The sequence below is a fragment of the Colwellia sp. TT2012 genome (genome assembly GCF_001440345.1).
GTDB lineage: Bacteria > Pseudomonadota > Gammaproteobacteria > Enterobacterales > Alteromonadaceae > Colwellia.
This window is the reverse complement of record NZ_LJYX01000017.1, coordinates 461370-519040: the sequence shown is the minus strand read 5'-3', so window position 1 is coordinate 519040 and position 57671 is coordinate 461370. Positions and strand designations below refer to the sequence as shown.

The following is a 57671-nucleotide window of genomic DNA, read 5'->3' as shown; positions in this document are numbered from 1 at the left end:
GATTGATCAAGTCTCTTTCTTGCGCATTATCTAATGCATCAACCAATTGATCTTTGTGCTTCGGCTCAGGTGTTAGTATTTGCATAACTTTATGAAAAAAGGACTTATTGGCTGAACCGTTACTAGAGTGGGGGGTGTCATCGCTCATAGAGCTATTATTCTTCCTTTATTATATTATTGAAAATGTTATTAAACAGGTATTTGTTAAGTGATGTTAACAGCCAATGAAATCCTGTACTTTACCGGGTTACGGCTAATAAGGGTTACTAATGCCTAACTTTGCTAGAATGGTAATCTCGATAGTTTCCATTTCAACAGCATCACTGTCACTTATATGATCAAAGCCAACTAAATGCAAGCAACCATGAATAACAAGATGTGCCCAATGATCAAAGAGGGCTTTGTTTTGTGCTTGTGCTTCTAGCTTCATGACTTCTATGCAAATAATCAAGTCGCCTAATAAGTTAAGCTCTATGCCGTCAGGTACCTCAAAAGGAAAAGATAACACATTTGTTGCTTTATCTTGGCCTCTATATTGACTATTTAGTTGCTGGCTTTCGTCACTATTAACTAAGCGAATGGTGAGTTCAAATTCCTGCTCTGGCTTACTAGCCACTTCGGCTAAAGCCGTATCAACCCATAGTTGAAATTGTGTTTTAGTCGGTAATTCGGTTGCTTTACAAGCAATTTGTAGGTCGATGACATGAGCCATTAGTTTATCTTGCTTTTATCATTACTTGCTTGTTGTACCTGTTTTTTTTCTTGTTTTTGTCGGTTGGTTTTTTGTTCATGATTATCATAAGCGTCAATAATTTTGGCAACAACGGGGTGGCGAACAACATCCTTAGACTGAAAGAAATTGAAACTAATGCCCGGGATATCTTGCAGCACTTCAATACCATGGCGTAGCCCGGACATTTGATGACGAGGTAAGTCAACTTGAGTGATATCACCGGTGATCACAGCACGAGAATTAAAGCCAATACGGGTTAAAAACATCTTCATTTGTTCAACCGTAGTATTTTGACTTTCATCTAATATGATGAAGGCATCATTCAAGGTTCTGCCACGCATATAAGCAAGTGGCGCAATTTCAATGACTTTGCGTTCGATAAGTTTCTCGACCCTTTCAAAGCCAAGCATTTCAAAAAGCGCGTCATAAAGCGGCCTTAAATAAGGGTCTATTTTTTGTGATAAATCGCCGGGTAAAAAACCGAGTTTCTCCCCCGCTTCTACTGCGGGTCTGGTCAGTAAAATACGACGTACTTCTTGGCGCTCTAATGCCTCTATTGCACAGGCGACAGCTAAATAGGTTTTACCTGTACCGGCAACACCGACACCAAAACTGATATCGTTCGTCCTTATATTTTGTACATAGGATTGTTGGTTACCATTACGCGGTTTAACGACACCACGTTTAGTTTTAATGGTTACCATCTCATCGTATTTGTTATCTAATTGATTACCTAACTCAGCGGCTATTTGACTGCTTTTTTGTGGGTGTTCTTGCTCGAGACAGCCAGACTCTAAAATAGCTAAATGCACCATTTCAGGGGAGATTATCTTACTTTTGCCCTTAACTTCTTGGCTTTCAAGATATAGCTCTGTTAAAACTTTAACCACTGCTTGGCAATTTGACGGCTTACCCATGATAGTAAACTCTTGGCCACGGTAACTTATTTCTACCCCTAGACGGCGTTCGATAGTCTTTAAGTTATCGTCCATAGGGCCACATAAGTTTGCCTGCCTATGGTTGTCTACAGGCGTTAAACTGAAAACTTCTCGGGTTAACTTAAGTGACTTAGTCGTTGATGTGGTCAAATTCATTTCCGCTTTGTTAAATTAAAGGGCTTAATACTGCCCAAAGGCATGCTATGGGGTAAAACTACCTACACCTAAATCGTCAAGGTTACTTGGCGTGGCCGTGTGGTGATTATTTGCTAAAATATCTGCTGGAGAATGGGCAATGCGCATACCCATGTCTTTTTCTTCTCTTACTAATTCACCGCGTAAAGAGTTGGCAACTACATCAGTAATTTTGATATCGACAAATTGGCCGATAACGGTATGTGGGGCAACAAAGTTAACCGTACGGTTATTTTCTGTTTTACCCCGTAATTCCATTGGATTTTTCCTTGAAGGGCCTTCAACGAGAACGCGCTGCTCGGTATTTAACATTTGTCTGGCGATACGTAGCGCTTGTTGGGTAATACGGTCTTGTAACAGTTTTAAGCGTTTTTTCTTGGTTGCATCGCTAATATCATCGGGTAAATCGGCTGCCGGTGTACCCGGGCGAGCACTGTAGATAAAGCTGAAGCTTAAATCAAAATCAATGGCCTTAATTAAGTCCATGGTTGCCATAAAGTCTTCATCACTTTCACCGGGAAAGCCGATAATAAAGTCAGAAGACATGCTCAAGTCAGGGCGAACCTTCTTCAAACGGCGAATTTTAGACTTATATTCAAGCACAGTATGACCACGTTTCATTTGCGTTAGAATGCGGTCGGAGCCACTTTGTACCGGCAGATGCAGGTGGTTTACTAGTTCAGGTACATCAGCATAAACGTCTATAAGATCATCAGTAAATTCAACTGGATGTGAGGTGGTATAACGAATACGGTCGATACCATCTATGGTAGCGACCAAACGTAGCAGATCAGCAAAGCGACAAATGCTGCCATCATGGGTTGGACCACGATAAGCATTAACATTTTGACCCAGTAGGTTTACTTCACGTACACCTTGCGCGGCAAGTTGCGCTATTTCATAGAGTACATCATCAAGTGGGCGACTAACTTCTTCACCGCGGGTGTAAGGCACTACGCAGAAAGTACAATATTTACTACAACCTTCCATAATCGAAACAAAAGCAGTGGCACCACTCGCTTTAGGCTCAGGTAGACGGTCAAACTTTTCAATCTCTGGAAAGCTAACATCAACAACGGGACTCTTGGTCTGCTGTACTTGATTAATCATTTCAGGTAAACGATGTAGGGTTTGCGGACCAAAAATCATATCAACAAAAGGTGCGCGTTTACGTATAGCATCACCTTCTTGTGAGGCAACACAGCCACCAACACCTATAAGTAAGTCAGGCTTAGTCTCTTTTAAGCGTTTCCAACGACCTAATTGATGAAAGACTTTCTCTTGTGCTTTTTCACGAATGGAACAAGTATTAAGCAAAATAACATCAGCCTGTTCTGCTTCATCAACCAAGGTATAACCATGGGTTGAATCCAACAATTCTGCCATCTTTTGCGAGTCATACTCGTTCATTTGACAGCCCCAAGTTTTGATATATAGCTTCTTACTCATTACTTCACTCTTCACACACAAATTTTACTGGATTTAGCCTAAGCAAACCCAGTAAAGATAAAAGGAGACGTATTTTATACCAATTGCGCGCTAATTTCGAATGAATAAGACAACTAGTTGTAAATGTCTTTATTATTTTTGCTAAGTGGGTAAATTATAAACTAATTTAAGGTCATTAATGGCACGCTAATCACCAACTGACTACTGCCGTCATCATTAGCGAAAATATTAAGTGACGCGTGATGTTTAGTGGTTATCTGACGAATAGTATAGCTAGCGAGGTCAAAGTTAATTTTACTATTAAGTTGGCTAAAAGAGTTTTTATCGCTATTAATGGTAAGCCATAGTTTTTGTTTAACCTCTTTTAAGCTTAGACTGAAATTTTCTGCTTCACTCTTGAATATAGCTGACAAAATTGCTTCAAATATCACTTTGTAGATATCGGCCCTTAGTTCATATTTAAGGTGATCTAGCTTATCATCCAAGGTAAAGTGCAATTTAACTTCGTACTTGCTCTGGACATAGTCCGCTAAAAAGGGAATAGCAATGGCTAAGGTTTTTCCGGCAAGATTGTCAGGCTCTTGGCTATTAATGTTCTCTTTAAGTACTAATATACTCTTCTCAATGAGTTGCTTACTTTGCTCTAAATCATTATTTGCTAATGATGTAGCGGTCAGTTGTAAATTACGTTGTAGAGTATTCATCAGCCTACCGTAATTTCGCATATTATCTTTGAGCAAAGTGTGAATATGTTTAATTGACTTTGTCCGCAAAAAAAGTAGCCAAGAGGTCAACAATACGATAAATAAAACCAATACTGCATAGAGAATTCTCAGCTCCATTGTCCAGTACCACGGATAGGCAACATCAATCTCGGTATATGCTTTTATATCACTCCATTGCCCTAAACTATTGGTGGCCATAATTTCAATATTGTAACGGCCAGAGGCTAGTCCGGTTAGCGTTAGTTGGTTATTATTTATTTGCTGCCATTGGCTATTATTAATACGATATTGATAGTTTTTTTCTAGGCCAGGGCGATAGTCTAAACTGGCTAAATCAAGGGTGATAACATCGTTACCACTTGCTATTTTGATGGTTTGATTAAGTAAATATGCTTTACCTGAGATGGTGGTTTTACTAATGATAACATTTGGATTGAATTTTTTTTGTTCAGATAAATTGAGTGCCAGTACGCCACTGTAATGGATGGCATATAGCGTATCTTCTTTGACTAACATACTGCTGACAAAAGAATACTGCTGGCTATTCTCTATCATGGTTACTTGATAGTTTTTTGGTGATATACGATATAATCCAGGTTTACCTGAGGCCCATATGGTGTCATTAATCAATAACATTTCGGTGAAACTATGACCTTTAGAAAGTTGGGCTAATAAGCCACCTTGTTGATTGAAAACCAAAATCCCATCACTTAAGGTCGAAGCAAAAATTTTGTTATCGGCATAGACAAAAGAGATCACTTTACTCTTATTTGGCGTGGTTAAGGTGATGAGTTTATTAAGGGTTGGCTGATAAATGCTAATGTTATTATTCGATGCTATCCATATTTTTCCTGAGTCTAAAGGCAGTACATCAATAATTTCCGTGCTGGGTAAACCATCAATAATATCAAGATGTTTAATTATTTTCTCAGCACTTAAATCATAGATATAGAGACCGTGATAGTTAGTGGCGATATAGAGTAAGTTGTTTTTATGTTCGAGCTTTAAAATCAGTTTATCAGCAACAATATCAAGTTTTTTCACTTGTTTTGTGCTGTTATCATAGCGCCATAAACCATCATAACTGGCGATATATAGGTTTTGATTTATCTCTAGCAGGTCAAATATCTTCAAGCCATTTTTAGTGAAAGCGCTATTAACCTCTGGCTTAAATACCGGCTTGAAGAAGTTTTGCAAACCAGCCCCGTAGCTGCCAATAATAATTTCATTATCAAATAATGTTATTTCATTGGCATTGATTGGAATATCAAAAATAACTTTATGATTGGTAATATAAGTCTCATTAAGCTGTTCAACCTTATGACTGCTAGCTAACCATAAAACGCCAGAAGCATCCTGAAATGCAGTACTAAGTTGCACCGGTTCACTATCACCATAAAGGTGCGGCAGTTTGGTTAATCTTGAGCCACTGTATTTACTGACCTTACCTTTATTACTAATAGTAAAAAAGTCATTACTAGCAAAGGCTTTTGTTAAGCCATAAAGCTTTTCATTATGTTTGATACTTGATATATCACCATCATTACTTAAACGGTATATATTATTGGCCGTAATGGCTATTACCGCATCTGACAGGGCGGTTAAGGCAGTGATAGGCTCACTAAGGACCTGTTGAAGTTGTTCATCTTGCAATTGATATAAGCCGTCACTATTTGCGACATAAAGCTGCTCTTTATTATGAACAAGTTGCTTGATAGCGATATTGTCATCAAGCAACTGGGTTGTTTTTGTGCTTGGATTGAAACGATAAAGTTTATTGGGTGCGTTGATATAATACTGGTCTTTAAAGCGCACTGAGTGATAGTGGCTTTGCCTTGGAATAGCAACGGCTATTTTTTCAGCGATACCGTTATTGGTATCAAAGAGCCATAAACCATCTGTTTCTGAGGCGATTAACAACTTATCATCAATGAGACTTATATCATTGATCCAAGAGTAGGGCAGCGGCCACTCTTGGTTATTTAGCGAAAAAGTGATGCTGTTTTTGCCATCAAGCCGAGTTAGCCCTTGTTGACTCGATAACCAGATAAAACCATGTTTATCTTGCAGAATTTTTGTGACATTACTGAGGGTATTTATCGAGGCGATATTATCTGCGTGGCTGGCAAAACTGAAAATCAACAGGCTAAGCGCTATTAGTAAATAGCACTTAGCCTGAAATACTTTAGCAGAGAAAATACTAAACGATACTTTGTGGTGTTTTGTTGTCATTGTCATGTATTTTATCGCCACAGGCGACAAAAATCTTTGGCACATCGCCATCTCTAATGGGCTTTTGTACCAACAAGTAAGTGGGCTTTCTAGGATCATCTTGATGTTTTTTTTCTGCCCAAGCTTTAGTTATTTTATCAGCAAATGACTGGCCGTATTTTACTGCAAAAGCAGTGACTAACATTTCAACACCAAAGTCATCCATAATCAACATAGTGTTGTTATGGTATCCGCTTGTACTATCAAAATCTATATCAACGGTTAATATTTTATTGTTCGGTAAAACTAAATCTGCTCTTAGTTTGGCAACAACGGCGCGATCGCTCTTTGCTTTCAACTGAGTGCGGTTAGGCTTTTCAGTAAAATCATAAATTAAATTGATATCTTTGGCTAGTCGTATTTCTTCAGTATTTTGTCCTGAGGTTTTTATTTTTGCTAATGCTGACATAGTACTTCCTTATCATTCAGTTATTTAGTTTTTATTATTAGCCATAATCTACCTATAACGGCAACAACTTAATTTTTATGTGATTTCTGGCGAATTTGACGGCACACATTCCCCATCAACCGCAAAAATCGACAATTCACTATAACTGAATTTTACCGACAAACAAGCTTTGTCTAACTACCATGAGATCAAAAGTATTGCATTTTCAGCTTATTATTAGCACTCATCGCCTACACCCCGCTGTTTCCTTTAGCCTAAGTTCAGGAGTTGCATGGTTATGTTCGACAAATTTACTGGTGAATGCAGTATTCGTGCACTATTCGGCCTTTATTTACCGCATTTGTTGAATGTTTTATGCCAGCAACTCGCTACTTCGCCTAAGTGATGTGGGTTAAAGTGATGACCATGGGTGATTAATGTAATAAAGCAGTCGAAAATAGCGCTAGGCTTGGGTAAAATAAAGGCATATTACAATATTGTTGTGAATTTTTAAGCATGGAACATTTTGATTGTGTAGTTATTGGTGGTGGTATGGTTGGTGCAGCAAGTGCACTGTCCTTAGCCCAACTTGGTTTACAAGTCGCTTTGGTTGAACAGAATCAGCCCAAGAATTATGCTGTTGAGCAAGCGCTTGATTTACGTGTATCGGCTATATCGCTGGCCTCTGAAAATTTACTTAATCAGCTGGGAGCATGGCAACAAATTAAGCAATGGCGTGCCTGTCCCTATAAACGACTCGGTGTTTGGGAGCATGAAAGTGCTTATACTGAGTTTAATGCCCAAGACATTAAACAAACACATCTAGGTCATATCGTTGAAAATCGATTAATTCAACTGGCGATATGGCAGGAAATTAGTGCGATGAGTAATATCCGTACTTTTTGTCCTGATAGTTTAGTCTCTTTAACCCAAGAGCACGACAAAGCAAGCTTAACACTCACCAATTGTTCATTAACGGCAACACTCGTCATTGGCGCTGATGGCGCACAATCAAAAGTTAGGCAAATGTCAGCCATTGGTGTGACTGGCTGGGATTATCAACAGTCTGCCATGTTGATTAATATTGAAACTTCACAGAGCCAGCAAGATATTACTTGGCAACAATTTTTTCCCACGGGTCCTGTTGCTTTATTACCTTTAGCCGGAGAAAGTTCGTTAGGTGGTTATGCGGCATTAGTTTGGTATCACCAACGTGATGAGATCACTCGCTTAGCATCATTATCCAATAAGCAACTTCAACAAGAAGTGGTTAAGTATTTCCCCAAACGCTTAGGTGAAATCAAAGTACTTGCTAAAGGTGCTTTTCCGCTAACACGTAGACATGCTAATACTTATCAACATAAGCGGGTGCTGTTATTAGGGGATGCTGCCCATACGATTAACCCCATGGCAGGGCAGGGAGTTAATTTAGGTTTTAAAGACGTTATCGCTTTACAACATGTTATTGCCGAAGCTATTGGTAATGGTGAAGTTTGGCATGATGTGGCAGTGCTAGCTCGATATGAGCAGAAACGGCGCAAAGAGAACTTACTTATGATGACAACCATGGATGCCTTATATGCAGGCTTTAGTCACCCTTCGCCAGTGATTAAGGCGGCACGTAATTTAGCACTACTCGCCGTTAATAAAGTGCCATTTCTCAACAGCACGATAAAAAATAAAGCCTTGGCTTATGCTTGTGGTTTATAGCTGAGGTAACTGCTAGTTAAAGGTTTAACTTTTCCTCTATTCCTTTCGAAAGGGGGAGTTGAACCCTCACATTAATGAGTTCGAAAATAACACACGGGTAAACGCTGATAGAGACTCAAAAGAGTACGGTAGTAGACGGCAGAAATTAGGCTACAACATGATGAGATTTTCATTTTAAAGTTAGAGGTTATTTGTCAAAGGGTAGTGCAGTAGGAATTTAAATATAGAGCATATTTCTAAAGGGTAGGATATTTAGCATTAGAAACAAATTAACAAAAAGTGGCAGAACAAAATAACAGACACCCACTTAAAATAATCAACATTTTTATCCTCATTCTGCATTAAACTATTACGGCTAGCGTTTTTAGGCCCTTATTGTATCTGACTTGATGTATATGCTCTTAAAATGCGACTGCATTCTTAATTTCTTTCGCGTCGCGGTGGCGACTACACCCAGAAAAGAAAGAGAACTATCGCGTTACGCCTAAGTTAGGCTCTCTGGACTCTCCCGGCGCTGCGAATAAAACCTAATCATTCATTCAATCAAGTGTTTCGAGGAGCCGCGTTAATGAACATCCCTGTACAACGCCGCTTTTTCATCATCCTTGATGAAAACACCCGCACACTTTCAATCATTTCAGGGTTTTACCACGCAGATTTGGCGCTCTTGGCTAGTTTTATAGCTCAAGTAGTGTGTTCTTCTGTGAATGGCTGTCACGAAAATAATTAGCACCGTGATGCATTGCTGAGGTGATAAATATGGATATACCTTATAGACAGTGCAGACAGTGCAGACGGTACAGGAAGTACCTTATGTGGATAATGCAGGAGCAATTATCCTGAGCATACTGTCATGATGCTTGTGTTAAGCCCCAAGGATGGGATTATGTTCAGGACGCACGGTATCTCGCGGTGACCGACGTTACAAGGATGTAACTTATTAGAGAATGCAGGATGCACATTCTCCTGATGTCAAAGAGCGTGTATGCGTCTCGCTTGTTTACTCACCTACACTAAACGACAACAGAGCCTGCTTTGTATTTTGAAAATAATATTTTGTTGAACTTGAGATGTTTTTTAAGTATTAACTAGGATTTTTCGGAGATATATTGAAGAGATAATATTTAGGGGTTTTTAATTGATTTTTACAGAAGTAAAATGGTGGCTACACCGGGATTTGAACCTGGGACCCCATCATTATGAGTGATGTGCTCTAACCAACTGAGCTATGTAGCCTTTGAAACACAAATAATTATCTAATATAAGCAGTGCTTAAAATTTAGATAATGAAGGGAGTGTTTTGTTTTCTGGATATTTGAAATGGTACGGGTCAAGAGACTTGAACTCTCACATCTTGCGATACTGGAACCTAAATCCAGCGCGTCTACCAATTCCGCCAAACCCGCATTACATCCAAGTGTTAAAGAGACTTGAACTCTCACATCTTGTAATACTGGAACCTACTCTCTATAAAAAAAGTAGCGCGTCATTGTTTATTAATTCCGCAAAACCCGCATTACATCCAAGTGTTAAAGAGACTTGAACTCTGTAACCACTTCTTTAAAAGAAATGGCAGGGATAAGAGGATTTGAACCTCTGAATGACGGGATCAAAACCCGCTGCCTTACCGCTTGGCTATATCCCTACTGGGAGGTAATTACATTGCAGTTTTTTATAACGAGAAAAATCATAAAAAATGGCAGGGATAAGAGGATTTGAACCTCTGAATGACGGGATCAAAACCCGCTGCCTTACCGCTTGGCTATATCCCTGCAATGTATTTACTTTTTACTTGTGCAACTAATGTTGCTTTGAAATGGTACGGGTCAAGAGACTTGAACTCTCACATCTTGCGATACTGGAACCTAAATCCAGCGCGTCTACCAATTCCGCCAAACCCGCATTACATTCAAGTGTTAAAGAGACTTGAACTCTTTTTACTTAAGTAAAAAATACCGAAGTAAAATGGTGGCTACACCGGGATTTGAACCTGGGACCCCATCATTATGAGTGATGTGCTCTAACCAACTGAGCTATGTAGCCTTTACCAACCTGCTCGGTAGCAAGTGCGGCGTATTATGCTAATCTACCTGCCTTTCGTCAACCGTTTTTTTTAAAAAAGGTGTACTTTCTATTTGTTTGGCGATTGATTGTGCATTTTGGTGGATAACTATGCAAATAAAAGGTGAGAAACGCATTACTTATTGGGAAATGATAATGCGTTTGTATTTATCATCAAGGTAAGTCTTATCTATCTCTTGCTTCTTCAGCTAAATGTGCAGAATATTTTGCTAAGTTATCTATCTCAGCTTTTACCTTTTTCGAAGGTAACTTACCAATAATGTATTCGCCAACTTCTAAAGCATTAGATTTAGCGGCAAAAATTAATAAACTATTGCCGTTGCATTCTAAAGCATCATAAATTTTACGAACCTTTAATCTTTTTTGCTTTAAGAATGACCTCAAGCGACTTTTATCATTTGCTTGCACATATTCACAAATACGCAAGGATAGCTCATCTGCTTGAGCCGATGGAGCTGTAATAACACTTGTTGCTAATAGCATGGGTAATAAAATAAATTTTTTCATTGTGACGCCTTATTATTTTTTGATTTATCAATTTCTTTAAACAACAAAAGTGTAGACCATTAGCTTAGTTATTGTACCCGCTCGGAGAATAACTAAGCTAACTTGAATAGCTGTATATCTTTCGTTTTTTATATTACAGCCGCTATTTAAGTTGTATATACAATTAAAACAAGTCTTTATTATAATATTATGGTCAAGTTGCCTCAAGTTTACAGCCAGGATGTTGACTCGTCAGCTCCTTACCGGCATAAAAAAACGCACCACTAAGGATGCGTTTTTTGATTAGGTAAAATTGACTCTACCTATAGGGAACTTTTATACATTAAAGCGGAAGTGTATTACGTCACCATCTTTAACCAGGTACTCTTTACCCTCTAAACGCCACTTACCGGCTTCTTTAGCACCCGACTCACCATTAAATTCAATAAAGTCGTTATAACTGATGACTTCAGCGCGAATAAAGCCTTTTTCAAAGTCGGTATGAATAACACCGGCCGCTTGAGGCGCAGTAGCATTTTGTTTAACTGTCCAAGCACGTACTTCTTTAACACCAGCAGTGAAATAAGTTTGTAAGTGCAGTAATGAATAACCGGCATTTATAACACGATTAAGACCAGGCTCTTCTAAGCCCATCTCAGCCATAAATTCAGCTCTATCGTCTTCATCCATTTCAGACAGTTCGCTTTCAACTTCTGCACAAACAGCAACAACTACGCTACCTTCTGCATCCGCTATCTTTTGTACTACGTCAAGGTAAGGATTGTTTTCAAAACCATCATCATTGACATTAGCAATATACATGGTTGGTTTTAGTGTTAAGAAGTTTAAATAGTCAATAGCGGCTTTTTCTTCTTTAGATAATTCTAAAGAACGTACCATGTGGCCTTCTTCAACATGCTTTAATATTTTCTCTAAAACAGGCATTTCAAATTTAGCGTCTTTATCGCCGCCTTTAGCCTTTTTAGCTAAACGAAAAATTGCCCGTTCTGCTGTGTCCATATCCGATAATGCTAATTCAGTATTGATCACCTCGATATCATCAGCGGGGTCAATCTTATTAGCAACATGAATAATATTGTCATTGTCAAAGCAGCGAACTACGTGACCAATAGCATCTGTTTCACGAATATTTGCTAAAAACTTGTTACCTAAGCCTTCACCTTTCGATGCACCAGCCACAAGACCAGCAATATCGACAAATTCCATAGTGGTGGCTAAGACACGCTCAGGTTTTACTATTGCAGTTAATTTATCTAAGCGAGGGTCGGGTACCGGTACTACACCAGTATTTGGCTCAATAGTACAAAACGGGAAATTTGCCGCTTCAATACCTGCTTTGGTAAGTGCATTGAATAGTGTTGATTTACCGACGTTAGGCAAGCCAACGATACCACATTTAAAACCCATAATTTTTACCTACTGATTAGTTGCTAACACAGAGTTACTAGCGTGTATTTACTTGTGTATATTTACTCGGCTTTAAACGAGTGTAAGCGATTTTGCGCTTTCTTTAAGTCGTCTGTTAGCCAAATATCAAGACATCGACTGGCTTCGTCGATTGCTTGTTCTATTTTTGCTTGTTCTGCACTAGGCGCTTTACCTAATACGTGACCCGTTACTTTATCGCGATGACCCGGATGATCAATGCCAATACGTAACCGGTAAAATTCTTTATTATTAGCCATAGCAGCGATAATATCGCGTAAGCCATTATGTCCGCCGTGACCACCACCCTTTTTTATTTTACAAACACCGGGCTGTATATCTAATTCATCATGAGCAATCAAGATTTCATCTATCGACATTTTATAAAAATTAGCAAGGGGAGCAACTGCTTGACCGCTACGATTCATAAAGGTAGTTGGAATTAATAAATGGATAAGATTACCCGCAATTAACCCTTTACCATAAAGGCCGGAGTATTTTTTTTCGGGACGGAGGGAAATGTTGTGACAACGTGCCAGTTCTTCGACGAACCAAACACCTGCATTGTGGCGTGTTTTACTATATTCGGGGCCAGGATTACCCAGCCCCGCAATTAATTTAATAGTCATTATCTATAATATTATAAATGAATATGGCTATTATTCAGCAGCTGGAGCTTCTTCTGCTGCAGCTTCGTCTTCATCGATTACTTTAGCCGATTTAGGTGCTTTAGCAGAAACAACCGCTAGATCGTGTTCTTCACCTTTCGCTAATTCATCAGAAGTAACGCCTGCTGGCAACGTAAGGTCTGATAAATGGAAAGTTTGACCAGGTGCTAAGTTAGCTAAGTCAACTTCGATGAACTCAGGTAAATCTTTTGGTAAACAAGAGATGGCAATTTTAGTCACGTGATGAGCAATGTTAGCGCCAGTTTTTGCCGCTTCGTCTTCATTGATGAAGTGAAGAGTAGTGTTTGCATGAACTACATGGTTTTGATCAATGCGGATGAAATCTAAGTGCATTACCAATTGCTTGAACGGGTGACGTTGCATGTCTTTAATTAAACACTCAACTGGCTTACCAGCAATATTTAATGTTAATACTTGCGTATAGAATTTTTCTTCTTGTTGAGCGCGGAATACATCTTTGTGCGCTAACGTTAAAGATACTGGTTCTTGGTTTTCACCGTAAAGGATAGCAGGAACTTTTTCCGCGTGACGTAGGCGGCGGCTCGCACCTTTCCCTAAATCAGTACGTACTTCAGCTTCTAATGTTAAAAAATCAGTCATTTTAATACTCTTCTGTTATATAAGTTATAAAACTTAAAAATTAAGTCTTGTTTTTTGCGACCAAAAACAAGGAGATACCATTTTAACATCCATAGGTCAGTTAACAACTAACTAGGCCATTAGATAAAAAAGGCGCCGCATAATAACATTTAGCCCTAGGTAAAGCTATAAAATTAAGCGGTTAATTACTGATGGTTTATAGGGGGAGGGGAAATAAATAAGGGTTAAGGCGCAATAAAAAAGCAGCCGTGGCAGCGGCTGCTTTTTTGCAATAGTAGTAATTATTCGCTAGAAATTAATCAAACATTGCCGATATAGATTCTTCATTACTTATACGACGAATAGCTTCACTAAGCATGCCGCTTAAGGTTAATTGACGAACCATTTTCAGCGCTTTAATTTCATCAGAAAGAGGAATTGAATCAGTCACTACAACTTCATCAAGCACTGAATCTCTAAGGTTTTGTGCGGCATTACCCGACAATACTGGGTGAGTGGCATAAGCGACAACACGTTTTGCGCCATGCTCTTTTAATGCTTCTGCCGCTTTGACTAACGTGCCGCCAGTATCAATCATGTCATCGACAATAATACAGTCGCGACCTTCTACATCACCAATAATGTGCATAACTTGGGCAACGTTTGCTTTCGGGCGACGTTTATCAATAATGACTAAGTCAGCGTCATCTAATAATTTAGCAACAGCACGAGCACGAACCACGCCACCAATATCAGGAGAAACAACCACCGGGTTGTCAAAACCACGACTTTTCATGTCCTCTAATAAAATTGGCGTACCAAAAGCATTATCAACCGGCACATCAAAGAAACCTTGTATTTGCTCGGCATGTAAATCAACCGTTAATACACGGTCAACACCAACACTTGATAAGAAGTCAGCAACTACTTTTGCCGTAATGGGTACACGAGCACTACGTACACGTCTGTCTTGGCGAGCATAACCAAAATAAGGGATTACAGCAGTGATACGGCCAGCGGAGGCACGACGCAATGCGTCTATCATTACAATTAATTCCATTAAGTTATTATTGGTTGGAGCACAGGTTGATTGAATAATAAAAACATCAGCACCACGGACGTTTTCATTTATTTCAACACAAATTTCACCATCACTAAAACTACCGACTGTCGCATCGCCGAGAGGCATATATAGGCGATCACAAATTTTCTTGGCCAGTTCAGGGGTGGCATTACCCGCAAAAATCTTCATGTCAGGCACTGTAGATTCCTCAGAAACATTTGACATTAATAATAGGCTTTTTGATATAAGATATAATCATTAAGCAGTATAACGCTTACTAAACTGTAGCAGTTATTTTCCGCACCATAGCACGTTTTAAATAGCCACTTTAGTTAAGTTCGCAAATATTTTTAATTGTTTACTTGTTCAGTGACAACCTTGTCATCACAGAACATAAGGGCGACTTGTTAAGTCCCCGCGCGACAAATGAACTCACTCCTTTTGGGAGTTTCGCTTGCAATGAACACGCCTCTTTTTGACTAGAAAACCGCGTAAAAACACACGCACCTGTTCCTGTCATTCTTGAGGGGGCGTATTCTACCAACCAAGCAAGTAACTTGGCAACCTCAGGATAATGTTTTATTACTAATGATTGGCAGTCATTATGGAAGTTATCATTGAGAAAGTCAGTGGTATCAAGGGCTGAAGGGGATAGTTTCTTGGTATTTCGAGGCAGGTCTACTGCAGTAAAAACTTGTTGAGTGGAAATGCTACATTCAGGTTTAGTAATTAAATACCAAGGTTCTTCGGGATCCATGGCGGTAAGTCTTTCACCAACACCTTGGGCAAAGGCGGCAAAACCATAAATAAAGATAGGTACATCCGCACCAAGGCTCAGGCCTAATATTGCCAAATCACTGGTTGATAATCGACACTGCCATAAGGTATTAAGCGCAACTAAAATCGTAGCTGCATTGGATGAACCACCGCCCAAGCCGCCACCCATTGGCAGTATTTTGTTAATACTTATTTTAACGCCAAAAGGTGTCTTGGTTTTTCTTTTCAATAACTGGGCCGCTTTTACAATTAAGTTATCGTCATTATTAACCCCCTCAAGAGGGGTTAATAAATCTATGCTGGCTTTCTCAGTGACTGTTAAGGTTAATATGTCACTATGATCAATAAATTGAAAGAGTGTTTCTAAATTGTGGTAACCATCATCACGCTGTCCAACAATATGTAAAAATAAATTAATTTTTGCCGGAGAAGGGAATTCAATGGCTTTATTTAGAAATGAATTAGGTTGAGAAGAGCACGTCATGTAGAAATTCTGCTTATAATAAGTGAGTGACAAAGCGTGGTTGCTGATCGGCTATTGACCAGTCACTGACCAATGATTGACCGAAATTTTAATTAACAAATTCTCTTTTTTAATTGAAAATTTAGTGGCTAAATTATAGCCGTTAATATACTGGTAGTTACTATAACTAACTAGCCATAGCTCATTATTATAATGGCTTGATAAGGTTTGTGGTAGCTGTGTTATTTTATGGTAACTAATACTATCATTTTCTTGATAGGGGATACCTTTAAGCCAGTAGCTTAACGCTTTTGTTGGTAATGATAAGCCGGTAATGTTGAGAATAAGCGCTGCTAAATTATTACCATGATAGGTTTTTCCATCCACGCGAATCTTATGTTGATTATTATAAGATTCGAGTTGTAAGACATTAATGCCAAAATAGCTGGTTAAATTTAGCTGTTGAGTGCCTTTCTTTTCGTCAACTTGCCAAGATAATGTCGCGCTCTTACGTGAACTCTGCGCCAAAAATGCTATTTTACCTGTTATCTGCCATTGTTGTAATTGCGCTAGCTTAGTAATTCTTTGTTGAGGTGTTTGTTTAATTAGCCATTGCGTTTCTTCGCTGGGTAAAGTGCTACAGCCTGAAAATACCAGGGTAAATAAGGCAAGGGGAAATAAGTAACGTGGATAAAGGGCAGTATTAAAAAATTTAATCATGGATGGTAATTCTTTCAAGCGATGATAATTGTTATTTGAACATAGCTTTTTAGTCTTTGTAAATAGCAGTATTATTTTTAGGGTCTTTTATCACAGATCATATTTTATATGCAGATCTTGAGTTATACTTGCGGCACGAGTTAAAACAAGTTGACTAAAACTTGTCAGAAATGTTTACACAATAGGTTTATTACTTTGTCGATAGTTGCTGTTGGAATTAATCATAAAACTGCGCCAGTAGCGGTAAGAGAAAAAATATCTTTTAATCCAGATAAGCTTTCCATCGCCCTAAAAGAAATGCTTGAAGCAGTACAGTGCCGTGAAGTTGCCATACTTTCTACCTGTAATAGAACAGAGCTATACCTAGTACAAGATGGCGACTTTGAAGTTACCCAACAACGTATAATTAAATGGTTAGAAAATTATCATAACGTACCCGCCTCAATAATTTTACCTAGCCTATATTGGTACAAAGATAAGCAAGCCGTTAATCATATGATGCGTGTTGCTTGTGGTTTAGATTCGCTTGTTTTAGGTGAACCACAAATCCTTGGACAAATGAAACAAGCTTACAGCCAAGCTAAAGCTGCCGGCTCAATGTCCTTGGTTATGGACCGATTATTTCAACGTACCTTTGGCGTGGCCAAGCAAGTTCGAACAGAGACTGATATTGGCGCTAGTGCGGTATCTGTTGCCTTTGCTTCAGTAAACTTAGCCAAACATATTTTTGGCAGTCTTGAAAAAACTAAAGTCCTGCTAGTGGGGGCCGGTGAAACGATAGAATTAGTTGCTAAACATCTCTATGAAAATAATGTCGGAAAAATCACCGTGGCCAACCGAACATTGGCACGTGCTGAGAATATGGCTAAAAAAATTGGCGCTGATGTCATCACCTTAGCGCAAATACCTGATCATATGTGTCATGCTGATATTGTTATCAGCTCTACTGGTTCCACTTTACCCATTATTGGTAAAGGTATGGTTGAACAAGCTTTAGCATCGCGTAAACATCAACCTATTTTTATGGTTGATCTCGCCGTACCTCGTGATATAGAAGAGCAAGTGTCAGAACTTGAAGATGTTTTTCTATATACCGTAGATGACCTAGAAGGCATTATCTCGAAGAACATTGAAAATCGACGTAAAGCGGCAGTAGAAGCCGAAAGTATTGTTAATAGCCAGTCAGATAATTTTATGGCTTGGTTACGAGGTTTAAACACCCAAGATACGGTTATTAGTTATCGTAAACAATGTATAGACAACCGTGATGTTTTACTCGAAAAAGCCCTTAGCCAATTAAGAAATGGTAAAAATTCTGAGGCTGTTCTAGGGGAACTCGCCACTAAGCTCACCAACAAATTCATGCACGCACCAACCAGTGCGCTCCAGTCCGCCGCTCAAGGTGGCGAACTTGATAAACTACTTTATTTACGTGATATCTTTAATATTGATCCCCAAGACTAGTACTCTAGTCATTATCTTAGCTGTATAGCCAAGCTATCTTGTTAACCTAAGTATTGTTTACTCAGTCCGTTAGCCGCAAGTGACATTTTTTATCGAGCATGGTGGATTGCGTTATTACTGTGATAGAATAGCAATAATTTAGTTTTCCTTATTTGAAATATAAGTACATTTTAATGAAATCATCAGTTTATCAAAAACTTGAAGTGCTAGTTGAGCGTTTCGAAGAAGTGCAAGCTTTATTATCCGATCCTGAAACCATTGCTAATCAAGACAAATTCCGTGAATTATCTAAAGAGTTTAAGCAGCTCGACGCGGTGACTTCAGTTTTTAATAATTATAAAATAGCGGAAGATGACTTTTCCGCTGCGGAGATGATGCTTAAAGACGAAGACCCTGAGATGCGAGAAATGGCGCAGGAAGAATACAAAATAACTAAAAAAATGATTGCTAATATTGCCGATGAATTACAAGTTTTATTACTCCCACGCGACCCTAATGACGATAACAACTGTTTTGTTGAAATTCGTGCTGGCGCCGGTGGTGATGAAGCGGCTATTTTTGTTGGTGATTTATTTAGAATGTACAGCCGTTATGCAGAAAAGAAAGGCTGGAAAATTGAAGTAATGAACAGCAGTGAAAGTGAGCAGGGCGGTTATAAAGAACTGATCATGAAAGTTAATGGTGAAGGCGTTTACGGCCATCTGAAATTTGAATCTGGCGGCCATCGTGTGCAACGTGTACCAGAAACTGAGTCTCAAGGTCGAGTACATACCTCAGCTTGTACTGTGGTGGTTATGCCTGAAGTTCCTGAAGTAGATGCCATTGAAATTAATAAAGCCGATTTGAAAATTGATACCTTCCGTGCCTCAGGCGCGGGTGGTCAGCATGTAAACAAAACAGATTCAGCTATTCGTATTACCCATATTCCATCCGGTGTTGTGGTTGAGTGTCAAGAACAGCGCTCACAACATAAAAACCGGGCTCAAGCAATGTCAGTGCTGCAAGCGCGTCTGCAACAGGCTGCTGATGAAGAACGCCGTAGTGAGGAAGAGTCATCACGTCGTAATTTAGTGGCCAGTGGTGACCGTTCTGAGCGTATTCGTACCTACAACTTTCCGCAAGGTCGCATGAGTGATCACCGTATTAACCTAACTTTATATCGCCTAGGCGAAATTATGGAAGGTAATTTAGACTTGATTATGGAGCCGATAATGCAGGAGAATCAAGCCGATTTGTTAGCTGAATTAGCCGGGAAACATTAACTCTATTTTGTTAGCGCCAGTGAATAATAGTACTATAGCCGATTGGATAGCATATGGTCGTGAGCAATTAGTTTGCTACTCCGACAGTGCTAAACTTGATACACAAATCCTCTTGGCTTTTGTGTTGCATAAAGAGCGAACCTACTTGCTTACCTGGCCTGAAAGAGAGCTTGTTAAACAAGATGAACAACATTATCTAGCCTTATTAAAAAGAAGAATGTCTGGTGAGCCTATTGCCTATATTATTGGCGTAAAGGAATTCTGGTCACTCGTTTTTCGAGTTTCACCCGCAACACTTATTCCACGTCCAGACACCGAAATTTTGGTTGAATTAGTACTTGAGAATTTTGGCGAAGTAAAGTCATTGCATTGTTTAGATCTCGGTACGGGAACAGGTGCAATCGCCCTGGCGTTAGCATCTGAGCAACCAAACTGGCAAATTGATGCTATTGATTTTAATATTGAGGCGGTGAAACTAGCCAAGCAAAATGCTGAAGATTTACAATTAACGCAAGTCAATATCTTTCAAAGTAACTGGTTTAGTGCGGTTAATGAGCGCAAGTTTGATGTCATAGTCTCTAACCCTCCTTATATCGATGCCTTGGACGAAAACCTAAGTCAAGGTGATGTGCGTTTTGAACCTAAATCAGCTTTGGTGGCTAATGAGCAAGGTCTCGGCGATATTAAACATATAGCAAAACAAGCACTAAACTTTCTTAAACCTCAAGGTGCGCTTTTTTTTGAACATGGTTACCAACAGGCTGAAGCGGTGCGAGATATTTTAACCACCTTAGGTTATGATAATGCACAAACAGTCAGAGACTTTAATGGTCATGAACGTATTACTTGGGCTCGTTTGCCGAGGCATTAACTTAGATAATTAGTATAAATAGCAGATTTACAGTTCAGGGTTACACTTTAAAACGATTTGTTAACCTAAAATCGCTACACTATGCGCAAAATAGTTTAATAAAAGGAATAACTTTGAAACATTTACATATAGCCCTTGCGGTACTTAGCGTTAGTTTATTTACCTATCGTTTTATTTTGACTTTAATGGCCTCAAAAAAGCTTGATAGCAAGTGGTTGAAAATCAGCCCTCATGTTATTGATACTTTTTTACTGATTGCCGGTATTACCCTCGCAGTAAAACTACATTTCAACCCCATGGAACAATTATGGTTAGCTGAAAAGATTTTAGCGTTATTTGCTTATATCTTTACCGGATATTATACCTTGAAAATAGCGCGTAATAAGCCGATGCAAATTTTAGGCTATTTAGGTGCTATAGGTTGGGTAATGTTGATAGTACGTTTAGCCATGACACGAGAAGCCTTCTTTTTTAGCTAAGTGTTAGTGTACATACAGGTCTACCAGATAACTATAATATGGAGTCGGATAAATAAGCTGTTATGAATGAATTGTTTTTATCAGAGTTACAATCTGAAGATAAAGATTTGCTGCAAAAACTTGTTTTACTTGAAGAACATATTTTTGCCGATAGCGACCAAGAAATTGTCAAAATGTATACATCACTAGATAGTTTAGAGACAATTATCAGTCAATGTATTGCTGTTGTTAGTGAAATTGAATCACCTATAGAGAAAGCTGAAGCTTTACTTAATGAGTTGTACTATCAACATTTATTTATTGACAGCTATCAGACTCGTTGGCCTATTTCTGCTTATCGGGTAGCAACATCGTTAAATCAACGTGCTATGTCGCCCATTGTTAAGGCGGTTGTGGTCAAAGAAATAATTAGTGCTTGTGGCTTTGAAACCGATTTGGTATTTATTCCAAATAAAATTATGGTCCGCCTGTGCTGTGATGAGCAATATGCTATTATTTTTGATGCAGTAACAGGCCAGTCACTCGATTGGGCTGAACTTGATTTACGTTTAGATGATCTCGAAGGCGACCCTGCAGAGCAAGACCTAGCCGCCATTGATGATAATGTCGCCTTAGTTGAGCATCTTTCGGCACTGAAAAACGCTCTGATCCGAGAGCAGGCTTTTGATAAGGCTTTAACTTGTGTTGATGTTATCTTATCATTAAACCCAGACGATCCACTGCAACGAAGAGACCGCGGTTTTTTGCTCCACCAGCTTGATTGCTTTAAAGTGGCTGTGGATGATTATCGCTACTTCGTTGAGCAATGTCCTAAAGATCCCGCCGCCAAAATATTAAAAATTCAACTTGAAAATATTGATGTCGGTAATAACGTCCTTCATTAATTTTTTTTACTTCATCAAATAATAAAAATAAAAGGCAATATGATGCAAGACAATATTGTGGCGAATGCGCCACTTATTACCAATGACGCGGTAGTACTGGGGATTTTGACACTTATTCTAGGCTTTGTGTTTTATACTTCTAATAGTAAAAATACGTTTTGCCAAAAATTTTATAAATATGTACCGGCATTATTAATGTGCTATTTATTGCCTTCTCTATTAAATACCTTTGGTATCGTTAGCGCCGAAGTTAGCAAAGTTGATGACGTTGCCAAATACTTTCTGCTACCCGCATGTTTAGTACTGTTAACCTTAAGTATCGATATTAGAGCTATTGCTGGTCTTGGCAGTAAAGCGCTAATTATGTTTATAACCGGTACGGTTGGTGTGGTTATTGGTGGCCCTATTTCTTTATTAATCGTTTCTGCTATTTGGCCTGAGTTAATTAGTGTTACTGGTCCTGAAGCTGTTTGGCGTGGTATGGCTGCCCTTGCCGGAAGCTGGATTGGTGGTGGCGCAAACATGTTGGCGATGAAAGAAATTTTTGAAGCTGACGGTAAAATATTTACCATCATGGTCACGGTAGATATTGTCGTGGCAAATCTCTGGATGGCTTGTTTGCTGTACATTGCGGCTAACCATAAGGCTATTGATGCCAAAAGTGGCGCTGATACCTCAGGTATTGACAAACTTATTGCCAGAGTGGAAGCCAATGAACGAGAGCATAAAAGAACGCCTGAGCTAAAAGATTTAATGCTTATTATTGCCGTCGCTTTTGGTGCAGCAGGTTTTGCGCATTTTGTCGCTGACTTATTGGTACCATTTTTCCAACTGAACTACCCAGAGTTGAAAAAATTCAGCTTACATAGCAAATTGTTCTGGATTATTCTCGTAGTAACGACGATCGGCTTATGCTTGTCATTTACTAAAGTAAGAGAGCTTGAACATGTCGGTGCTTCAAAAGTGGGTAGCTGCTTCTTATATATTTTAGTTGCCACCATCGGCTTACATATGGATATCACGCAAATTGCCGAAGCACCTAAATATGTAGTTATTGGTCTTATTTGGATGGCGATTCACATTATTTTATTATTTGTCGTCGGTAGAATTATCAAAGCGCCAATCTTTTACTTAGCGGTCGGCAGTAAAGCGAATATCGGTGGTGCAGCATCAGCACCAGTAATTGCTTCGGCATTCCATCCGTCATTAGCACCTGTAGGAGTGCTACTTGCTGTCCTAGGTTATGCTTTAGGCACCTATATGGCGTGGATATGTGGACAATTATTAAGAATAGTTGCTAGTAGTTAATGTTTAACTAATGAAGATGTTACAGTAAGCTAACTGCTACTTAATACCCAAGCCACCTCAAAATGCAGGATTCAGCTGGAATTAGAAATGTCTTTAGGCAAGGCATTGATTGAAGAGAATAGTTATACTATTGTCGAAATCAATAACGATGGATAAAGCGTTTCTAAACCAGCCCTACGGGGACATCTGAGAAAATCATGTTCATCGTTGCGTATGTAATTAAGGACGCTGCATGGATGCAGCTTAATAGAGAATGCAGGAGCATATTCTCCTGAATAACCATTAATAAAATACGCGCCTTGATCATGAATCGCTCAGATGTCCTGAAACGAGCATATTGAAGTCGCTTGGGTATAGTACTTTTACTAGAAGCGTAAAATACAGTGGTATTTTACGCTTTTTTATATTTAGGAATAATTTATGACAATAACATCAGTTTCGGTTCAGGGGATCGAGGTTGCTAATGAGCGACCCTTCGTATTATTCGGCGGTATGAATGTGCTTGAGTCACGAGACCTTGCCATGAGAATTGCTGAAAAATATGTTGAAGTTACGCAGAAACTAGGCATCCCTTATGTATTTAAAGCCTCATTTGATAAAGCAAATCGCTCTTCGGTCAACTCCTACCGAGGCCCTGGCTTAGACGAAGGCCTGAAAATATTTGAAGAAATCAAGTCTACCTTTAATATACCTATTATCACTGATGTACACGAGCCGTACCAAGCATTACCTGTGAGTGAAGTTGTTGATGTAATTCAATTACCGGCATTCCTCGCCAGACAAACCGACCTTGTGGTCGCCATGGCGAAAACCGGCGCTGTCATTAATGTCAAAAAACCGCAGTTTCTTGCTGCCCATGAAATGAAGCATATTATTGCTAAGTTTGCTGAAGCTGGCAATGACAACATTATCTTGTGTGAGCGAGGCAGTTGTTATGGTTATAACAATCTTGTCGTTGATATGTTAGCAATGGACGAGATGAAAAATTACGCACCGGTTATATTTGATGCCACACACGCACTACAAAAACCGGGTGGACGCAGTGATAGTGCTGATGGTCGTCGTGCTCAAGCCGTACAGTTAGCTCGTAGTGGCATGGCAATAGGTATTGCTGGCTTGTTCATTGAGGCACATCCTGATCCTAGTGCCGCTAAATGTGATGGCCCTTGTGCATTACCACTTGATAAATTAGAGCCTTATCTAGTTCAAATGAAAGCGATAGATGACTTAGTGAAGGGTTTTACCCCACTAAGTACTGATTAGTATTTTAGCCGATTAAAGTGTTAGCTGATTTCTAGCTTAGTTAACTAGGGCTGAAGGTAAAAACAAGTAAAATGAATAAATTTTAAGCAATTTAAAAGGTGTCCTAGGACACCTTTTTTTATTTTCGATCTTGATAACTAAGATCCTACTTTACTCAATGTGCGAGAATTTTTAACTATGTTAAGATGCAGGCTAAATTTAATTTGTTATTGAACCTCGGTAATAGCTCTAAGGTAATCATAAATTTAATTTCACTGCAATTAATCTACTTAATCAGCAATTAAGCTTGTTTTAGTTAAAGTAACTGACTTATTTTGATTAGCTATGTGCTTTTGTTTGGCAAAGCCTGACTCTGTTGACTGTAGAGTATAGCTGATTTCAACGGGTGTTAACAAAAACTTTAGGCTGTTATGTGCAGCACTAGTCAGTTGAGTTTGATTCACTGGCTCAGCTTTAATTAGCACCGTTTTGGGTAAGGCAGCAGTGGCTGCAGTACTCAATAAAGTGGTGGCGAATAATACGGCAAGTAAGTTAGTTTTTTTAATGCTTAGTTTCATGTTGTTTGTCCTGTATATAACCTAATAATAAATTTTTATTTCCTATAGATATATTAGGACCTTTTCTCGCGCTGGTTTTACTCTTCAAAATAAAGCGTGTGGGTTGGGATCACACGCTATACCTGAGTTTTATAAAACGTTGAGATGATGTCCTTCATCTACGGTGTGAATAATACACAAGTTTTTAAAGGAAATAAAACGACTTAAATTAATGTTATTCATTAGAAAAACTAATGAATAATTGTTATGCTTGATTGGTAGATTTTTATGCAGTGTTATAGTGCATATATAATAAATAATATTTAAAATTTGTAGGTGACTTTTGGCTAATATACTCCCCCCATTAAAAGCTTTGCGAGCATTTGAAGCATCGGCAAGGCAGCTCAGTTTTACGCGAGCAGCAGAAGAGCTTTTTGTCACGCAAGCGGCAATAAGCCATCAAATTAAATCATTAGAAGAGTACTTAGGTATTAAATTGTTTATGCGAAAAAACCGTGCTTTATTACTATCGGAGGAAGGTCAGTCGTATTATTTAGATATAAAAGATATTTTTACCTCACTACATGAAGCGACCGAACGTTTGTTAGCTCGTGGAGCGAAAGGGTCGATAACAGTCAGTTCACAGGCGAGCTTTGCCATCCAATGGTTAGTTCCTCGGTTAACTACTTTTAATGCCTTACATGAAGATATTGATGTTAGGATTAAAGCCGTAGATCAAGCAGAGAATTCACTGACAGAAGATGTCGATGTTGCTATATATTATGGACGTGGACGTTGGCCCAATATCCATGCTGATAAATTGCATACCGAATACCTTATCCCCGTTTGCTCTCCCTTATTAATGCAAGAGCATGCTGCCAATGGTAAACCGGCTCTTTTATCATTAGACGACTTATCAAAGCATAATTTACTCCATGATACCTCTCGCCGGGACTGGAAACGCTGGTTTAAACAAGTTGGTGTTAAAGGGGCTAATCTCAATCATGGACCTATTTTTAGTCATTCTGCTATGGTTTTACAAGCCGCTTTACACGGTCAAGGGGTTGCTTTGGCTTACAGTGTTTTAGCTAAGCCGGATATTGATTCGGGACGTTTAGTCTGTCCCTTTAACGATGTATTAGTGAGTAAAAACGCCTATTTCATCGTATGTCGTGAAAATCAGCAAGACATTGGTAAAATCGCGGCCTTTAGAAAGTGGATGTTAGATATGGTCGAAGCAGAGCAAGAGCTAATCACCGATGGACAAATAAATTAATGGCCGAGATACAGGTAAAGCAACAAGTAATCACCAGCGCCGATGGCAATGATATTAATATGATTTTTGACACGGTCGAATGTGCTAGGGCGCAAGTTATATTTGCTCATGGCGCGGGTGCAGATATGTCTCATGAGTTTATGGCTGAAATAGTACGGTTACTTAATAACGCGGCTATTAATGTTGTACGTTTTAATTTCCCCTTTATGGATAAAAGGGCACTAACAGGGATAAAGTACCCCCCAGATAGAATGCCCAAGCTGTTGGTTTGCTATCAAGCCGTTATTGAGCATGTGCTTGCACAGCAAAAAAGTAAGGCGCTGCCCTTATTTATTGGCGGAAAATCTATGGGGTCACGCGTTGCGGCGAGCTTAGTAGCTGAACCTGAGGTATTAAATGCTAATTTACTCAGTGAAATATCTGCTGTCTTTTGTTTAGGCTACCCGTTTCATCCAGCTAAAAAACCAGAAAAACTGCGCCTTGAACCTTTATTTACTGCCAGTAAAACAATTTTAATCGTACAAGGTGAGCGTGATGCTTTAGGCACGAAAGAAGAAATTATCAGCTACCAGCTGCCTGAGCACTGTACCTGTGTGTTTTTACCTGATGGCGATCACAGTTTAAAGCCAAGAGTTAAGTCAGGTTTTACTTATCAAGGACATATGCAGCGCGCTGTTAAGGAAATTGTCGACTTTATTGACCAGTTAATAGTCGCTAACAAAGTTGAGCATAAGGCAAGATTATGAACAGTACTAATATGAACAAGCAGCAAGTTAAATCTAAGAGCACCACGGTTTTACTGAAAACTATGATGATTTTTGTTGGTATCAGTGGCTGTTTTTCTGTACTATTCGGCGCTTGGCTGGCTCATGGCGGTCAAGCATTACCAGTAAAGGTTCAATCTAGCTTAGCAACAGCATTACAATATCAATTTTTTCATACACTTGCGTTATTTTCGACCTTGGTTTGGTTGAAAACAGCTAAATCATCTAAAGTGCTTCTTAGTGCTTGTATTGCGTTTGTCATAGGGATTTTGTGCTTTTGTGGCGTAATCTATATTAAATCATTTTTTGAACTTGCTGTTATCGGTAAGTTAACCCCTTTTGGTGGTATTGCCTTTGCGCTAGCTTGGTTATTATTAGCATTTGAAGGTAAAAATAATTTTTAACTACAGTATTTGTACTGTTAATACTCTGACGAATATAGCGTTTTAAAAGGTCGTTAGATATACAAGGTAAAAACAACATATGACTTCCATCGTATTATTTTGTCGTCCAGGCTTTGAAAAAGAGTGTGGTGCAGAAATCCAAGAAAAAGCTGCTTGGAATGAAATGTATGGCTATTTAGAGCTAAAGAAAAATAAAGGCATTGTTTTTTTTCACCTACAAGAAAGTAAACATGGCGAAGAATTAATGAATAAGCTGCCGCTTAAGCGACTTATTTTTGCCCGTCAATGGTTTGTCACAGTCACTGATACACTCGCCTTGCCTGATTATAATCGTGTTGAAGCAATCATTGAGGCCTTGGGCACTGAATGGCAATATAGCGATTTACGTATGGAAATGGCGGATGATAATGATGGCAAGGAGTTAAGTAAATTTTGTCGCAAGCTGTCCGTGCCTTTGCGCCAAGCTTTACGTAAAAAGAAAATACTTACTCAGAAAAGTAATAATTCAGCCGATGATCCCGATGGTGCTATTTTACATGCGCTATTTCTTACTGGGCAGGAAGTCATTTTAGGTTTTTCATTAGCCCGTAATAGCTCACCACATGTGATGGGCATTCCTAGATTAAAGTTTCCTAGTGCATCACCAAGTCGTTCTACCTTGAAACTTGATGAAGCCTTTTTATACTTTATTCCTCGTGATGAGTGGGATGTACGGTTAACTTCAGGTATGCATGCTGTCGATTTAGGCTCAGCCCCAGGTGGGTGGACTTATCAATTAGTGCGCCGTGGTATGATGGTTACTGCCATCGACAATGGTGCCATGGCAGAGTCTTTAATGGCGACAGGACAAGTCAAACATAAGATGATGGATGGCTTTAAATACATACCAATGAAGCACAATGTCCATTGGATGGTGTGTGACATGATAGAGAAGCCGCAACGAGTAGCTAAACTAATGAGTGAATGGTTACTTAAGGGGTATTGCAAAGAGGCGATGTTTAACTTGAAATTGCCAATGAAGGGCCGTTATCAACAAGTTACTAATGATTTACAAGCAATTAAAGATGCCTTTGACGAACATAATGTCAAATATGAACTTTATGCCAAGCACCTGTATTATGATCGTGAAGAAATCACTGTCCATGCACGTTTACTTTCTCCAGCGCCGCTTAAAGAAAAAGAGTAATCGCTAGCGTTGTTTTTTAACAAGCTAGCAAATAAAAAAGCTATCCAGTTTATTCATTAACTTGATAGCTTTTTGTCTAGACAGTTACGCTTAAGACGCTAAGCGTTATAGCCTCTCAAGTACCGCTTGGGTAAAGTCGGTAGTGCCATGACTTCCGCCTAAATCGCCGGTTGTTCTATCAGCCGAGGCAATCACATCGGTAATGGCCGCTCTGATTTTTTCTGCTTCGTCACTCATCTCTAAATACTCTAGCATTTGAATAGCCGCTAACATCATCGACGTTGGGTTCGCTAAGTTTTTGCCCGCAATATCTGGAGCACTACCATGCACTGCTTCAAAAATGGCACAATCTTCACCAATATTAGCACCTGGCGCCATACCAAGACCGCCAACTAAACCCGCACATAAATCAGATATAATATCACCAAAGAGGTTCGTTGTGACTATGACATCAAACTGCTCAGGGTTCATCACTAATTGCATACAACAGTTATCAACAATCATCTCAGTTGACTCGATTTCTGGGTAACGCAGAGCAACTTCTCGGGCAACTTTTAGAAATAAGCCTGAGGTTGACTTTAAAATATTGGCTTTATGAACAACAGTTACCTTTTTACGACCTTCTTTACGTGCGGTTTCATAAGCAAAGGTTACTATTTTTTCAGAACCATCACGAGTAACTATACTCATTGCTTGGGCTTTAGTACCGTCATCTGAGATGACTTGGCCGACACCTGAATACATGCCTTCGGTATTTTCACGCACGGTTATAATATCAATGTTTTCATAACGTGCCTTCGTGCCCTTAAATGATAATACTGGACGTAGGTTTGCGTATAATTTAAATTGTTTACGCAAGGTGACATTGATTGAGGTAAAACCTTCACCAACTGGGGTAGTCAATGGCCCTTTTAAGGTAATTTTATTTTTTTCAATCAGCGCAATTGTTTCTTCTGGTATTAACTCACCATGTTTCTCTAAGGCGGTTAAACCAGCATCTGCGAATTCATATTCAAAATCACAGCCTGCTTTATCTAATACTTTAATCGTGGCATCGATAATGCTTGGACCGATACCGTCGCCAGGAATTACCGTGATGGTTTTTTTAGTCATTTAGTTCACCTTGTCATCCTATTTTGAATGAATACTGTAGAGTAATGCGTCATATACTTTAATTAACAACGACATACATTAAATTAATTGTGTAACGCTAGCGGAGGAATACTTACTCATGTAAAGCTGAGTGACTAATGTGGTCAGCTCAGCGCTTTATTGGCTATTTTATATCATGGTAATGCTATGTATGCGAGCTTGAAAGTTTTCATTATTACCTACAAAAAGCCAGTTTTTTTTGGAAACTAGCAAGGTAACAAGGAATAGTAGAGGTTTACTAAGTCAGGTTCAATCTGACTTTAGTCTATAGTGGCTAGATTTTTTCTTATGTTAAGGTGGTTTTTAATAATGCCCCATTGCTCAGGGTAATTATTACCTAAACCAATTTCTTTGAGTGTGCCGTTGACAAAAAGCAAGAAGGAGCATTCATCTTGTGTGGTTATGCCATCAGATTTTACATGCTGAGTACGGTAAAACATAACTTGATAGTTTACCTCATCAACCGTTCTGGCTTCAGTAATGTCTGGGCTACCTAACTGACTTAATGCTTGCTCAAAAGTAAATTGTTCTAATTTTATCTTAGCAATAAATTGGCGATTATAGGCTTCTCTGTCTTTCCATTTCATTTGATCTGGGCTGTCATCATAAAAGGTGACAACTAGGGCGACAAAGATGCCATAAACGGTTAGTGCAAGTAATATCCTACCAATTATTTTTTTATTCATAGTTATTTATCTTGTTATAATGAGTTGCTATCACTATTAATGGCTATTATATCATCATTAATTTTGGGAGATGATGAAGGTGTTGTTAGGCGGATGTCTTTTAAATTAAAGCCAAGAGGGATATCTTTTTTTAACGTTAACAGTTTTCTAGCTAAAGCCATTTGCTCATCGCTTTGTAGTAATTTTTCTTTTAGCGACGCCTTTAGGTCTGTGGCGTTAACTATGGCCTTTAAGGTACCATATTGATTCAGTATTTTCGCCGCATTAACTTGACCAATGCCACTTACCCCCGCAATTTTATTGGTATTGTCGCCTGTTAACGTCCAAAAATCTATCAGTTGCGAAGACTTAATATTAAACTTGTTTTGGACATATTCTTCATCCAAATAACGGCGATTAAAGTAATCATAAAGATGAATGTTAGGACTAAGTAGAGGCAGAAAACCTTTATCTGTTGAAATGATAGTAACCTTTTGCCCGTGCAAAGCCATTTTTACCGCTAAAGTAGCAATAAGATCATCTGCTTCATCTTCTACAGAGGCGAGTGAATCAACTCCTTGCTCCATAAATGCATCTTGTATCGCTGTTAGTTTTTGCGCGAGGTGTTCAGGCATTTTTTTACGGCCTTTTTTATAACCTTCAAAAATCTGGTAGCGCCAACCGGGTTGTTGACTATCAAAAACGGCTAGTGCGTGTGTTGGGTCAAGCTGCTTGATGATTTTTATCACCGCATTTACACAGTTTTTTTGAGTGTTAAATAAGACTTGTTCTTGTGTGCTAGCCGATAACTTATCGCCGTGCTGCTGTTTTTTTTGCATAAAGGGGCGCTCTTGTACAGCGTACACACGGCGAATTAAATTTAGCGCATCAATGAGTATTAAGTGAGCGGACAATGTTAAGCCTCAATAACTTTATAACATGGAATATATTTACTGCCAGGTAATTTCATCCGCTGTTGACTGACAAAAGAGGCCAGTAGTTTATCCATTAAGGCCATTATCTTTTTATCCCCAGATATTTCGAAAGGGCCAAATTCTCGAATTGCTTTGATGCCGCCTGACTTAACGTTACCGGCAACTATGCCAGAAAAAATGCGACGTAGGTTAGCCGCTAACTCAGCAGTAGAGAGTTTATGGCTAATCGTTAGATTTGCCATATTCTCATGAGTTGGCTCAAAGGGATGTTGAAAGTCTTCGGCTATCATCAGTGACCAATTAAAATGAAAGGCATCACCCGTTTTTTTTCTGTGGGCAAGTACCTTCTTTAGGCCACTTTTCATTACTTGAGCAACTTTAGCGGCATCGTCCACCACTATTTGGTATAACGATTGTGCTTTTTCACCTAAGGTGGCACCAATAAAAGCATCTATTTCATGAAAGTACTCAATGGCGCTGGCCGGACCGGTCAGAATAATCGGTAATTGTTGCTCAGAATTTGCTTCATTGAGCATAATACCTAAAATATACAACAATTCTTCGGCAGTCCCCGCGCCGCCAGGAAAAATAATAATCCCATGTGACATGCGGACAAAGGCTTCTAAACGCTTTTCAATATCAGGCATGATAACCAATTCATTCACTATTGGGTTGGGCGGCTCAGCGGCAATAATACTTGGTTCGGTTAAACCGATATAGCGGCCATCTTTGTTGCGTTGCTTTGCGTGTCCTATTGTTGCGCCTTTCATCGGGCCTTTCATTGCCCCGGGACCACAACCTGTACAAATATTGAAGCCGCGTAAACCCAGTTGGTAACCGACATCTTTGGTATATTTATATTCATTGTGTTTGATGGAGTGACCACCCCAGCAAGTAACTAACTTAGGCTCAGTTTCAGGTAAGATAACATTGGCATTTCTTAGGATATCGAAAGTTGCATCGGTAATCGCTTCTGACGAGCTAGGCATAATTCTATAACGGCTATGAAGGAAAAGGATATCGCGTAATACGGCCGAAAGGTGTTCTCTGATGCCTCGGATAATTTTGTCATCGACAAAGGCATGCATGGGAGGATTTTTTAAATCAATTTTTACCCCGCGTTCTCGCCTTAATACCTGTATTTCAAAGGTCAGGTATTTTTGATATATTTCTTCAGCATCATCAGTGTTTGAACCGGCGTTAAGTACGGCGAGAGAACAATTTCGATAAAGTGTGTACAAGGTGCTACTAACCGATTTTTGCAGCTGATCTACTTCGGTTTGTGATAGCAAGTTCATATTACCAACAGGGTTAATTTGAGTATGCATAACTCACTCCTTTTATGCTGATTTTTTATCAGTCATTATTCTGATAAAAATATCGCTATTTTTATGTGGTGTTGAAAGCGGCACTAAAGTCGCTATTTTAGCTGGCTACTTAACGTAGATAACTTGGTTTTTGCCTTGTTTTTTTGCTTTATACATTGCTTGGTCAGCACGTTCGAAAGCTATGTGGATGTTATCATCAGCTTTTATATGGGTTGCGCCAATTGAAAGGGTAATGCTAACCTTATTACTTTTAAACTTAAAGGGTAGGCGAGCTATGTATTTATTCAGCGCATCCAGCTCAAGAGTTAAGGCCGTCTCTTGGGCTTGGGAGTAAATTAAGACAAACTCTTCACCACCATAGCGGCCAACAAAAACACCTTTACTGACGTTTTTTACTATGGTGTTGGCAATGACTTGTAACGTTTTATCGCCTGCCGCATGACCATAAGTGTCATTAATTTGTTTAAAATCATCAATGTCCAGTACCACTAGTGCTAGGGGGAACGGTTTATGGTGAAAGCGTACCATAGCTTTAGCAAAATAATCATCAAAGGCAGCTCGGTTTGCCAGTTTTGTTAGCGCATCTTGCATACTTTTTCTTTGCTGGTCGATTATTTTATTTTCAAACACTCGGCTTTGTTGTTCTAGTCGATCTACCTTGGCAGACATATCAGCGAGTTTATCAGCGAGTTCTTGGTGACTTTGTTGTTCAAATTTTGATTTTTGCTCCAAGGTGCTGGCGATAAACTGCAGTTTTTCATTTATATCTTCTTTTACTTGATTTAGTGAGAATGCTTTTTCGACTGTATCTGTCATATCAATCAGTTGGCTTTGTAACTTCTGGTTGATTTTTTCGTTGGTTTTTTGAGATTTTTTTTGCGTAACAATAGTTTCTTTTACGGCACTTTGCACCGTTGTTAGCGTCGCACTCAGACGGGTTAAAAAATTCTTAGCACTATTTTGTTCATCTTTAAAGCCGGCCACGATGACATCAAATATGTCGATGAGGTGAAGAAGAGCTTCATCACTAAACTTATCCCTCATTAGCTTTTTATTAATCGCTAATAACTCATGGCTGTGATCTTTCGATAAGGGCAAAGTACTAAGTGACACTGATATTTTTTCAAGAATACTGCTATCAAAAAGTGCTAAGTTGTTGCCATTTTGGGGCTGACTTACGGGTGAAGTTAGCTTAGATGACGGTAAAATACCTTGTTTAGCTGGCGCATTTTTGGCTTTCAGAGCGTGATCATAAAAAGCTAATAATTGACTTAGTAAAGGAATATATTGGATTAAGGCGTCTTTATTTTCTTTTGTTTTGGCTAATAATGCGCGCAGATCTCTGCGTAAATCGCCAGGTAAACCATTGATTTTTTGTAAATTTTCACCTGCTTGATTAAACTGGTCATGCATGTGAGTAATGTTTTTTTCATTGGTTATGCTATGTTGCTGTAATAATTTACTAATAACGACAATTTTAGCTTCAATGTCATTAAGGGGGGCTGACTTACTGAATAATATTCTTAACTGAGCTAAGCGGTTGTCTAATTCAAGATCAATACCTTTGGAAACTAAGGATAATTTAGCAATGAATTGAATGAGCAGACTTGAATGCAGATTAGCATCTTCTTCTAATGAATTACGTGACTCAATTGCACTATCAAGCTTTCGTTTCAATGCTACTAATTGCTTTTTGGCAACAGAACTGTCATTCATAAAACCGATTCATCCTAATGTAGAGTGATGTCTAGTGCTAAGTGATTTACTTTATTTAGTGTTTAGCCATTAAACGCGTTTAGGGCACTTACGTTTTTGTTAGTATATGATAATTTTGACCACAATAACGTTATTTATCAACCTTGAGGTAAAAAACAACTTTCATTGCCCCATGTTAACTTTTTACAGCATTGAGTATTTATTCATTGTTAAAATCGCTAGATGTTAGAATAGCCACCTTGTCTACCCATAATAAGAGAACTTATTTGCTTGTTTAATTATAAAATTAATAATAGCAATATCTTTATTTATTGCACAACTACTATCTGCTCATACGAGCGTAAAAGTTAATTTTAGCTTCGAGCAAGCCGAGCATCACCTAGCTAAGGTAGAACTTCAATTTGACAAAAGTAATATAGATCAGGTCAATTTTTATTTACCTACGTGGCGCACCGGACGATATCAGACTTTAAACTGAGCGAATGGCATTCGTGATTTTATCGCTAAGGATAGCCAGGGTAATGTGCTTAGTTGGCGTAAAATTGATAAAGATACTTGGCAAGTAAGTGGTAGTAAAAATAAAAAATTCACTTAAGTTATCAAGTGTATGCCAGTCAATTGGCGCAAAGAACTCGTCATATAGATGATAGTCATGCCTTTTTAGATAGTTCAGCCGTGGTTATGTACACTGAGGCAAGTCGAAGTTTGGCACATACTATCCAGCTTTTTGTACCTAAATTGTGAGGAAGTTTTTCTGGCTTAGAGTCAGGTGATAATAGTCATCAGTTTATTGCCAGTAACTATGACCAATTAGTTGATTCACCTATTGAAACGGGTATTAACGAACATCATGAGTTTCGTGTTGACAGTCGACTTTAGGAGCTGGTCATTTGAGGCGAAGGTAATTATTACAGCGCCAACATGGTAGGAGATATAAAAGTATTGGTAAAACAAACTAAGCATTAAAGCGAAATAGCATTTCGCTTTAATACTTATTGCAGAAAGTAAGCTAGGTTATTGACGCAAGGTTCTGGCAAAAGGGGCTTGCTCAGTATGACTACTTCTAAACGGGTTGATGTCTAACCCTCCGCGTCGAGTGTAGCGAGCGAAAACGGTGAGTTCATCAAGTTGACAAAATTGTTGCAGATCACAGTATATTCTTTCGATACATTGCTCATGGAACTCATTATGCTGGCGAAAGGAAATCAAATATTTTAATAGTGTTGCATGATCTATGGCTTGACCGCGGTAGTGAATATAAATACTTGCCCAATCAGGCTGATTGGTAATTAAACAATTAGATTTTAATAAATGACTAACTAAATGCTCCTCAATTTTAGCACTGTCATCTTTTTTTTGTGCTTGAGTTAGTAACTGTGCATCATATTGATAGTTATCTATGCTGATATCAGCATCATCGATACAAATACAATTATCTATTTTTTTTGCAATAGCTAAAGCGGGACAGTGGTCGACCCCAAATAAACTTACTTTTACTGGCGAGCCGGCAATGTTTGATAAGTCTTTGATTAATATTTGCTCAACGTTTTTGATACTGGCAAAGCGTGTTTGATTAAAGCTATTTAAATACAGCTTAAAAGACTTTGACTCAACAAGGTTGTCACTGGTACAAGCAAAGCGAAACTCAGCGACTGCAACTACCGGTTTGCCCTTTTCATTGAGCCAAGAAAGCTCATAGCCGTACCAAACATCTTCGCCAATAAAGGGTAAATTGTTTGGATCTAGAGCTAAGTCATCTCTATTTAAACTTCGAGGTACTCCTTGTAGCAATTCTGCGGTATATTCGCTGCAATATTCTGTACTTTTACCCAGTGTTAACTTGCTAAGTTCCGTTGCATTTTGATAATTGGCCATAAATTTTTCAGTAGTGAGCTAGTATCTTGCTATTTTAAAGGATCTTTTCTTTATATGACATCTACAAATAAAACTTTAGCGCAATCACTTTTAGCCTTTAGTAAAGACTTTAGCCAACAACACATCAAGCAATTTGGACATTTACCTACCAGAGTGCATGATGAGCAATGGTTATCACCTTGTGAATTAGGTCCACATGATGATAGTCACCATTATTGGCAACCCGTGGCGGTGAAAACTGAGTTAGTCACGGATGAAAATACCGAGGCACTATCTTTTAAAAATGTTGAGTCGGCATTAGATCTTGAACTACATCCGGATATAAAGACTTATTTCACCACTATTTTCAGTGGCGAAATTACAGCAGAGTGTAGTGAAGGGCAGCTATCACTGCTGTTTGCTTGGAATAGGGAAGACTTTGACCGTTTACAAGAAAATATCATTGGTCATATCTTAATGAAGCAAAGATTAAAGCAAGCTGAAACCGTGTTCTTTGCTGTTACCGATGAAGAAGATATGATTATCTCTGTCGATAATATTAATGGTGAAGTTTGGGTGGAACGTGTCGGTTGTAAACCACATAAAAAAATCAGTGATTCATTAGTCAGCTTTATTGGTCAATTAACGCCAAAGAGTTTAGTTACTGAGACTAGAATAAAAAGCTAAAAGAGTTACTTTTTTTGACTTAATTGCTCAGTTAAGGTTTTGATGAGTAACTTTACTTCGGTCAATTCATTCTTTACTTCGGTCAATTCATTCTTTATCTCGGTTAAATCTTGCGTTAATGATTGTTGAATTATTTCCTTGAACGTACCATTTTCAACAAGAGTATCGAGTAAATCTGAGCTGTTACGGGTCAATTCTTCTTGTTTAACTTGCTGATTTTTATCACTTAAGGGTGTTGTGAAGTCAGCTTGGTGTTGCCAATTTTTTAAAGTGGTGATTAATGTGGCTAACGGAGTACGTTGGCTCAGCTTTGCTTTTACTAAGGCAACGGTTGGTTTTTTTCCTGCATTGGCAAGCTGATTTGCACAGATTAAAATTTCATCGATAATTGTCATTTTACTTACTGATTAAAAAGATTTAATTAATTTAACTATATTTTAGCCAATATAACTAAAAATGTCTCTAATTTCATTATGATATTTTTAAAAATAGCATAAATTCAAAGCCTTACCTTGTTGGCTTGTTTTTTGCTATCTGAATACAGGATTATTATAACAATTACATTTTACCTCTAGGGAATATAAATATGAAAAAATCAATACTAGCTTTACTTATTGCCGCACCGCTAGCACTGACATTATCTGGTTGTGTTATTAAAATAAACGATGATGGTATTGATCATGGTTTTGTCAGCGATAGTGAAGACCGTGCCTACAACAACCGTAAAAAAATTGCTAACGTTCAATTGGGTGCTTCATTTATGGATATGCAAGGAAAATTAGGGGTCGCTGATTTTTCTGAGACTTATACTGATAGCGATGACACTGTCCGTGTTTTATATTACCGTACTCAACGTAAACATAAAGATGGTTTAACAACAAAAGATGAGTGTACTTTCTTACAATTTATTAATGGCAAGTTAGTAGAAACCGGTAATGGTGGCGATTATTTGAAAAATAAAAAGATTAAAGCCAATTAATTATCTATTATGACTATTGCTTAAATGCCTCGCTTAGCGGGGTATTTTTTTATCTAAATTATATGGATTTCATGGAGGTTAAACGAATTTATTTGACCTATTTGAAATTATGCTGCTATGGTGAGTTGTTAGATTAAAAAATAATCTGCCGTCAGAGTAGGAGAATATAATGAGCGAAACAGTATCGGTAGAAAATAGTGTTGATGTCAATTTAAACCAAGACGTTAATATTCGAGCGACTTATTTGAGTGCTCATGAATTGAAATTAGCAGCGTCACTTTTATATCAAGCTTATCATGATGACCCCGTTTTTTTAGAGATATTTAATAGCGATAAAGAAGACTATGAGCAACGTCTTCGTGGTGCTATTAGAGAAGAACTCAATGCTTTTTGGCAAGCAAAACAACCCATGCTTGGTTTGTATCTCGGGGATTCTATGGTTGGTGTCGCCTGTATTAACAGTCCAGATGAAACCTTGGCAACTGATCGTTTTTGGCATTGGCGTCTGAAGATGCTATTAAATGCCGGTTACTTTAGTACTAAGCAGATGATGCAAAAAGAACAAACCGTCTTGGCTGCTGTGCCTTTGAAGGTTTTCCATTTCCTATCATTTATTGCAGTTCACCCTCTGCATCAGCAGCATGGTTTTGGTCATTACTTAATGGCCGCCGTCAATACTGTTTTGGATGAACACCCAGATAGTGAAGGGGTAGCCGTTTATGCTACCTCAGAAAAATTTAAAGAGTTCTTTAAGCATGTTGATTACCAAACGGTTAAAGAGGTCTCTGTAGGAAACGTGTGTGGCGCGGTAATGGTTCACTATCGAGGTAAAGTGGAATAGCTGCACTTTATTGGCATATTTTAAGGCTATATTAGGCCTTATCTCTCTCAAGTAACTTCCCTAATAAAAAATAGCACCGACAAAGTGCTATTTTTTTTGTAAGACATGTCTTACAGCACTGTGAGATATATTGGCAATTTCTGCTGGATTGTAGAAAGAGATATGTCTAAGTTGTTGTTTTATGTGTTTTTATATTGCAATTTATTTGTTGTAATGTTTTTGTGTTTTGAGTTTAGTTGTTAACAAGCATCGATAAATGAAATTTAGGTGTATTATTTAACATGTCAGGAAGACAAGGAGCAGGGGGCTTCAGCGTTACTTGTAACGTGATTAGGGACGATGCATGTTGCTAAAATGGAATTGCAGCGACATAAGGACTTACTGAGGACAGTAAACATAACTTACGGATTGAGTTGAGTCAATAGGATGCAAGTCAAGGATGATATGAGTAGGGATGCTTGTGTAAGCGTATAGGGAGAGCCTAAAGCTGGATGCTTTAATTATAAATAATACTTTGGTGCTATTTATAAAAAGGTTTAACAAGGAGGCTTTAAGGACGAGGTCTAGTAGCAGGATGCTACTATGGATGATATGAACAAGGATGTGGCTTGGTTAGGATTACCAAGGTCAGGAAGACAGTAGTTATGGATGGCTGCTTAAATGGAGGTATAAACAGGGAGATTAGCTAAGGACGGTTAATTTAGTAAACGGTGTCAGGAAGACGCTAATTAAGGATGATATAACAAGGATGTGGCTTGGTTAGGATTACCAAGGTCAGGAAGACAGTAGTTATGGATGGCTGCTTAGATGGAGGTATAAACAGGGAGATTAGCTAAGGAAGGTTAATTTAGTAAACGGTGTCAAGAAGACGCTAATTAAGGATGATATAACAAGGATGTGGCTTGGTAAGGGTTACCAAGGTCAAGAAGACAGTAGTTATGGATGGCTGCTTAAATGGAGGTATAAACAGGGAGATTAGCTAAGGACGGTTAATTTAGTAAACGGTGTCAGGAAGACGCTAATTAAGGATGATATAACAAGGATGTGGCTTTGGATTACCAAGGTTTGCATAGAGTAGTTAGGGACGGCTACCATCAAGGAATGTTAACTAAGGAGATGATTGTCAGGAAGACACAAGTTAAGGATGATTGAATGGGCGCTTAACAGTTACCAAAATGGATATGAGTGGACTCATAAAGGATATGCTAGGGATAGTTGTTCAAGGAAGAAGTGAGATCATTAAATTTGTGTGCAGGACGCACCTTATTAAGCTAGTTTTAGAAATGCGACTTTATGAGTCGCATTTTTTATGTGTAGTTGGTAATTTATGCTCGTTTTTTACAATAGTTTATTCGGGGTAACTACTATCAATCGATAGCCAACACCTTGATAATAGTTTTATCTTAATGAATGTTCGAGTAACTTTTAGGTGGGGTAAAACATGTTAGAGTTATTAGCAAAACTTGCTAGCAAGTTGCAACCTTTTCGTCAATTGAGTTATCTATTGGCGGCAATCCTTATTGGTCTCATTTTTAGCCAATTCCAGCAAACAACCTCACAACAGCAACCAAATAGTCCTTATGCTATATTAAGTTTTTTTGGCTGCATATGGTTACTACTTTTTAATATACTGCTTTCTCTCTTTGCTAATATCCCAAGTATAAATACCGCTTCAACAGGCATGTTTTCCCGCATAAAAAACAAAGTGCAGCGAAGCCTGTATCATCTTTTAGCCTTGTTGTTTATTGGTCTAACTATCGTTATCGTATTTTTATCTTGGCGAATACTCAGAGTTTAAAGTTTACGGAATCAAAAGTGGGCAATAAAAAAGGAGCAAGTGTATTGCTCCCTTTTTATGGTGGCGACTAATGCTTAGTTTTTATAGCATAACTTATATATATTAATATAAAGCTTAGTTATCTCGTTGCCGCTTTCATCTCGCTAACAAAATGGCTTAATTCCGTCAACATCTTGCTATTGTCTGCTAAATTATTCTCAATTATTTTAACTACCGCTGAGCCGCTGATCGCACCAAGTGCGCCTGCTTTAAGGGCATCTTTAACTTGTTGAGGGGTGGAAATGCCAAAACCTAAGATAGGGGGGGCTGCATGGTATTTTAGCAAGCTTTCAATTAACTTATTAGCTGAGCTAGTGACAGTGTTTTTGGGGCTATCCGTACTGTCTACACCGGTTACGCCCGCACGACTTAAGACATAAGTATAACCCCGTGAGTATGAGGACACTGCCCGTAACGTTTCATCGCTTGCGTTCGGTGGCGCGATAAAAATAGGGGCTACACCATGTTTTAATGCCGCAGCTCGAAATGGCTCGCTCTCGCGAATAGGTACATCAGCGATTAACACAGAATCTACGCCAGCTTCATTCATATCGCGATAAAAGTTATCAATACCACGGGCAAAAACTAAATTACCGTAAAGCAATAAACCAATAGGTATTTGTGGGGCGTATGCTCGTACTTGCTTTAATATATCAATGCAGATGTCGGTGTTAATCCCCGCACCTAAAGCGCGCAGTGCCGCTCTTTGAATAGTTATACCGTCAGCACTTGGATCAGAGAAGGGTATTCCTAATTCCAACGCATCTGCTCCGGCATCAATTAAGCTTTTGATAATAGCAAAAGATTGCTCAGCATTAGGATCACCGATCATGACAAAAGGAATAAAAGCTCGTTCATTTTTTTCTTTTAAGGTAGCGAACGCTGTTTGGTAACGAGCACCTGCTTGCTGGAAATTTGAGTCTGACATTATGCCTCTCCTCTATGTTTAACTTTATTCGTTGATGATACTTTATCAGGTGCAATAATAGCCTGGACATGCGCTAAATCTTTATCGCCACGTCCCGATAGGTTAACGAGATAAATAGTTTCTGTCGTGGCGGCTTCTGCCATTTTCAATGCTTGCGCTAGGGCGTGAGCTGACTCAAGCGCAGGGATAATACCTTCACACCTGGCTAAGGCTTGAAATGCCGCCAAGGCTTCATCATCATTGATAGCGACATATTGTGCTCGACCCGTATCTTTCAAAAAAGCATGCTGTGGACCTACTGCAGGGTAGTCAAGGCCAGCAGAAACCGAATAAGACTCTTTTATTTGGCCATGTTTATCTTGCATTATATAGGTGTAGTTGCCATGCAACATGCCCTTTGTACCGGCTACAAGCGTTGCACCATGCTGACCGGTTTCAATACCCTTACCACCGGCTTCAACACCAATAAGTTTGACTCCCTCTTCTTCGATAAAGTCGTGGAACATGCCAATGGCATTTGAACCGCCGCCAACTGCGGCAATAACATAATCAGGTAAACGACCTTCTTCCTCATAAAACTGTGCTTTTGCTTCTTCACCAATCATTTTTTGAAATTCCCTCACTATGGTCGGGAAGGGGTGAGGACCTGCGGCAGTACCTAATAAGTAGTGAGAGTTTTCATAGTTTGCCGACCAATCTCTAAGCGCTTCATTTACGGCATCTTTTAAGGTGCCAGAGCCTGCAGTGACAGGAATAACTTCTGCGCCCATTAACTCCATACGAAAAACATTGGGTTGTTGTCGCGCACAATCCACTGCGCCCATATATACTCTACATTTCAAACCAAGGAGTGCACAGGCAATCGCGGTAGCAACACCGTGTTGTCCAGCGCCTGTTTCTGCGATTATTTCGGTTTTACCCATACGTTTAGCGAGTAGGGCTTGACCTAACACTTGGTTGGTTTTATGGGCTCCGCCGTGTAATAGATCTTCACGTTTTAAATAAATCTTAGCAAGTGGGTTTTTTACAATATTTCGACAACACGTTAATGGCGTAGGACGCCCAGCATACTTTGTTAATAAATTATTGAACTCAGTTAAAAAACTTTCATCGGTTTGAGACTCAATAAAAGCTTGCTCTAATTGTTCTAAGGCTGGAACTAATAATTCACCGACATACATACCACCAAACTCACCAAAATAGGCGGGTAAGGTTTCTTTAATGGATGATTTTTCGGATTTCTTCATATTTTTTTGCATGTTAATAATTCCTAATTTGTGAAAATACCTGGACTAGCTTCTCGCTTGATTTAATACCAGGGCTATCTTCAACACCTGAGTTGAGGTCTAGGCCAAATAAATCTACCTGGGTTAATTGCTCAAGGGCCTGACTAATATTGTTATTATTTAAACCACCAGCTAAAAAGCTTTTTGATAAGTCTTGCTCACTTAAGGCTAATACTTGCCAATTAAATGCTTCACCGCTACCTGGACTTTGGCCATCGAGCACATGATGACTGACACTTTGATTAAGTAAAGGTACGCTATCGGCTACAGGACTCGCTTGCCAGACTTGACAAAAGTCACAGTCATTATCGGCCAGTTCACTAATTAGGGCATCAATATAATGAGCATCTTCACTACCATGAAGTTGCACCGCACTTAAGTGTAAGGTCTTGACCAAATCAATAATGACATCACGTTCGCTATTCACAAAAACACCAACATACTCTAACTTAGGTATTGCTTTGATAATGTTTTGAGCCTGCGCTTTAGTTACATAACGGGGTGATTTTTCTGCAAAAATAAGACCGCCAAAGCGTGCGCCGGAATCAGCGGCCGCGCTAGCATATTTAGCATCCGTTAAACCACATACTTTATTGTTACCGTAAATAAGTTTACGACAAGCTAAGTCAATATCTTGATAGGGGTTATTATTAGGGTCCATTAACGAACTGCCCACTAAAAATCCATCGACCGCTGGCGCTAATTCCCTTACTTGAGCATTACTATATATACCTGACTCAGAAATAATGATCCTATCGTCAGGTAAGCTTGGGGCAAAATCGAAAGTACGTGCTATATCGGTACTTAAATCACGTAAGTTTCGGTTGTTGATACCTATCATTTTTGCATTAAGCTTTATCGCTCTATCGCGTTCATCATAGGTAGAAATCTCCGTTAACACGGCTAAGTTATATTGCTCAGCAACGGCTGATAACTCAAGATACTCATCATCGGATAAGACACTGAGCATTAATAATATAGCGTCCGCGCCATAGTATCTTGCTAGGTAAACTTGGTAGCTATCAACAAAGAAGTCTTTATTCAGTACTGGGCATTTTACCAATTTTGTTACCGTTTGTAGGTAGTCAAAGTTACCTTGAAAATACTTTTCATCGGTTAACACAGATATTGCCGCAGCGTATTTATCATAAATTTGGCAAATAGCTTTAACATCAAAGTCGGCACGGATAAGTCCTTTAGACGGTGATGCTTTCTTACACTCAAGAATAAAACCCGCATATGGCTTATCCTTGGTTCTTGTTAATGCCGCGTACATATCTTTAGTCGTCGGCACTAACTCGTCAATGAAACTGGCTAATGGCTTACTCTTTTTTAGGGCGGCAATTTCAATACGCTTATCGTCGACGATCTTTTCTAAAATATTTTTTTCTACTGAAGTGTTCGAGCTGCTATTCATGTTATTTTTCAGCCTTTTTGTCAGTTTTGATTTGAGGATCTGTATCGGCTTCGGTATAGGTATCATTGTCCTTTGAATTTGAGCTGACACCTTGATTTGAAAGCTTAACTAGGCTTGATAACGTTGCTAAGCCTTTACCCGAGGCCAGTACCTCACTGGCAAGCTGCGCAGCTTGACTGAGTGAGTCGGCCTTATTGTGTAAATACAATAGCGCAGCACAGTTAATTATCACTGCAGCATTGTGGGCAGCCTGTCCTTGACCCGATAATATATCTTTAATGATTTTAGCATTCTCGTTTGGTGTGCCACCTTTGATCTCTGCAAGCGGGTAATTTTTTAAGCCAAAGTCTTGTGGCTTAATAGTACGTTCAATTAATTTATCATTTTTTATTTCAACAACTTGAGTGTTACCATGCAAAGCAATTTCATCTAGTCCGCTGCCATGAACAACAAAAGCGCGTTTAACGCCGGTAAGTTGTAGTGCTTTTGCCATGGGCATTAATAACGCGGGGGTATACACACCCAGTAGCATAATATTCGGATGAGCGGGATTCACTAGCGGGCCTAAGATGTTAAATATAGTGCGAATAGCCATAGCTTTCCTCACTGGCGCCGCATATTTAAAACCAGAGTGATAGGCGGGAGCATATAAAAAACATAAGTTGGTTTGTGCTAAACAATGCTTGGCTGTTGCAGGAGACATGGATAAATTAACGCCAAAAGCCTCCAGTAAATCAGCAGAGCCAGACATACTGGAAACACTTCTGTTGCCATGTTTAGCCATTTTCAAACCACAAGCCGCCGCTAAAATCGCCGCCGTGGTAGAAATATTTATGGTATTAGCACCATCGCCGCCAGTACCAACACAATCGGCGATAATATCTTCTTCACTGTTTCTCTGAGGAAATGAAGTAGCCGCTGCACGGATAGCGATTGCTGCGCCAGCAATTTCTTCTGGTGTCTCACCTTTTATTTTTAACGCTGTTAAGACACTGGCAATTAACGCAGGTGCTACCTTGCCTTGCAGTACTTGTTGAAAAAAGTCATGGCTTTGTTTTTGCTCAAGATCAACGCCAGCAACTAATGTCGGCAAAATAGTGCTGATATCGGGTGCAACACTAGCGGTTGAATTTAGTGCCGTTGTACCCAAAGCATTACCATGGGTATTTTGTTGGCTAATCATACTATTCTCCAGTGACTTTATTATTGAGCGATGCTGACAGGCTAAGCAAGTGTTGAATACTCTGCTTTAACAAGGGGGTACCAAATGTCGTTAATATGGATTCTGGATGAAATTGAAAAGCTAAAACGGCATCATCTTCTTTGCTAATGGCCATACACATACCGTTATACTCAGCGATAACGTCTAACTCTGCTGGTATATCTTTACCTATCAAGGAATGATAACGGGCAACGGGTAGAGGATTTTTCATCCCCTTAAAAGGGCCATAACCATGGTGCGTAATATTTGAAGATTTTCCGTGAACCACTTCTTCAGCTCGGTCTACTCGACCGCCATAGTGCTCTATTAAGGCTTGATGGCCCAAACAAATACCGAGCATTGGAATACGTCCAGCACATTTTTTGATCAGTGCCATTAAACAGCCTGAATTTTTGGGCTCGCCTGGGCCAGGAGATAACACTAGTAATACTGGCTCCGCAGTTTGTTGGGTATGGGCCAGCATTTTAGCAAAAATAAAATCAGCACTGAGTGTGTTGCGATAGACACTGGGCTCAAAACCTAAACATTGAAATTCATCAACCAAGTTATAAGTAAAAGAGTCTAAGTTATCGAGCATAAATAATTTAGTCATGAGTTTGCTCCTGCGCCGAAACTTTGGCATTAGTGTTAGCCGTGGCAATGGCATTGATAACGGCCTGAGCCTTTTGCCTGGTTTCATTGGTTTCGCTCATTGGGTCTGAATCGTACACCACACCAGCGCCGGCTTGTACTTGCGCAATATTATCTTTAACAAAGGCAGAACGTATAACAATACAAGTATCCATTTCACCCGTGCCGGTTAAGTAACCAACCGCGCCGCCGTAACTGCCACGCCTTTTACCTTCTATTTCTCGAATAAGCGACGTTGCTCTTACCTTGGGTGCGCCAGATAGTGTGCCCATATTCATACACGCTTGATAGGCGTGCAAGGCATCTAAATCGGTTTGTAAAGTACCACAGACTCGAGAAACTAGATGCATTACATGGGAGTAGCGATCAACTTTAAGTAAATCAGCAACATAGCGAGTGCCAGGCTGGGAAACTCGAGCAATGTCATTTCGCGCCAAATCAACCAGCATAATATGTTCAGCGGATTCTTTTTTATCTTGCCTTAGCTCTAGTTCAATACGGCTGTCTAGGTCTAATGAAATATTACCTTCTTTATCAAAACCGCGAGGGCGTGTGCCAGCTATAGGGTAAATTTCTACTTGACGGTTGCTGGCTTGATATTTTAAGGCAGACTCTGGCGAGGCGCCAAAAATACAAAAGTCACTATCTTTTAAATAAAACATATAGGGACTTGGGTTACTAATTTTTAGTGCTTTGTAAGCGGCAATGGGGTCAAAACAAGGCAGGGTAAAAGTACGCGAAGGTACCACTTGAAATATATCACCCGCCCTGATATTTTCTTTTAATTGCTCTACTATCTGACAAAAACGTTGGTCGCTAATATCAACTTGCAGTTCGTCATTAAACTTTTCTTTATCATTAATATCCGAATAGGATGGGCTTAGCGAGGCAACTTGCTCAGCATCGACTGAGTTCGCCAGCGCTGCTTTAATTTGAGCAACACGTTTGCATATAGCTAATTGACTTTGTTTGGTTTTTTCAGCGTCATGGTAATTAAAAATATTGCCGACAATTTCTGTGGTTTGCAATTCATGGTCAATGATAACTAGGGTTTCTGCTAAGTAATAGACAAAGTCAGGGCAAGTGTTATCACCGATATCAACCTCGGGTAATTGCTCTGTTATTGCCATCAGATCAAAGGCAAAAACACCGCCGAGGAATACGGCAAAGGGATGACTGTTTTCATTGCTGAGTTGATTGAATAACCGTAAGCTGTGCAAGGAATTTGTTGCAATTAGACGAGCCTTTTCATCGAGGTCGTTAGCAACTTCGGCAAACGTTGCTAGAAATGATTTTTCATCATCTGCGAAGCAGACTTGCGCATGCTCTGCTAATTGAGCTGCTGCGAAGTTAATGGCTGATTCGCCATTTAACGTTAAGGCAGAGAAAGTGACAGCATTACCGTTACAAACAATTTTTACTGCCGCGTCAGTTAATAATAAGCTTTTTAATAAATGCTTTTTATCAATCTCGGCCGATTCTAATAAAATATTATGTTGGTGTTGGTGACATAATAATTGGTAAACACTTAACGGATCATTTTGATAGTGCGTACTATCTTGTACGGTGATTACTTCACCCTTTATTTTACTTGGTAAATTTTGAGTCATATTGAATACTTCTATCGGTTTATTTAAAGAAAAATTGTCAACCTGCGTAAATAGGCAACAGCCACCAAATAAACCATGTTTTTGTTCTATTCATGTTGAAATCCTTTGTTAACTCCATTTTGTATAGTAAATCTCGAACGCTTTAACGTAAAAACCCGCTGATAAAAGCGGGTTTTTTGAAATTTGTTTAATCTTTTCTTAAGATACACGCAATTATCACAACCCAATTATGTCGAGTTATGCCACCACCAGATTAATGAAAGTTGAGTTGTTACTGTGCTCATTTTTAAGTGCCTTTATTAGCCGTTTATAATGTAATTTCAGCTTATTAAATTTTTTATTAATAAAGGAAAAAGTATCATTGTTTACTCGTTATCAGTAAACTTATCTTAATACTAAGATTACCCTTATAGAAGACCTTATTATGGCATTACTGTCAACCACTGATTTCCCTCATCAGATAGTAGCAACCGAAGGTTTTGCCCACAAACGTATTGACTTACATAGCCATACTAATTGCTCTGATGGTGCATTATCACCGCAAACCTTGATAGATAGAGCCGTCAACTTTCAAATTGATGTTTTAGCTATCACAGATCATGATACTACCGCCGGTCTTGATATAGCACAAAAGCATATTGAAGATAAAAAAATTACACTTAAATTGATAAGTGGCATTGAAATATCTACCGTATGGCAAGGCTTTGAAATTCATATCGTTGGTTTGAATATAGATAAAGGCAATAGTGAATTAAAAACACTGATAGCGCAGCAGCAAGAAGCAAGAGAGCAGCGTGCTATTGCCATGGGGGAGAAGCTGGCGAAATGTGGTTTTCCTACTATTTATACAGAGGCAAAAGCTTTGGCTGGAGACGGTTCCATAACACGGGCACATTTTGCTAAAGTAATGCATCAACAAGGGCATGTTAATACCATGCAACAAGCCTTTGATAAATATATAGGAAAAAAAGGCTCAAAAGGGCAACGTGCTTATGTAAAACCTAACTGGTGTAGTATTGGCGAAGCGGTTCAGGCAATACATCAAGCAGGTGGTAGTGCGGTCATGGCACATCCTATTCGATATGATCTTTCTGCTAAATGGCTACGACGTTTAATTGTTCATTTTAGTGAGGTTGCCGGTGATGGTTTAGAAGTGGTGTTACCGCAAATGAACCCAGAGCAAAAGAAAAAAATGCTGGCTTATTGTCAAGAATATAACTTATATGCCTCCATGGGCTCTGATTTTCACTATCCTAATAGGTGGAGTGATCTAGGGCGAAACCTTACCATGCCTGTTGGCGCTAAACCTGTTTGGGCACAATGGCAATAAACATAATTAGTCTAAGTTATTTTAAGTAAAGGAATTTCTCATGAGTCAGTTTTTTTATGTACACCCAGATAACCCTCAAGGGCGCTTAATGAAACAAGCAGCCGAAATTATTAAACAAGGCGGCGTGATAGTTTATCCAACGGACTCAGGCTATGCCTTAGGTTGTCATCTAGGTGATAAAAAAGCGTTAGAGCGTATCTGCCGAATTCGAGAGATAGATAAGGATCATAATTTTACTTTGGTATGCCAAGATTTATCCCAATTATCCGAATATACCCGCATAGATAACACCGCCTTTAGATTATTGAAAAATAACACCCCTGGTCCATATACCTTCATTTTTAAAGGCAGCAAAGAAGTGCCTAAGCGCTTGTTAAACCCTAAAAAGAAAACAATAGGTATTAGAGTACCGGATAATACTATTGCACAAGCCTTGTTGACTGAACTGGCAGAGCCTATAATGTCAACCAGTTTGATTATGCCTGGTCAAGAAATGGCTGAGTATGATCCCGAGCACATTCGTGATTTGTTAGAACATCAAGTTGACCTTATCGTCAATGGTGGTTATTTAGGGGAGCATCCCACCACAGTAATCGATTTTTCTAATGATAGTATTGAGATATTACGTATAGGTGAAGGTGACCCTTCGCCATTTCAGTAGCCTAAATTAAACGTGCAATTAATTATTGCGGTTTATGGGTGAATGAAACCTGAAAATGAGTCAGAAGTAAGCTTCAAGGGAGCTGCTACTGACGTAACAGAGAAAAAATAATGACGGTAGATAAGAAAAAAACAAGTAAAGACGCAGCTATTGATAAAAAATATGGCACACGTGGTACTGAAAAAAAAGGTTCGGCAAAAAAAGGCCTAGCTAAAAAAGGCTTAGTCAAAAAAGGTAAAGCTAAGAAAGAGCCGGAAAAGGTGGTAAAAGTTAACTTCCAAACCGCGACTCATGCCGACTCAGAGAAAGTGCAAAAAGTACTAGCGCGTGCAGGTAAGGGCTCTCGCCGTGAAATGGAAGCCATGATCAGTGCCGGTCGGGTTAGCATTGACGGTAATGTTGCTTTTTTAGGCGATAGAATTACCGGCTCTGAGCTCATTCGATTAGATGGTCACCATGTTAAACTAACGGCCAAAGATGAAGATATCTGTCGCGTACTTATGTATAACAAGCCAGAAGGTGAAATGTGTACTCGTAAAGATCCTGAAGGCCGTCCAACCGTTTTTGATCGTTTACCGAAACTTGAAACTGGCCGTTGGGTTGCCGTTGGCCGTTTAGATATTAACACCTCAGGCATGTTGTTATTTACCACCGATGGTGAGCTAGCAAACCGATTAATGCATCCATCACAAAAGATCGAACGTGAATACGCGGTTCGTGTTTTTGGTGAAATCGATGAAGCCATGTTACAAAGACTACGTGCTGGCGTTAAGTTGGAAGATGGTCAAGCACGTTTTCAAAAAATAACTTACAGTGGTGGTGAAGGCCGAAATCATTGGTTCCATGTAGTCTTATCAGAGGGGCGTAATAGAGAAGTGCGTCGCTTATGGGAAAGCCAAGAAGTACAGGTCAGTCGTCTTATCCGCGTGCGTTATGGTGATTTAGAAATGCAGCGCCAGTTACCGCTAGGTGGATGGCGAGAATTGCAGTTAAAAGAAGTTAACTATTATCGTAAATTAGTTAACTTGACACCTGAAACAGAAAGTAAGGTTAAAGTTGACGAAAAAGCCATGGACAATGCTAAGAGCCGTCGAATTCGTCGCTCGGTTAAAAAGCATCAACAACGCCATCAACAAAGTACTCGTCGTCGTCATAAGTAGCAGTGGTAGAAGTAAAAATTATGCATTATCAATTAATTGAAGATCAGCTCAGCTTAAATAAGTTATGTGAGCAACTCGCTAAGGCTAAAGTGTTAGCCATAGATACTGAGTTTGTTCGTACCCGTACGCTATATGCCAAGCTTGGTTTACTTCAGGTTTGTGATGGTAAGCAACTTGCCCTTATTGATCCCCTTGCCATTGATGATTTAACACCTTTTTGGCAATTGCTCACCAATAGCAAGATCACTAAAGTGTTGCATGCCTGCTCAGAAGATTTAGAAGTTTTTTTGACTGCAGGAAATTGCCAACCGGTAAATTTAATTGATAGTCAAATCATGATGTCATTTCTGGGGCATGGCCTATCTTTGGGCTATGCTGCTATGGTAAAGCATTTCACTGATATCGAATTAGATAAGTCTGAGTCACGTACTGACTGGACTAAAAGGCCGTTAACGGAAAAACAACTAGTCTATGCCAGTGCCGATGTTGATCATTTGTTCTTGCTTTACCCAACATTATTAGCGGAACTAACGCAAGCGGGTTTTTTAGCCTATGCAAAGCTAGAAACGCAAAATATGATTGATAAAAAATTCACACCAGTGAATGAAAGTGACATGTATCTTAATATTAAAATGGGGTGGCGTTTAAATCCTAAGCAATTAAATGTGTTAAAGGACCTGGCAACTTGGCGCTTTCAACAAGCACAGAAACGTGACTTGCCTATTGGCTTTATTGCTAAAGATCATACCTTAATGGCATTAGCGCAAAGTAATCCGGTCAGTGTTAGCGCTATGTTAAACCTTGAAGGGGCGGAAGTTCTCGATATTCGCCACAAAGGTAAAGCTATGTTGGCAGTGTTAGCTAAAGCGGATAAAACTGAGGTAAGTGACTATCCAGAAACAATTAATCGCCTCGATGATTACCCCGCTTACAAACAAACGTTTAAAAAAGTAAAAGCTTTCTTAGTGCAGGTAAGTGAACAAAATGGCTTAGCGATAGAAAATATTGCTTCAAAAAAGCAAATCAATCACTTCTTAACGTGGCAATTTGGCCTTAACGGTGCGCGCAGTAGTGCGAAAAAAGTTGAGTTATTATCAAGTTGGCGTAATGAGTTATTTGGTGAAGCTTTAACAACGTTTGCGAAACAAGGTTATAAGTAAATTATTTATAGCCTACCTTTTATGTCAGCAGTCTGCTGCATTTATATTTTTGTTAATATTATTTTCTTAAGTCACTATAGGGTTCACCCTAGGCTCATGATATATTAAATTAGCAATACAATTTTTCCGTTAACTATAGGTCTCCATTATGCTATGTGCTATTTATAAAAGTCCCCGAAAGGACCAAACCTACATTTTTGTTAAAACTCGTGACGACTTCTCTGCAGTGCCGGAAGACTTGATGAAGAAGTTTGGCACGCCAGAGCTCGTTACACTCATTAATCTCGATAACAAAGATAAATTAGCCATGGCTGATTTAGAAAAAGTGAAAAATAACCTAGTTGAAAAAGGTTTCTTTTTACAGTTACCGCCACCACCAGAAAACTTATTAAAAGCACATAAAGCTGCTATGGATGCTAAAAAAGAGCAAGGAGAGCTCTAATGAGCTTGCTTATAAAGGCGATTGGCTTATCCGTCGTGATAACACTGGCTATGAGCAATCAAGCAAAGGCGGCTAAAACTGAGCTAACAGCAGAGGGCTTTGCTGATTATGTGATAACCCTAAAAGCGGATGCCTTAGCACAAGGATTTAGCCAAGCGTTAATTAAAGAAAGCTTTGCCAAGGTAAAGTTTCATAAACGCGCAGTTAAAGCTGATAGAAGCCAACCTGAGAGTAGAGAAACATTAGATACTTATCTACCTAAACGTGTACCAAAGTGGAAGGTAGAAAAAGCGAGGGCCTTATACAAAGAGCACCAAGTATTATTAAGCCAAGTCGCTGATCAGTACCAGGTACAACCACGTTTTATTATCGCGTTATGGGGCCTTGAAACTAACTTTGGTAAATTTACCGGTGGTTACAATGTCATATCTGCTTTATCAACTTTAGCCTATGAAGGCAGACGCGAAGTATTCTTTAAAAAGCAATTAATGGCTGCGCTGACCATCTTAGAGGAAGGACATATTAGCATTGAAGATATGAAAGGTTCGTGGGCCGGGGCTATGGGACAAAATCAGTTTATGCCTACGTCCTTTTTGAGCTATGCTGTTGATGGTGATGGTGATGGTAAAAAGGATATCTGGCAAAACCAAGCCGATATATTTTCATCTATGGCAAATTACTTACAAAAAGAGGGTTGGAGTGATGAGTTGACTTGGGGTCGCCAAGTTAAGTTACCTAAAGGCTTTGATAATACTCTAGCCATTCCAAAAAATACCGGCAGTCGCAAAAACTGGCTAAAAGCCTGGTCTGAAACAGAAAAAACACTGGCTCAGTGGCAAGCCCTTGGCGTGCGACGGGCGGATGGTACTAATTTGCCCAATGTTAATATTAAAGCGGCGTTAGTTTTTCCCGATGATGAAAATGGTCGGGTATATCTTGCTTATGATAACTATAAGAGTTTAATGCACTGGAATTTATCGTATTATTTTGTCAGCTCAGTGGGTCTTCTATCTGATCGGATAAAGTTTCCACCTATCCAATAAATCAATTAGCAATGTTAGTTAGTAACGTTAATGAATAAAGAAAGTAGTAGTAAATGAACAATACAAAAACAGTAGAACAGCCTTTTTGGCAAACTAAAACCCTAGCAGAAATGACTCGCCCTGAATGGGAATCCTTGTGTGATGGCTGTGCTAAATGCTGTCTGAATAAATTTATTGATGACGAGCATACTGATGAAGCGGCGGAGCTTTTACCGACCGACCATATCAAAGAGGGTGAACAGATCTTTTACTCTAATATTGCTTGTCATTTGCTCAATGAGAAATCTTGCCAATGTTCTAAATATGAGCAACGTACCACGTTAGTACCTGACTGCGTACGTTTATCACAAGATAATATTGATGCGGTGTTTTTTATGCCGCCAAGTTGTACCTACCGCCGCCTACAAGAAGGACGAGGTATGCCGTCATGGCACCCTTTGTTGCATAATGGGAAAAAATCAGCAATGCATAAAGCGGGTATGTCGGTAAGAGGGAAAATAGTCAAAGATAATGAAGTCAGTATTGAAAATTTTGAAGATTATATTGTCCTTTGGCCATTAAATGATATTGATTAAGCCATACTAAAATAATGCACAGCTTATCATGAACAACACCGGTCAAAGTCCTGTAGTGGTAAATGTCGAGCAACAAAGCTTGCTCTATTTACATATCGCCGTTTTTCTTTTTGGTGGTACCGCGCTTTTTTCTAAGCTGATTGGCTTGCCCGCGCTTGATATAACGGTGTACCGGACGGGTATAGCCGCCTTGGCACTTTTTACCTTGCTCACGTTGCAAAAGAAAAAAATCACTTTAGCCAGTAGGAAAGACTATGGTATTGCCTTATTACTGGGTGTGGTCGTCGGCATACACTGGGTTACTTATTTTGCCGCGATGCAAATGGCCGGGGTCACTGTTGGTATCATTGCTTTTTTTACTTACCCGGTAATAACGGTATTTATTGAACCGCTGTTTAATAAAAGTTTGCCAAAAGTAAAAGATATGCTGATGGCTGTAGTGGTTATTGTCGGTATTGTCTTGTTAATACCTGAAATAAGCTTGGGTAATCAAATAACTCTCGGTATTGTTACCGGAATATTTTCAGCGGTATTTTTTGCCTTAAGAAATATCCTACATAAAAATTATTTTTCCCATTATTCTGGGCCTCATACCATGCTGTATCAAACATTAGTTGCTTGTTTGATGCTGTGCCTTTTTATTGAGGTACCACTAGGGCAAGTAACCGAAAGAGACTGGTTATTGCTGTTATTGGTTGGTATCGTCTTTACTGCGACTCCTCACGCCCTATTTGCCTCAAGTTTGCGGCATTTGTCGGCAACTACAGCGGGTTTGATCTCTTGCTTACAGCCCTTGTACGGTAGCGTACTAGCCTTTATGCTTTTACATGAACGTCCTAACGTTTTAACTATGGTCGGCGGACTAATGGTGGTCAGCGCCGCTATATTTGAAACATGGTCAGTGAGTATGGGCAGGCGTTAATGCGGTTTATTTAATAGCCTTACTCAAAAAAGGTCAGCAACGAGTAAACTCCGTATAAGAAAAAGAGCAGACACTGTTAACGCTAGCATCTGCTCTTTTTATCTTCACTTCGACCTATGTCTTATCTCTTATGGCTTTTTCGCACAGATAAGACGATTAACAAGGACAACAGCGAAGGCTAGGGTATAAAGAGCATAAATAACCACCATCCACTGAGGCATACTGAAGCCGAAAAACTGCCAGCTTATCTCGCCACAATCACCCGTTGCTTCAAATAATAAGGGTAGCCATTGATGTAAAGGCGCCCAAGTCGGGAAGTTAGGAATAAACTCGCAGCTAAAAAAAAGTGAACCGCTGTTCGCTTGCATGTCAACATGCTCTAAAGCTATGATGAACCCCCAAATTGCGCTCCCCCCCCAAGATAGATAGGCCAATGTTCTGGCAAATACATTTTGACAACCGACAGTGCCAATAACGCCGGCGGAAAATATTGCCAAGATAGCCAGGCGTTGATAGACACACATAATGCAAGGCGCTAAATCCATAACATATTGAAAAAATAAAGCAGATAGCTCTATGGTTAGAGCTGAGATAGCCAGTAGTAACCATGGTTTTTGACGTGTGGTGATATTGCTTAAGTAATTCACAAAAGATCCTTTAACAAATTGAGTAAAAAAAAAGCTCCTAACCAAATAGAAGCTTTTTTAAAAGGTACCATGAAGAAAAAGCTGCTTGGCTTTCTCCTGACATTAATATGACATTATTAATGTCAGCATTTAATACCGATGATTAGTTTATTAATAAATGCACATAAATACTGGCAGCGTAGCCAAGGGCAATTACCGGCGTCCATTTTAAGTGACTAAAGAAGGTATAATAGCCACGTGCTTGTCCCATTAGCGCAACACCCGCAGCAGAGCCAACAGATAATAAACTACCACCGACACCCGCCGTTAGCGTAACGAGCAACCATTGGGTGTCTGACATATCAGGGTTCATGGTTAATACCGCAAACATCACCGGGATGTTATCAACAATGGCCGATAATAGACCGACTATAATATTGGCATTTGTTGCCCCTAATTCGCCGTACATGAATTCTGAAGCCATGCCTAAGTAACCAATAAAGCCTAAACCACCAACCGCTAAAATAACGCCGTAGAAGAAGAATAGTGTATCCCATTCGGCTTTGGCAATTTTGTCAAAAATATCAAAATCATCATTAATTATATGGCCGGTAGGTGAATCTGATTTGTCGATTTCACCTAGACCTGATTGACGAAGGTAGTAACCAAAGAATTTCAAATAAGATAAACCTAACATCATGCCAAATACGGGTGGTAAATGTAGGAAGTTATGGAAAGATACTGCCGTAATAATAGTCAAAATAAACAAGCCTACTATGGTTAACCCGCCTTTTTTGATCGGCGTCATTGCGCCTGAAATAGCACTTGGCTTACCTGTAGGTATAAAGAATTGCATAATAAAGGCAGGAATAACAAAGTTCACTACAGCTGGTAAGAATAGCGCAAAGAATTCAGTAAACTCAAGAATACCTTTTTGCCATACCATTAGGGTAGTAATGTCACCAAATGGGCTAAATGCACCACCGGCATTTGCGCCAATGACAATATTGACACAACTCATGGCAATAAATTTAGGCTCATCTTTACCAACCGCTAAAACTACCGCACACATAATAAGTGCAGTGGTTAAGTTATCTGCAATAGGTGAGATAAAGAAGGCCAGAATACCGGTTAGCCAAAATAGCGTTTTATAGCTAAAGCCTTTTTGTACTAACCAATCGCGCAGAGCATTAAAAACATCACGCTCTAACATGGCATTAATGTAAGTCATAGCGACTAATAAAAAGAAGAATAACTCGGTATATTCTAAGAAATTATGACGAATGGCTACGGCAGCAGCGTCTGGCATACCTTGAGAGTTATAATAGGCAGCAATTAATATCCAAATAAGGCCGGCAGCAAGCAGTACCGGTTTTGATTTTCTCAGGTGCAACTGTTCTTCTAAAATAACCAGAGTATAGGCTAGAACAAAAATTGCTATAGCGGTGTAGCCAATCCAGTGACCTGTTAAATCAATATTTTGGTGTGCTGCCTCGACAGCAAAAGCCATGCTTGGAAAGAGCACCGCAGATAACGCCAGTAAAACGTATAAAAGTTGTTTCATGTAATTCTCTAAATGGGCTGTGAAATTGTATGCAATTTTAGCGATTATTATTAGCTTGGAATTCTATCAAATTTTTAACTGAATGACACAACAAAGCCTTTGAAATTAATTAATTTTATTGGTATTAGTTATCAATTTGACTTTTAACAAGCGAATGCTTAGTTTTTACTTTCACCAGCGAGTAATTGTAAGGCTCTTGTGCATAACTATACTTCTGGTACAATCTGTTGGAAATCCATCCTCAATTTACAACTATTATCAGGTAATTATAGTCAATGGTCATAAAAGCTAAAAGCCCAGCAGGATTTGCAGAACAATATATCGTTGAATCCATTTGGAATGGTGGTTTTCCTCCCGGCACTATATTACCTGCAGAGCGTGAACTATCGGAACTTATCGGTGTAACACGTACCACCCTAAGAGAAGTCTTACAGCGTTTGGCTCGTGATGGCTGGTTAACGATACAACATGGAAAACCGACCAAAGTTAATAATTTTTGGGAAACCTCTAGTTTAAATATCCTAGAAACGTTGGCGCAATTAGACCAAGAGGGAATTCCTGATTTAGTTGATAACTTATTATCAGCTCGTACCAATATCAGTGCTATTTATGTCCGTGGTGCCTTAAAAAACAACCCAGAAAAAGCCATAGCAACCCTTGAAGCCTATAAAGACGTTGAAGACACAGGTG

Annotated in this window: 55 protein-coding genes, 6 tRNA genes and 1 pseudogene (2 of these 62 cut by a window edge); 27 read left to right on the top strand and 35 right to left on the bottom strand. The window is 39.2% G+C overall.

Annotation, left to right across the window (positions count from 1 at the left end; genetic code table 11):
* The 6 genes from ASU03_RS11980 to ASU03_RS11955 all read right to left on the bottom strand — a co-directional run.
* On the bottom strand, nucleotides 1–148 hold the 5' end (the start) of the coding sequence (locus ASU03_RS11980; protein WP_057832018.1) for an HlyC/CorC family transporter. Its footprint begins 731 nt before the window's first position; only the first 148 of its 879 coding nucleotides appear in the window; it begins with the start codon at nucleotides 146–148; its stop codon lies off the left edge, out of view.
* Nucleotides 149–253: 105 nt separating this feature from the next.
* Nucleotides 254–712 carry an rRNA maturation RNase YbeY gene (gene ybeY, locus ASU03_RS11975; protein WP_057832017.1) on the bottom strand — a complete coding sequence of 153 codons (459 nt, stop codon included), beginning with the start codon at nucleotides 710–712 and terminating at the stop codon, nucleotides 254–256.
* Nucleotides 712–1725, bottom strand: a complete 1014-nt coding sequence (locus ASU03_RS11970; RefSeq protein ID WP_331456670.1) for a PhoH family protein — start codon at nucleotides 1723–1725, stop codon at nucleotides 712–714. Before ASU03_RS11970 ends, ybeY begins: the two co-directional genes overlap by 1 nt.
* Nucleotides 1726–1872: 147 nt before the next feature.
* Entirely contained in the window at nucleotides 1873–3315 is a 1443-nt protein-coding gene (miaB, locus tag ASU03_RS11965; RefSeq protein WP_057832015.1) for a tRNA (N6-isopentenyl adenosine(37)-C2)-methylthiotransferase MiaB, read from the bottom strand.
* Between the two features lie 161 nt (nucleotides 3316–3476).
* A complete protein-coding gene (locus ASU03_RS11960; RefSeq protein WP_231731565.1) occupies nucleotides 3477–6278 on the bottom strand; it encodes a ligand-binding sensor domain-containing protein in 2802 nt (933 codons plus the stop codon).
* Complete coding sequence (locus tag ASU03_RS11955; RefSeq protein ID WP_057832014.1) at nucleotides 6241–6720, bottom strand: hypothetical protein; 480 nt, start codon at nucleotides 6718–6720, stop codon at nucleotides 6241–6243. The genes ASU03_RS11960 and ASU03_RS11955 overlap by 38 nt, the downstream gene beginning before the upstream one ends.
* Before the next feature lie 495 nt (nucleotides 6721–7215).
* Between ASU03_RS11955 and ASU03_RS11950 the strand changes: the two genes are divergently transcribed.
* Nucleotides 7216–8409 (top strand): FAD-dependent oxidoreductase, encoded by a 1194-nt coding sequence (locus ASU03_RS11950; RefSeq protein WP_057832013.1) that lies wholly within the window; start codon nucleotides 7216–7218, stop codon nucleotides 8407–8409.
* A 568-nt stretch (nucleotides 8410–8977) separates the two neighbouring features.
* Complete coding sequence (locus ASU03_RS20755) at nucleotides 8978–9139, top strand: hypothetical protein (RefSeq protein ID WP_157465890.1); 162 nt, start codon at nucleotides 8978–8980, stop codon at nucleotides 9137–9139.
* A gap of 429 nt (nucleotides 9140–9568) precedes the next feature.
* Here the strand turns inward: ASU03_RS20755 and ASU03_RS11945 are convergent.
* From ASU03_RS11945 to lolB, 13 genes are all read right to left on the bottom strand, one after another.
* Nucleotides 9569–9645: transfer RNA gene (locus ASU03_RS11945), tRNA-Met, on the bottom strand.
* A gap of 85 nt (nucleotides 9646–9730) precedes the next feature.
* A tRNA-Leu gene (locus tag ASU03_RS11940) sits at nucleotides 9731–9815 on the bottom strand.
* A 164-nt stretch (nucleotides 9816–9979) separates the two neighbouring features.
* Nucleotides 9980–10054, bottom strand: a tRNA-Gln gene (locus tag ASU03_RS11935).
* A 52-nt stretch (nucleotides 10055–10106) separates the two neighbouring features.
* Nucleotides 10107–10181: transfer RNA gene (locus ASU03_RS11930), tRNA-Gln, on the bottom strand.
* Nucleotides 10182–10226: 45 nt separating this feature from the next.
* A tRNA-Leu gene (locus tag ASU03_RS11925) sits at nucleotides 10227–10311 on the bottom strand.
* 64 nt (nucleotides 10312–10375) lie between these two features.
* Nucleotides 10376–10452 (bottom strand) — tRNA-Met (locus ASU03_RS11920).
* A 204-nt stretch (nucleotides 10453–10656) separates the two neighbouring features.
* Nucleotides 10657–10998 (bottom strand): DUF3718 domain-containing protein, encoded by a 342-nt coding sequence (locus ASU03_RS11915; RefSeq protein WP_057832012.1) that lies wholly within the window; start codon nucleotides 10996–10998, stop codon nucleotides 10657–10659.
* A gap of 315 nt (nucleotides 10999–11313) precedes the next feature.
* Nucleotides 11314–12405, bottom strand: coding sequence for a redox-regulated ATPase YchF (gene ychF / locus ASU03_RS11910; RefSeq protein ID WP_057832011.1), 1092 nt, complete (start codon nucleotides 12403–12405; stop codon nucleotides 11314–11316).
* 62 nt (nucleotides 12406–12467) lie between these two features.
* Nucleotides 12468–13052: an aminoacyl-tRNA hydrolase gene (gene pth / locus ASU03_RS11905; protein ID WP_057181564.1), complete on the bottom strand. Its 585-nt coding sequence runs from the start codon at nucleotides 13050–13052 to the stop codon at nucleotides 12468–12470.
* A 30-nt stretch (nucleotides 13053–13082) separates the two neighbouring features.
* Nucleotides 13083–13712, bottom strand: a complete 630-nt coding sequence (locus ASU03_RS11900) for a 50S ribosomal protein L25/general stress protein Ctc (protein ID WP_057832010.1) — start codon at nucleotides 13710–13712, stop codon at nucleotides 13083–13085.
* A gap of 295 nt (nucleotides 13713–14007) precedes the next feature.
* Nucleotides 14008–14952 (bottom strand): ribose-phosphate pyrophosphokinase, encoded by a 945-nt coding sequence (locus ASU03_RS11895; RefSeq protein ID WP_057832009.1) that lies wholly within the window; start codon nucleotides 14950–14952, stop codon nucleotides 14008–14010.
* A gap of 160 nt (nucleotides 14953–15112) precedes the next feature.
* Nucleotides 15113–16015: a 4-(cytidine 5'-diphospho)-2-C-methyl-D-erythritol kinase gene (ispE, locus tag ASU03_RS11890; RefSeq protein ID WP_057832008.1), complete on the bottom strand. Its 903-nt coding sequence runs from the start codon at nucleotides 16013–16015 to the stop codon at nucleotides 15113–15115.
* Nucleotides 16016–16066: 51 nt separating this feature from the next.
* Nucleotides 16067–16714 (bottom strand): lipoprotein insertase outer membrane protein LolB, encoded by a 648-nt coding sequence (lolB, locus tag ASU03_RS11885; RefSeq protein WP_057832007.1) that lies wholly within the window; start codon nucleotides 16712–16714, stop codon nucleotides 16067–16069.
* Nucleotides 16715–16909: 195 nt separating this feature from the next.
* Here lolB and hemA point away from each other — a divergent pair, with 195 nt between their 5' ends.
* The 7 genes from hemA to kdsA all read left to right on the top strand — a co-directional run bounded on the left by hemA (nucleotide 16910) and on the right by kdsA (nucleotide 24245).
* A complete protein-coding gene (gene hemA, locus ASU03_RS11880) occupies nucleotides 16910–18178 on the top strand; it encodes a glutamyl-tRNA reductase (RefSeq protein ID WP_057832006.1) in 1269 nt (422 codons plus the stop codon).
* Nucleotides 18179–18351: 173 nt separating this feature from the next.
* Entirely contained in the window at nucleotides 18352–19440 is a 1089-nt protein-coding gene (prfA, locus tag ASU03_RS11875; RefSeq protein WP_057832005.1) for a peptide chain release factor 1, read from the top strand.
* 19 nt (nucleotides 19441–19459) lie between these two features.
* The gene (gene prmC / locus ASU03_RS11870) at nucleotides 19460–20311 is read left to right on the top strand and encodes a peptide chain release factor N(5)-glutamine methyltransferase (protein WP_057832256.1); all 852 of its coding nucleotides are present in this window, start codon (nucleotides 19460–19462) and stop codon (nucleotides 20309–20311) included.
* Nucleotides 20312–20424: 113 nt separating this feature from the next.
* The gene (locus ASU03_RS11865; RefSeq protein WP_057832004.1) at nucleotides 20425–20790 is read left to right on the top strand and encodes a SirB2 family protein; all 366 of its coding nucleotides are present in this window, start codon (nucleotides 20425–20427) and stop codon (nucleotides 20788–20790) included.
* Nucleotides 20791–20852: 62 nt separating this feature from the next.
* The gene (locus ASU03_RS11860; RefSeq protein ID WP_057832003.1) at nucleotides 20853–21674 is read left to right on the top strand and encodes a SirB1 family protein; all 822 of its coding nucleotides are present in this window, start codon (nucleotides 20853–20855) and stop codon (nucleotides 21672–21674) included.
* 42 nt (nucleotides 21675–21716) lie between these two features.
* Entirely contained in the window at nucleotides 21717–22982 is a 1266-nt protein-coding gene (locus ASU03_RS11855) for a DUF819 family protein (RefSeq protein ID WP_057832002.1), read from the top strand.
* A gap of 420 nt (nucleotides 22983–23402) precedes the next feature.
* Nucleotides 23403–24245: a 3-deoxy-8-phosphooctulonate synthase gene (kdsA, locus tag ASU03_RS11850; protein ID WP_057832001.1), complete on the top strand. Its 843-nt coding sequence runs from the start codon at nucleotides 23403–23405 to the stop codon at nucleotides 24243–24245.
* A 269-nt stretch (nucleotides 24246–24514) separates the two neighbouring features.
* Here kdsA and ASU03_RS11845 read toward each other — a convergent pair whose 3' ends face one another.
* Entirely contained in the window at nucleotides 24515–24802 is a 288-nt protein-coding gene (locus ASU03_RS11845; protein WP_057832000.1) for a hypothetical protein, read from the bottom strand.
* A gap of 322 nt (nucleotides 24803–25124) precedes the next feature.
* Here ASU03_RS11845 and ASU03_RS11840 point away from each other — a divergent pair, with 322 nt between their 5' ends.
* From ASU03_RS11840 to rlmM, 4 genes are all read left to right on the top strand, one after another.
* Entirely contained in the window at nucleotides 25125–26057 is a 933-nt protein-coding gene (locus ASU03_RS11840; protein ID WP_057181551.1) for a transcriptional regulator GcvA, read from the top strand.
* Complete coding sequence (locus ASU03_RS11835) at nucleotides 26057–26803, top strand: alpha/beta family hydrolase (protein ID WP_197411246.1); 747 nt, start codon at nucleotides 26057–26059, stop codon at nucleotides 26801–26803. Before ASU03_RS11840 ends, ASU03_RS11835 begins: the two co-directional genes overlap by 1 nt.
* Nucleotides 26800–27225 (top strand): DUF423 domain-containing protein, encoded by a 426-nt coding sequence (locus tag ASU03_RS11830; RefSeq protein ID WP_057831999.1) that lies wholly within the window; start codon nucleotides 26800–26802, stop codon nucleotides 27223–27225. Before ASU03_RS11835 ends, ASU03_RS11830 begins: the two co-directional genes overlap by 4 nt.
* Before the next feature lie 79 nt (nucleotides 27226–27304).
* Complete coding sequence (rlmM, locus tag ASU03_RS11825; protein ID WP_057831998.1) at nucleotides 27305–28411, top strand: 23S rRNA (cytidine(2498)-2'-O)-methyltransferase RlmM; 1107 nt, start codon at nucleotides 27305–27307, stop codon at nucleotides 28409–28411.
* A 105-nt stretch (nucleotides 28412–28516) separates the two neighbouring features.
* Here rlmM and ASU03_RS11820 read toward each other — a convergent pair whose 3' ends face one another.
* The 5 genes from ASU03_RS11820 to ASU03_RS11800 all read right to left on the bottom strand — a co-directional run bounded on the left by ASU03_RS11820 (nucleotide 28517) and on the right by ASU03_RS11800 (nucleotide 34207).
* A complete protein-coding gene (locus tag ASU03_RS11820) occupies nucleotides 28517–29524 on the bottom strand; it encodes an isocitrate dehydrogenase (RefSeq protein WP_057831997.1) in 1008 nt (335 codons plus the stop codon).
* Nucleotides 29525–29823: 299 nt separating this feature from the next.
* Nucleotides 29824–30249 carry a DUF3192 domain-containing protein gene (locus ASU03_RS11815; RefSeq protein WP_057831996.1) on the bottom strand — a complete coding sequence of 142 codons (426 nt, stop codon included), beginning with the start codon at nucleotides 30247–30249 and terminating at the stop codon, nucleotides 29824–29826.
* A gap of 14 nt (nucleotides 30250–30263) precedes the next feature.
* On the bottom strand, nucleotides 30264–31142 hold the full coding sequence (xni, locus tag ASU03_RS11810) for a flap endonuclease Xni (RefSeq protein ID WP_057831995.1): 879 nt from the start codon (nucleotides 31140–31142) through the stop codon (nucleotides 30264–30266).
* Between the two features lie 2 nt (nucleotides 31143–31144).
* Nucleotides 31145–32491 carry a nucleotide 5'-monophosphate nucleosidase PpnN gene (ppnN, locus tag ASU03_RS11805; protein ID WP_057831994.1) on the bottom strand — a complete coding sequence of 449 codons (1347 nt, stop codon included), beginning with the start codon at nucleotides 32489–32491 and terminating at the stop codon, nucleotides 31145–31147.
* A gap of 105 nt (nucleotides 32492–32596) precedes the next feature.
* Nucleotides 32597–34207, bottom strand: a complete 1611-nt coding sequence (locus ASU03_RS11800; RefSeq protein ID WP_057831993.1) for a GGDEF domain-containing protein — start codon at nucleotides 34205–34207, stop codon at nucleotides 32597–32599.
* Nucleotides 34208–34484: 277 nt separating this feature from the next.
* On the opposite strand from ASU03_RS11800, the pseudogene ASU03_RS21935 reads away from it, so the two are divergent.
* Nucleotides 34485–35086, top strand: a pseudogene (locus ASU03_RS21935) (M61 family metallopeptidase).
* Between the two features lie 135 nt (nucleotides 35087–35221).
* Here the strand turns inward: ASU03_RS21935 and queF are convergent.
* Entirely contained in the window at nucleotides 35222–36082 is an 861-nt protein-coding gene (gene queF, locus ASU03_RS11795; RefSeq protein WP_057831992.1) for an NADPH-dependent 7-cyano-7-deazaguanine reductase QueF, read from the bottom strand.
* 54 nt (nucleotides 36083–36136) lie between these two features.
* Here queF and syd point away from each other — a divergent pair, with 54 nt between their 5' ends.
* On the top strand, nucleotides 36137–36748 hold the full coding sequence (syd, locus tag ASU03_RS11790; protein WP_057831991.1) for a SecY-interacting protein: 612 nt from the start codon (nucleotides 36137–36139) through the stop codon (nucleotides 36746–36748).
* A gap of 5 nt (nucleotides 36749–36753) precedes the next feature.
* Here syd and ASU03_RS11785 read toward each other — a convergent pair whose 3' ends face one another.
* Nucleotides 36754–37143, bottom strand: coding sequence for a hypothetical protein (locus ASU03_RS11785; RefSeq protein ID WP_057831990.1), 390 nt, complete (start codon nucleotides 37141–37143; stop codon nucleotides 36754–36756).
* Nucleotides 37144–37334: 191 nt separating this feature from the next.
* On the opposite strand from ASU03_RS11785, the gene ASU03_RS11780 reads away from it, so the two are divergent.
* The 3 genes from ASU03_RS11780 (at nucleotide 37335) to ASU03_RS11770 (ending at nucleotide 40366) form a co-directional block, all read left to right on the top strand.
* The gene (locus tag ASU03_RS11780; RefSeq protein ID WP_057831989.1) at nucleotides 37335–37727 is read left to right on the top strand and encodes a DUF3192 domain-containing protein; all 393 of its coding nucleotides are present in this window, start codon (nucleotides 37335–37337) and stop codon (nucleotides 37725–37727) included.
* 169 nt (nucleotides 37728–37896) lie between these two features.
* Nucleotides 37897–38568 (top strand): GNAT family N-acetyltransferase, encoded by a 672-nt coding sequence (locus ASU03_RS11775; RefSeq protein WP_057831988.1) that lies wholly within the window; start codon nucleotides 37897–37899, stop codon nucleotides 38566–38568.
* Between the two features lie 1441 nt (nucleotides 38569–40009).
* Nucleotides 40010–40366 (top strand): hypothetical protein, encoded by a 357-nt coding sequence (locus tag ASU03_RS11770; protein WP_057831987.1) that lies wholly within the window; start codon nucleotides 40010–40012, stop codon nucleotides 40364–40366.
* 118 nt (nucleotides 40367–40484) lie between these two features.
* Here the strand turns inward: ASU03_RS11770 and trpA are convergent, their stop codons facing one another.
* The 6 genes from trpA to ASU03_RS11740 are packed head-to-tail and all read right to left on the bottom strand — an operon-like array spanning nucleotide 40485 to nucleotide 47498.
* Nucleotides 40485–41333 (bottom strand): tryptophan synthase subunit alpha, encoded by an 849-nt coding sequence (gene trpA, locus ASU03_RS11765; protein WP_057831986.1) that lies wholly within the window; start codon nucleotides 41331–41333, stop codon nucleotides 40485–40487.
* Nucleotides 41333–42592, bottom strand: coding sequence for a tryptophan synthase subunit beta (gene trpB, locus ASU03_RS11760; protein WP_082627261.1), 1260 nt, complete (start codon nucleotides 42590–42592; stop codon nucleotides 41333–41335). The genes trpA and trpB overlap by 1 nt, the downstream gene beginning before the upstream one ends.
* Before the next feature lies 1 nt (nucleotide 42593).
* Entirely contained in the window at nucleotides 42594–44036 is a 1443-nt protein-coding gene (gene trpCF, locus ASU03_RS11755; RefSeq protein ID WP_057831985.1) for a bifunctional indole-3-glycerol-phosphate synthase TrpC/phosphoribosylanthranilate isomerase TrpF, read from the bottom strand.
* A gap of 1 nt (nucleotide 44037) precedes the next feature.
* On the bottom strand, nucleotides 44038–45219 hold the full coding sequence (gene trpD, locus ASU03_RS11750) for an anthranilate phosphoribosyltransferase (protein ID WP_082627260.1): 1182 nt from the start codon (nucleotides 45217–45219) through the stop codon (nucleotides 44038–44040).
* 1 nt (nucleotide 45220) lies between these two features.
* Nucleotides 45221–45850 carry an aminodeoxychorismate/anthranilate synthase component II gene (locus tag ASU03_RS11745; protein WP_057831984.1) on the bottom strand — a complete coding sequence of 210 codons (630 nt, stop codon included), beginning with the start codon at nucleotides 45848–45850 and terminating at the stop codon, nucleotides 45221–45223.
* Nucleotides 45843–47498 carry an anthranilate synthase component 1 gene (locus tag ASU03_RS11740; protein WP_057831983.1) on the bottom strand — a complete coding sequence of 552 codons (1656 nt, stop codon included), beginning with the start codon at nucleotides 47496–47498 and terminating at the stop codon, nucleotides 45843–45845. The genes ASU03_RS11745 and ASU03_RS11740 overlap by 8 nt, the downstream gene beginning before the upstream one ends.
* A 424-nt stretch (nucleotides 47499–47922) precedes the next feature.
* Between ASU03_RS11740 and rnm the strand changes: the two genes are divergently transcribed.
* The 8 genes from rnm (at nucleotide 47923) to ASU03_RS11700 (ending at nucleotide 54791) form a co-directional block, all read left to right on the top strand.
* Nucleotides 47923–48828 carry an RNase RNM gene (gene rnm, locus ASU03_RS11735; protein WP_057831982.1) on the top strand — a complete coding sequence of 302 codons (906 nt, stop codon included), beginning with the start codon at nucleotides 47923–47925 and terminating at the stop codon, nucleotides 48826–48828.
* A gap of 40 nt (nucleotides 48829–48868) precedes the next feature.
* Nucleotides 48869–49489 carry an L-threonylcarbamoyladenylate synthase gene (locus tag ASU03_RS11730; protein WP_057831981.1) on the top strand — a complete coding sequence of 207 codons (621 nt, stop codon included), beginning with the start codon at nucleotides 48869–48871 and terminating at the stop codon, nucleotides 49487–49489.
* A gap of 110 nt (nucleotides 49490–49599) precedes the next feature.
* Complete coding sequence (gene rluB, locus ASU03_RS11725) at nucleotides 49600–50649, top strand: 23S rRNA pseudouridine(2605) synthase RluB (RefSeq protein ID WP_057831980.1); 1050 nt, start codon at nucleotides 49600–49602, stop codon at nucleotides 50647–50649.
* Between the two features lie 20 nt (nucleotides 50650–50669).
* Nucleotides 50670–51809, top strand: a complete 1140-nt coding sequence (gene rnd, locus ASU03_RS11720) for a ribonuclease D (RefSeq protein ID WP_057832253.1) — start codon at nucleotides 50670–50672, stop codon at nucleotides 51807–51809.
* Nucleotides 51810–51957: 148 nt separating this feature from the next.
* Nucleotides 51958–52251, top strand: a complete 294-nt coding sequence (locus tag ASU03_RS11715; protein WP_057831979.1) for a YcgL domain-containing protein — start codon at nucleotides 51958–51960, stop codon at nucleotides 52249–52251.
* Nucleotides 52251–53294, top strand: coding sequence for a lytic murein transglycosylase (locus ASU03_RS11710; RefSeq protein ID WP_057831978.1), 1044 nt, complete (start codon nucleotides 52251–52253; stop codon nucleotides 53292–53294). The genes ASU03_RS11715 and ASU03_RS11710 overlap by 1 nt, the downstream gene beginning before the upstream one ends.
* Nucleotides 53295–53347: 53 nt before the next feature.
* Entirely contained in the window at nucleotides 53348–53869 is a 522-nt protein-coding gene (locus tag ASU03_RS11705) for a YcgN family cysteine cluster protein (protein WP_057831977.1), read from the top strand.
* Between the two features lie 28 nt (nucleotides 53870–53897).
* Nucleotides 53898–54791: a DMT family transporter gene (locus ASU03_RS11700; RefSeq protein ID WP_057831976.1), complete on the top strand. Its 894-nt coding sequence runs from the start codon at nucleotides 53898–53900 to the stop codon at nucleotides 54789–54791.
* A 128-nt stretch (nucleotides 54792–54919) separates the two neighbouring features.
* Here ASU03_RS11700 and dsbB read toward each other — a convergent pair whose 3' ends face one another.
* Both dsbB and nhaD read right to left on the bottom strand, forming a co-directional pair.
* Nucleotides 54920–55438 carry a disulfide bond formation protein DsbB gene (gene dsbB / locus ASU03_RS11695; RefSeq protein WP_057831975.1) on the bottom strand — a complete coding sequence of 173 codons (519 nt, stop codon included), beginning with the start codon at nucleotides 55436–55438 and terminating at the stop codon, nucleotides 54920–54922.
* 142 nt (nucleotides 55439–55580) lie between these two features.
* Entirely contained in the window at nucleotides 55581–56981 is a 1401-nt protein-coding gene (nhaD, locus tag ASU03_RS11690) for a sodium:proton antiporter NhaD (RefSeq protein WP_057831974.1), read from the bottom strand.
* 275 nt (nucleotides 56982–57256) lie between these two features.
* On the opposite strand from nhaD, the gene fadR reads away from it, so the two are divergent.
* Nucleotides 57257–57671, top strand: the 5' portion of a protein-coding gene (fadR, locus tag ASU03_RS11685) for a fatty acid metabolism transcriptional regulator FadR (RefSeq protein WP_057831973.1). Its footprint extends 299 nt past the window's final position; the window shows 415 of its 714 coding nt (coding positions 1–415); the start codon lies at nucleotides 57257–57259; its stop codon lies beyond the right edge, outside the window.

What these genes read in the sequence shown, in the direction of transcription:
- ybeY (WP_057832017.1), bottom strand. Translation starts at nt 712, where the DNA reads ATGGCTCATGTCATCGACCTACAAATTGCTTGTAAAGCAACCGAATTA.
- ASU03_RS11970 (WP_331456670.1), bottom strand. Translation starts at nt 1,725, where the DNA reads ATGGACGATAACTTAAAGACTATCGAACGCCGTCTAGGGGTAGAAATA.
- miaB (WP_057832015.1), bottom strand. Translation starts at nt 3,315, where the DNA reads ATGAGTAAGAAGCTATATATCAAAACTTGGGGCTGTCAAATGAACGAG.
- ASU03_RS11960 (WP_231731565.1), bottom strand. Translation starts at nt 6,278, where the DNA reads ATGACAATGACAACAAAACACCACAAAGTATCGTTTAGTATTTTCTCT.
- ASU03_RS11955 (WP_057832014.1), bottom strand. Translation starts at nt 6,720, where the DNA reads ATGTCAGCATTAGCAAAAATAAAAACCTCAGGACAAAATACTGAAGAA.
- ASU03_RS11950 (WP_057832013.1), top strand. Translation starts at nt 7,216, where the DNA reads ATGGAACATTTTGATTGTGTAGTTATTGGTGGTGGTATGGTTGGTGCA.
- ASU03_RS20755 (WP_157465890.1), top strand. Translation starts at nt 8,978, where the DNA reads ATGAACATCCCTGTACAACGCCGCTTTTTCATCATCCTTGATGAAAAC.
- ASU03_RS11915 (WP_057832012.1), bottom strand. Translation starts at nt 10,998, where the DNA reads ATGAAAAAATTTATTTTATTACCCATGCTATTAGCAACAAGTGTTATT.
- ychF (WP_057832011.1), bottom strand. Translation starts at nt 12,405, where the DNA reads ATGGGTTTTAAATGTGGTATCGTTGGCTTGCCTAACGTCGGTAAATCA.
- pth (WP_057181564.1), bottom strand. Translation starts at nt 13,052, where the DNA reads ATGACTATTAAATTAATTGCGGGGCTGGGTAATCCTGGCCCCGAATAT.
- ASU03_RS11900 (WP_057832010.1), bottom strand. Translation starts at nt 13,712, where the DNA reads ATGACTGATTTTTTAACATTAGAAGCTGAAGTACGTACTGATTTAGGG.
- ispE (WP_057832008.1), bottom strand. Translation starts at nt 16,015, where the DNA reads ATGACGTGCTCTTCTCAACCTAATTCATTTCTAAATAAAGCCATTGAA.
- lolB (WP_057832007.1), bottom strand. Translation starts at nt 16,714, where the DNA reads ATGATTAAATTTTTTAATACTGCCCTTTATCCACGTTACTTATTTCCC.
- prfA (WP_057832005.1), top strand. Translation starts at nt 18,352, where the DNA reads ATGAAATCATCAGTTTATCAAAAACTTGAAGTGCTAGTTGAGCGTTTC.
- ASU03_RS11860 (WP_057832003.1), top strand. Translation starts at nt 20,853, where the DNA reads ATGAATGAATTGTTTTTATCAGAGTTACAATCTGAAGATAAAGATTTG.
- ASU03_RS11855 (WP_057832002.1), top strand. Translation starts at nt 21,717, where the DNA reads ATGCAAGACAATATTGTGGCGAATGCGCCACTTATTACCAATGACGCG.
- kdsA (WP_057832001.1), top strand. Translation starts at nt 23,403, where the DNA reads ATGACAATAACATCAGTTTCGGTTCAGGGGATCGAGGTTGCTAATGAG.
- ASU03_RS11845 (WP_057832000.1), bottom strand. Translation starts at nt 24,802, where the DNA reads ATGAAACTAAGCATTAAAAAAACTAACTTACTTGCCGTATTATTCGCC.
- ASU03_RS11835 (WP_197411246.1), top strand. Translation starts at nt 26,057, where the DNA reads ATGGCCGAGATACAGGTAAAGCAACAAGTAATCACCAGCGCCGATGGC.
- ASU03_RS11830 (WP_057831999.1), top strand. Translation starts at nt 26,800, where the DNA reads ATGAACAGTACTAATATGAACAAGCAGCAAGTTAAATCTAAGAGCACC.
- rlmM (WP_057831998.1), top strand. Translation starts at nt 27,305, where the DNA reads ATGACTTCCATCGTATTATTTTGTCGTCCAGGCTTTGAAAAAGAGTGT.
- ASU03_RS11820 (WP_057831997.1), bottom strand. Translation starts at nt 29,524, where the DNA reads ATGACTAAAAAAACCATCACGGTAATTCCTGGCGACGGTATCGGTCCA.
- ASU03_RS11815 (WP_057831996.1), bottom strand. Translation starts at nt 30,249, where the DNA reads ATGAATAAAAAAATAATTGGTAGGATATTACTTGCACTAACCGTTTAT.
- ppnN (WP_057831994.1), bottom strand. Translation starts at nt 32,491, where the DNA reads ATGCATACTCAAATTAACCCTGTTGGTAATATGAACTTGCTATCACAA.
- ASU03_RS11800 (WP_057831993.1), bottom strand. Translation starts at nt 34,207, where the DNA reads ATGAATGACAGTTCTGTTGCCAAAAAGCAATTAGTAGCATTGAAACGA.
- queF (WP_057831992.1), bottom strand. Translation starts at nt 36,082, where the DNA reads ATGGCCAATTATCAAAATGCAACGGAACTTAGCAAGTTAACACTGGGT.
- syd (WP_057831991.1), top strand. Translation starts at nt 36,137, where the DNA reads ATGACATCTACAAATAAAACTTTAGCGCAATCACTTTTAGCCTTTAGT.
- ASU03_RS11785 (WP_057831990.1), bottom strand. Translation starts at nt 37,143, where the DNA reads ATGACAATTATCGATGAAATTTTAATCTGTGCAAATCAGCTTGCCAAT.
- ASU03_RS11780 (WP_057831989.1), top strand. Translation starts at nt 37,335, where the DNA reads ATGAAAAAATCAATACTAGCTTTACTTATTGCCGCACCGCTAGCACTG.
- ASU03_RS11775 (WP_057831988.1), top strand. Translation starts at nt 37,897, where the DNA reads ATGAGCGAAACAGTATCGGTAGAAAATAGTGTTGATGTCAATTTAAAC.
- ASU03_RS11770 (WP_057831987.1), top strand. Translation starts at nt 40,010, where the DNA reads ATGTTAGAGTTATTAGCAAAACTTGCTAGCAAGTTGCAACCTTTTCGT.
- trpA (WP_057831986.1), bottom strand. Translation starts at nt 41,333, where the DNA reads ATGTCAGACTCAAATTTCCAGCAAGCAGGTGCTCGTTACCAAACAGCG.
- trpB (WP_082627261.1), bottom strand. Translation starts at nt 42,592, where the DNA reads ATGCAAAAAAATATGAAGAAATCCGAAAAATCATCCATTAAAGAAACC.
- trpCF (WP_057831985.1), bottom strand. Translation starts at nt 44,036, where the DNA reads ATGAATAGCAGCTCGAACACTTCAGTAGAAAAAAATATTTTAGAAAAG.
- trpD (WP_082627260.1), bottom strand. Translation starts at nt 45,219, where the DNA reads ATGATTAGCCAACAAAATACCCATGGTAATGCTTTGGGTACAACGGCA.
- ASU03_RS11745 (WP_057831984.1), bottom strand. Translation starts at nt 45,850, where the DNA reads ATGACTAAATTATTTATGCTCGATAACTTAGACTCTTTTACTTATAAC.
- ASU03_RS11740 (WP_057831983.1), bottom strand. Translation starts at nt 47,498, where the DNA reads ATGACTCAAAATTTACCAAGTAAAATAAAGGGTGAAGTAATCACCGTA.
- rnm (WP_057831982.1), top strand. Translation starts at nt 47,923, where the DNA reads ATGGCATTACTGTCAACCACTGATTTCCCTCATCAGATAGTAGCAACC.
- ASU03_RS11730 (WP_057831981.1), top strand. Translation starts at nt 48,869, where the DNA reads ATGAGTCAGTTTTTTTATGTACACCCAGATAACCCTCAAGGGCGCTTA.
- rluB (WP_057831980.1), top strand. Translation starts at nt 49,600, where the DNA reads ATGACGGTAGATAAGAAAAAAACAAGTAAAGACGCAGCTATTGATAAA.
- rnd (WP_057832253.1), top strand. Translation starts at nt 50,670, where the DNA reads ATGCATTATCAATTAATTGAAGATCAGCTCAGCTTAAATAAGTTATGT.
- ASU03_RS11715 (WP_057831979.1), top strand. Translation starts at nt 51,958, where the DNA reads ATGCTATGTGCTATTTATAAAAGTCCCCGAAAGGACCAAACCTACATT.
- ASU03_RS11710 (WP_057831978.1), top strand. Translation starts at nt 52,251, where the DNA reads ATGAGCTTGCTTATAAAGGCGATTGGCTTATCCGTCGTGATAACACTG.
- ASU03_RS11705 (WP_057831977.1), top strand. Translation starts at nt 53,348, where the DNA reads ATGAACAATACAAAAACAGTAGAACAGCCTTTTTGGCAAACTAAAACC.
- ASU03_RS11700 (WP_057831976.1), top strand. Translation starts at nt 53,898, where the DNA reads ATGAACAACACCGGTCAAAGTCCTGTAGTGGTAAATGTCGAGCAACAA.
- nhaD (WP_057831974.1), bottom strand. Translation starts at nt 56,981, where the DNA reads ATGAAACAACTTTTATACGTTTTACTGGCGTTATCTGCGGTGCTCTTT.